Annotated in this window: 57 protein-coding genes, 5 tRNA genes and 1 rRNA gene (1 of these 63 running past the window's edge); 3 read left to right on the top strand and 60 right to left on the bottom strand. The window is 48.1% G+C overall.

From position 1 onward, the window contains the following. The 4 genes from O59_RS16100 to O59_RS16085 form a co-directional block, all read right to left on the bottom strand. Positions 1 to 662: the 5' end (the start) of an alpha-amylase family protein gene (locus tag O59_RS16100; protein ID WP_050977093.1), read on the bottom strand. Its footprint begins 1,249 nt before the window's first position; only the first 662 of its 1,911 coding nucleotides appear in the window; the start codon lies at positions 660 to 662; its stop codon lies off the left edge, out of view. 83 nt (positions 663 to 745) lie between these two features. Next, positions 746 to 2,587 carry a glycoside hydrolase family 13 protein gene (locus O59_RS16095; protein WP_040393185.1) on the bottom strand — a complete coding sequence of 614 codons (1,842 nt, stop codon included), beginning with the start codon at positions 2,585 to 2,587 and terminating at the stop codon, positions 746 to 748. A gap of 106 nt (positions 2,588 to 2,693) precedes the next feature. Further along, a complete protein-coding gene (locus tag O59_RS16090) occupies positions 2,694 to 5,498 on the bottom strand; it encodes a TonB-dependent receptor (protein WP_007644514.1) in 2,805 nt (934 codons plus the stop codon). 337 nt (positions 5,499 to 5,835) lie between these two features. Next, positions 5,836 to 7,461: an alpha-glucosidase family protein gene (locus O59_RS16085; protein ID WP_040393182.1), complete on the bottom strand. Its 1,626-nt coding sequence runs from the start codon at positions 7,459 to 7,461 to the stop codon at positions 5,836 to 5,838. A gap of 430 nt (positions 7,462 to 7,891) precedes the next feature. On the opposite strand from O59_RS16085, the gene O59_RS16080 reads away from it, so the two are divergent. Both O59_RS16080 and O59_RS16075 read left to right on the top strand, forming a co-directional pair. Continuing rightward, on the top strand, positions 7,892 to 10,297 hold the full coding sequence (locus O59_RS16080) for a glucan 1,4-alpha-glucosidase (protein ID WP_007644511.1): 2,406 nt from the start codon (positions 7,892 to 7,894) through the stop codon (positions 10,295 to 10,297). A 108-nt stretch (positions 10,298 to 10,405) separates the two neighbouring features. Further along, complete coding sequence (locus O59_RS16075) at positions 10,406 to 11,878, top strand: MFS transporter (RefSeq protein ID WP_007644510.1); 1,473 nt, start codon at positions 10,406 to 10,408, stop codon at positions 11,876 to 11,878. A 117-nt stretch (positions 11,879 to 11,995) separates the two neighbouring features. Here the strand turns inward: O59_RS16075 and O59_RS16070 are convergent, their stop codons facing one another. The 5 genes from O59_RS16070 to O59_RS16050 all read right to left on the bottom strand — a co-directional run bounded on the left by O59_RS16070 (position 11,996) and on the right by O59_RS16050 (position 17,550). After that, complete coding sequence (locus tag O59_RS16070; RefSeq protein ID WP_007644508.1) at positions 11,996 to 13,036, bottom strand: LacI family DNA-binding transcriptional regulator; 1,041 nt, start codon at positions 13,034 to 13,036, stop codon at positions 11,996 to 11,998. A 216-nt stretch (positions 13,037 to 13,252) separates the two neighbouring features. Then, a complete protein-coding gene (locus O59_RS16065) occupies positions 13,253 to 14,167 on the bottom strand; it encodes a S1 family peptidase (RefSeq protein WP_007644507.1) in 915 nt (304 codons plus the stop codon). A 183-nt stretch (positions 14,168 to 14,350) separates the two neighbouring features. After that, the gene (locus O59_RS16060) at positions 14,351 to 15,289 is read right to left on the bottom strand and encodes an ABC transporter substrate-binding protein (protein WP_081489723.1); all 939 of its coding nucleotides are present in this window, start codon (positions 15,287 to 15,289) and stop codon (positions 14,351 to 14,353) included. Between the two features lie 124 nt (positions 15,290 to 15,413). Next, positions 15,414 to 16,004: a single-stranded DNA-binding protein gene (gene ssb / locus O59_RS16055; RefSeq protein WP_007644503.1), complete on the bottom strand. Its 591-nt coding sequence runs from the start codon at positions 16,002 to 16,004 to the stop codon at positions 15,414 to 15,416. A 100-nt stretch (positions 16,005 to 16,104) separates the two neighbouring features. Further along, positions 16,105 to 17,550, bottom strand: coding sequence for an MFS transporter (locus O59_RS16050; protein ID WP_007644502.1), 1,446 nt, complete (start codon positions 17,548 to 17,550; stop codon positions 16,105 to 16,107). A gap of 188 nt (positions 17,551 to 17,738) precedes the next feature. Between O59_RS16050 and uvrA the strand changes: the two genes are divergently transcribed. Beyond that, positions 17,739 to 20,621 carry an excinuclease ABC subunit UvrA gene (gene uvrA / locus O59_RS16045; RefSeq protein ID WP_007644501.1) on the top strand — a complete coding sequence of 961 codons (2,883 nt, stop codon included), beginning with the start codon at positions 17,739 to 17,741 and terminating at the stop codon, positions 20,619 to 20,621. 150 nt (positions 20,622 to 20,771) lie between these two features. Here uvrA and rplQ read toward each other — a convergent pair whose 3' ends face one another. The 51 genes from rplQ to rrf all read right to left on the bottom strand — a co-directional run bounded on the left by rplQ (position 20,772) and on the right by rrf (position 57,447). Next, a complete protein-coding gene (gene rplQ / locus O59_RS16040; RefSeq protein ID WP_040393178.1) occupies positions 20,772 to 21,164 on the bottom strand; it encodes a 50S ribosomal protein L17 in 393 nt (130 codons plus the stop codon). A gap of 137 nt (positions 21,165 to 21,301) precedes the next feature. After that, the gene (gene rpoA, locus O59_RS16035; RefSeq protein WP_007644499.1) at positions 21,302 to 22,288 is read right to left on the bottom strand and encodes a DNA-directed RNA polymerase subunit alpha; all 987 of its coding nucleotides are present in this window, start codon (positions 22,286 to 22,288) and stop codon (positions 21,302 to 21,304) included. 26 nt (positions 22,289 to 22,314) lie between these two features. After that, a complete protein-coding gene (gene rpsD / locus O59_RS16030; protein ID WP_007644498.1) occupies positions 22,315 to 22,935 on the bottom strand; it encodes a 30S ribosomal protein S4 in 621 nt (206 codons plus the stop codon). A gap of 12 nt (positions 22,936 to 22,947) precedes the next feature. Continuing rightward, complete coding sequence (gene rpsK / locus O59_RS16025; RefSeq protein WP_007644497.1) at positions 22,948 to 23,343, bottom strand: 30S ribosomal protein S11; 396 nt, start codon at positions 23,341 to 23,343, stop codon at positions 22,948 to 22,950. A 56-nt stretch (positions 23,344 to 23,399) separates the two neighbouring features. Beyond that, positions 23,400 to 23,756, bottom strand: coding sequence for a 30S ribosomal protein S13 (gene rpsM / locus O59_RS16020; protein ID WP_040393175.1), 357 nt, complete (start codon positions 23,754 to 23,756; stop codon positions 23,400 to 23,402). A gap of 232 nt (positions 23,757 to 23,988) precedes the next feature. Continuing rightward, positions 23,989 to 24,105: a 50S ribosomal protein L36 gene (gene rpmJ / locus O59_RS21525; protein WP_039912586.1), complete on the bottom strand. Its 117-nt coding sequence runs from the start codon at positions 24,103 to 24,105 to the stop codon at positions 23,989 to 23,991. A gap of 22 nt (positions 24,106 to 24,127) precedes the next feature. Then, positions 24,128 to 25,465 (bottom strand): preprotein translocase subunit SecY, encoded by a 1,338-nt coding sequence (gene secY, locus O59_RS16015; protein ID WP_040393173.1) that lies wholly within the window; start codon positions 25,463 to 25,465, stop codon positions 24,128 to 24,130. A 10-nt stretch (positions 25,466 to 25,475) separates the two neighbouring features. Next, positions 25,476 to 25,910, bottom strand: coding sequence for a 50S ribosomal protein L15 (gene rplO, locus O59_RS16010; protein WP_007644492.1), 435 nt, complete (start codon positions 25,908 to 25,910; stop codon positions 25,476 to 25,478). A 1-nt stretch (position 25,911) separates the two neighbouring features. Continuing rightward, complete coding sequence (gene rpmD / locus O59_RS16005) at positions 25,912 to 26,097, bottom strand: 50S ribosomal protein L30 (RefSeq protein WP_040393171.1); 186 nt, start codon at positions 26,095 to 26,097, stop codon at positions 25,912 to 25,914. 35 nt (positions 26,098 to 26,132) lie between these two features. Then, positions 26,133 to 26,642 (bottom strand): 30S ribosomal protein S5, encoded by a 510-nt coding sequence (rpsE, locus tag O59_RS16000; protein ID WP_007644490.1) that lies wholly within the window; start codon positions 26,640 to 26,642, stop codon positions 26,133 to 26,135. A 9-nt stretch (positions 26,643 to 26,651) separates the two neighbouring features. After that, positions 26,652 to 27,002, bottom strand: coding sequence for a 50S ribosomal protein L18 (gene rplR, locus O59_RS15995; protein WP_007644488.1), 351 nt, complete (start codon positions 27,000 to 27,002; stop codon positions 26,652 to 26,654). A 9-nt stretch (positions 27,003 to 27,011) separates the two neighbouring features. Beyond that, a complete protein-coding gene (gene rplF, locus O59_RS15990) occupies positions 27,012 to 27,545 on the bottom strand; it encodes a 50S ribosomal protein L6 (RefSeq protein ID WP_007644487.1) in 534 nt (177 codons plus the stop codon). A gap of 13 nt (positions 27,546 to 27,558) precedes the next feature. Continuing rightward, complete coding sequence (gene rpsH / locus O59_RS15985; protein WP_007644485.1) at positions 27,559 to 27,951, bottom strand: 30S ribosomal protein S8; 393 nt, start codon at positions 27,949 to 27,951, stop codon at positions 27,559 to 27,561. 30 nt (positions 27,952 to 27,981) lie between these two features. After that, positions 27,982 to 28,287 carry a 30S ribosomal protein S14 gene (rpsN, locus tag O59_RS15980; protein ID WP_007644484.1) on the bottom strand — a complete coding sequence of 102 codons (306 nt, stop codon included), beginning with the start codon at positions 28,285 to 28,287 and terminating at the stop codon, positions 27,982 to 27,984. 9 nt (positions 28,288 to 28,296) lie between these two features. Further along, complete coding sequence (rplE, locus tag O59_RS15975; protein WP_007644483.1) at positions 28,297 to 28,836, bottom strand: 50S ribosomal protein L5; 540 nt, start codon at positions 28,834 to 28,836, stop codon at positions 28,297 to 28,299. Between the two features lie 6 nt (positions 28,837 to 28,842). Further along, the gene (gene rplX, locus O59_RS15970; RefSeq protein ID WP_007644482.1) at positions 28,843 to 29,160 is read right to left on the bottom strand and encodes a 50S ribosomal protein L24; all 318 of its coding nucleotides are present in this window, start codon (positions 29,158 to 29,160) and stop codon (positions 28,843 to 28,845) included. Between the two features lie 32 nt (positions 29,161 to 29,192). Next, positions 29,193 to 29,561 carry a 50S ribosomal protein L14 gene (gene rplN, locus O59_RS15965; RefSeq protein ID WP_007644480.1) on the bottom strand — a complete coding sequence of 123 codons (369 nt, stop codon included), beginning with the start codon at positions 29,559 to 29,561 and terminating at the stop codon, positions 29,193 to 29,195. 39 nt (positions 29,562 to 29,600) lie between these two features. After that, entirely contained in the window at positions 29,601 to 29,867 is a 267-nt protein-coding gene (rpsQ, locus tag O59_RS15960) for a 30S ribosomal protein S17 (RefSeq protein ID WP_007644469.1), read from the bottom strand. Positions 29,868 to 29,869: 2 nt separating this feature from the next. Continuing rightward, entirely contained in the window at positions 29,870 to 30,061 is a 192-nt protein-coding gene (gene rpmC / locus O59_RS15955) for a 50S ribosomal protein L29 (protein ID WP_007644466.1), read from the bottom strand. Then, a complete protein-coding gene (rplP, locus tag O59_RS15950) occupies positions 30,061 to 30,474 on the bottom strand; it encodes a 50S ribosomal protein L16 (protein WP_039912571.1) in 414 nt (137 codons plus the stop codon). The genes rpmC and rplP overlap by 1 nt, the downstream gene beginning before the upstream one ends. Before the next feature lie 12 nt (positions 30,475 to 30,486). After that, on the bottom strand, positions 30,487 to 31,167 hold the full coding sequence (rpsC, locus tag O59_RS15945) for a 30S ribosomal protein S3 (protein WP_007644464.1): 681 nt from the start codon (positions 31,165 to 31,167) through the stop codon (positions 30,487 to 30,489). A gap of 11 nt (positions 31,168 to 31,178) precedes the next feature. Beyond that, positions 31,179 to 31,511, bottom strand: a complete 333-nt coding sequence (rplV, locus tag O59_RS15940) for a 50S ribosomal protein L22 (protein WP_007644463.1) — start codon at positions 31,509 to 31,511, stop codon at positions 31,179 to 31,181. A 12-nt stretch (positions 31,512 to 31,523) separates the two neighbouring features. Further along, positions 31,524 to 31,802, bottom strand: a complete 279-nt coding sequence (rpsS, locus tag O59_RS15935) for a 30S ribosomal protein S19 (protein ID WP_039912567.1) — start codon at positions 31,800 to 31,802, stop codon at positions 31,524 to 31,526. Positions 31,803 to 31,836: 34 nt separating this feature from the next. After that, complete coding sequence (gene rplB, locus O59_RS15930) at positions 31,837 to 32,664, bottom strand: 50S ribosomal protein L2 (protein WP_007644461.1); 828 nt, start codon at positions 32,662 to 32,664, stop codon at positions 31,837 to 31,839. A gap of 13 nt (positions 32,665 to 32,677) precedes the next feature. Further along, complete coding sequence (gene rplW / locus O59_RS15925) at positions 32,678 to 32,974, bottom strand: 50S ribosomal protein L23 (protein ID WP_040393166.1); 297 nt, start codon at positions 32,972 to 32,974, stop codon at positions 32,678 to 32,680. Next, on the bottom strand, positions 32,971 to 33,585 hold the full coding sequence (rplD, locus tag O59_RS15920; RefSeq protein ID WP_007644458.1) for a 50S ribosomal protein L4: 615 nt from the start codon (positions 33,583 to 33,585) through the stop codon (positions 32,971 to 32,973). Before rplD ends, rplW begins: the two co-directional genes overlap by 4 nt. 20 nt (positions 33,586 to 33,605) lie before the next feature. Continuing rightward, a complete protein-coding gene (rplC, locus tag O59_RS15915; RefSeq protein ID WP_007644457.1) occupies positions 33,606 to 34,250 on the bottom strand; it encodes a 50S ribosomal protein L3 in 645 nt (214 codons plus the stop codon). Positions 34,251 to 34,353: 103 nt separating this feature from the next. Further along, on the bottom strand, positions 34,354 to 34,665 hold the full coding sequence (gene rpsJ, locus O59_RS15910) for a 30S ribosomal protein S10 (RefSeq protein WP_007644456.1): 312 nt from the start codon (positions 34,663 to 34,665) through the stop codon (positions 34,354 to 34,356). A gap of 208 nt (positions 34,666 to 34,873) precedes the next feature. After that, complete coding sequence (tuf, locus tag O59_RS15905; RefSeq protein ID WP_007644455.1) at positions 34,874 to 36,097, bottom strand: elongation factor Tu; 1,224 nt, start codon at positions 36,095 to 36,097, stop codon at positions 34,874 to 34,876. 34 nt (positions 36,098 to 36,131) lie between these two features. Continuing rightward, the gene (gene fusA, locus O59_RS15900) at positions 36,132 to 38,252 is read right to left on the bottom strand and encodes an elongation factor G (protein ID WP_007644454.1); all 2,121 of its coding nucleotides are present in this window, start codon (positions 38,250 to 38,252) and stop codon (positions 36,132 to 36,134) included. 89 nt (positions 38,253 to 38,341) lie between these two features. Continuing rightward, positions 38,342 to 38,812 carry a 30S ribosomal protein S7 gene (gene rpsG / locus O59_RS15895; RefSeq protein WP_007644453.1) on the bottom strand — a complete coding sequence of 157 codons (471 nt, stop codon included), beginning with the start codon at positions 38,810 to 38,812 and terminating at the stop codon, positions 38,342 to 38,344. 140 nt (positions 38,813 to 38,952) lie between these two features. Continuing rightward, positions 38,953 to 39,324 (bottom strand): 30S ribosomal protein S12, encoded by a 372-nt coding sequence (rpsL, locus tag O59_RS15890; protein WP_040393161.1) that lies wholly within the window; start codon positions 39,322 to 39,324, stop codon positions 38,953 to 38,955. Between the two features lie 266 nt (positions 39,325 to 39,590). Then, a complete protein-coding gene (rpoC, locus tag O59_RS15885; RefSeq protein ID WP_040393159.1) occupies positions 39,591 to 43,814 on the bottom strand; it encodes a DNA-directed RNA polymerase subunit beta' in 4,224 nt (1,407 codons plus the stop codon). Between the two features lie 127 nt (positions 43,815 to 43,941). Next, positions 43,942 to 48,027 (bottom strand): DNA-directed RNA polymerase subunit beta, encoded by a 4,086-nt coding sequence (gene rpoB, locus O59_RS15880; protein WP_007644450.1) that lies wholly within the window; start codon positions 48,025 to 48,027, stop codon positions 43,942 to 43,944. A gap of 261 nt (positions 48,028 to 48,288) precedes the next feature. Further along, the gene (rplL, locus tag O59_RS15875) at positions 48,289 to 48,657 is read right to left on the bottom strand and encodes a 50S ribosomal protein L7/L12 (protein WP_007644449.1); all 369 of its coding nucleotides are present in this window, start codon (positions 48,655 to 48,657) and stop codon (positions 48,289 to 48,291) included. A gap of 65 nt (positions 48,658 to 48,722) precedes the next feature. Then, positions 48,723 to 49,217, bottom strand: coding sequence for a 50S ribosomal protein L10 (gene rplJ, locus O59_RS15870; RefSeq protein WP_007644448.1), 495 nt, complete (start codon positions 49,215 to 49,217; stop codon positions 48,723 to 48,725). 242 nt (positions 49,218 to 49,459) lie between these two features. Continuing rightward, positions 49,460 to 50,155: a 50S ribosomal protein L1 gene (rplA, locus tag O59_RS15865; protein WP_007644447.1), complete on the bottom strand. Its 696-nt coding sequence runs from the start codon at positions 50,153 to 50,155 to the stop codon at positions 49,460 to 49,462. Position 50,156: 1 nt separating this feature from the next. Further along, positions 50,157 to 50,588 carry a 50S ribosomal protein L11 gene (gene rplK, locus O59_RS15860; protein ID WP_040393157.1) on the bottom strand — a complete coding sequence of 144 codons (432 nt, stop codon included), beginning with the start codon at positions 50,586 to 50,588 and terminating at the stop codon, positions 50,157 to 50,159. A 144-nt stretch (positions 50,589 to 50,732) separates the two neighbouring features. Further along, positions 50,733 to 51,266 carry a transcription termination/antitermination protein NusG gene (gene nusG / locus O59_RS15855; protein WP_040393155.1) on the bottom strand — a complete coding sequence of 178 codons (534 nt, stop codon included), beginning with the start codon at positions 51,264 to 51,266 and terminating at the stop codon, positions 50,733 to 50,735. A gap of 6 nt (positions 51,267 to 51,272) precedes the next feature. Further along, complete coding sequence (gene secE, locus O59_RS15850; RefSeq protein WP_007644444.1) at positions 51,273 to 51,641, bottom strand: preprotein translocase subunit SecE; 369 nt, start codon at positions 51,639 to 51,641, stop codon at positions 51,273 to 51,275. A 25-nt stretch (positions 51,642 to 51,666) separates the two neighbouring features. Continuing rightward, positions 51,667 to 51,742: transfer RNA gene (locus O59_RS15845), tRNA-Trp, on the bottom strand. Between the two features lie 48 nt (positions 51,743 to 51,790). Continuing rightward, positions 51,791 to 53,014, bottom strand: a complete 1,224-nt coding sequence (tuf, locus tag O59_RS15840) for an elongation factor Tu (protein ID WP_007644455.1) — start codon at positions 53,012 to 53,014, stop codon at positions 51,791 to 51,793. Positions 53,015 to 53,092: 78 nt separating this feature from the next. Next, positions 53,093 to 53,168: transfer RNA gene (locus O59_RS15835), tRNA-Thr, on the bottom strand. 16 nt (positions 53,169 to 53,184) lie between these two features. Next, positions 53,185 to 53,258 (bottom strand) — tRNA-Gly (locus tag O59_RS15830). A gap of 60 nt (positions 53,259 to 53,318) precedes the next feature. Beyond that, a tRNA-Tyr gene (locus O59_RS15825) sits at positions 53,319 to 53,402 on the bottom strand. A 94-nt stretch (positions 53,403 to 53,496) separates the two neighbouring features. Beyond that, positions 53,497 to 53,572: transfer RNA gene (locus O59_RS15820), tRNA-Thr, on the bottom strand. A 45-nt stretch (positions 53,573 to 53,617) separates the two neighbouring features. Then, on the bottom strand, positions 53,618 to 54,340 hold the full coding sequence (locus O59_RS15815; RefSeq protein WP_007644442.1) for a hypothetical protein: 723 nt from the start codon (positions 54,338 to 54,340) through the stop codon (positions 53,618 to 53,620). Next, entirely contained in the window at positions 54,341 to 55,102 is a 762-nt protein-coding gene (locus tag O59_RS21140; protein WP_050977092.1) for a type III pantothenate kinase, read from the bottom strand. Next, positions 55,092 to 56,084 carry a bifunctional biotin--[acetyl-CoA-carboxylase] ligase/biotin operon repressor BirA gene (gene birA, locus O59_RS15805; RefSeq protein ID WP_007644439.1) on the bottom strand — a complete coding sequence of 331 codons (993 nt, stop codon included), beginning with the start codon at positions 56,082 to 56,084 and terminating at the stop codon, positions 55,092 to 55,094. The genes O59_RS21140 and birA overlap by 11 nt, the downstream gene beginning before the upstream one ends. Beyond that, the gene (gene alr / locus O59_RS15800; protein ID WP_007644437.1) at positions 56,081 to 57,175 is read right to left on the bottom strand and encodes an alanine racemase; all 1,095 of its coding nucleotides are present in this window, start codon (positions 57,173 to 57,175) and stop codon (positions 56,081 to 56,083) included. The genes birA and alr overlap by 4 nt, the downstream gene beginning before the upstream one ends. A 156-nt stretch (positions 57,176 to 57,331) precedes the next feature. Continuing rightward, positions 57,332 to 57,447: ribosomal RNA gene (gene rrf, locus O59_RS15795) — 5S ribosomal RNA — on the bottom strand. Positions 57,448 to 57,671: the final 224 nt, after the last annotated feature.

The following is a 57,671-nucleotide window of genomic DNA, read 5'->3' as shown; positions in this document are numbered from 1 at the left end:
TCTGGCACACGGAAGTCTTCGCCTACCACGTAATAAAAATTATTGTCCCGTTGGTATTCCACACTCACATCATCGCGCGCACCAAAATTCTCTATGCCTTGCGGGTTGCTCAATGATTCATAGCGACGCGCGACATGGTTAGGCACTATGTCGATAATAACTCGCATGCCCTGCGCGTGAGTGCGGGCGATTAGCGCTTCAAATTCTTGCAAGCGTTTTGCTGGGTCAACAGCTAAATCCGGGTTAACGTTGTAATAATCCTTGACCGCATAAGGTGAACCGGCGCGACCCTTTACTACGTCAGGATCATCGTTGCTAATGCCGAAAGCGGTGTAGTCGCGAATGACGGCGTGATGCGGTACACCGGTGTACCACACGTGAGTAACACCCAACTCTTTAATCGATTTAAGCGCAGTCTCGTTGATATCATTAAATTTACCCACACCATTTTCTTCCAAAGTCCCCCAAGGTTTATTGGTGGTATTGGTATTGCCATAAAGGCGAGTAAATATTTGATACACCACCGGCTTGCCGTGCACTACTGGTGTGGGAGTTTGTTCCGCGCGATCAGTGGATTGATTGCAGGCTACCAAGCCAACAATACCGACACTCAAGGCGACCATTGCGGCGATGCCCATGGCGATTTTTTTAATATCGTTCATCACAAAAAAACCTCTCAAAAAAGGCTCGCCACTGAAGCGAACCCGAATCGACATTTTCAGCTAACTGAAAATTCGCGGACAAATCAAAACTCCAAAATCAATGAGCCTTTCGGAGCAACTTGTAAACTCTCACGCAAATTTACCTGCTTGCCAGTAAGGACATCGCGGGCGGTTTTTTTGCCGTCTACAAATTCTCTGTAAGCAAGAAAGTGGTGGGTTACGGAATGGGCATTCTTATTGAGGATCACCATTACCGCTTTTGCATCCAAATAACGAACATAAACATAAACACCCTGTTCAGGCGCATAATGACGCAATTTTCCGCGATGAATAACCTCAGAGTTTTTTCGCCAATTTAATAAGGTCTTGATAAATTTCTGCGCATCACGCTCTTCGGCGGATAATCCCTTACCGGTAAATGCATTTTTGCTATCACCTTTCCAACCACCAGGCATGTCAGCTCGCACAGCGCCATCATCACGCTCGCGTGGGCTGGTCATTAATACTTCCGAGCCGTAATAAAATTGTGGGATACCCCGCATAGTGGCCATGTAAACCATAGCTATTTTGAATAGATCTATATCTTCATCCAAGTAAGAATATAAGCGCGATGTGTCGTGGTTTTCAGGGAAGATCACCAGATTAAAGGGGTCTGGATAAATAAAATCATTCGCCAACATTTCATACAAGCGCACCCAACCCTTATCCCAAGATTCAGGTTCATGCAGCACTTCGCGTAGAGTTTCGTGAATGGGAAAATCCATCATGCTGGGAATATGGGGAACATGACCACTCGCATTCGCTTTACCGCGCTGCCAGTGCGCAACCACGGCGGGATTGGTGCTCCACTCCTCGCCCACAATATTAAAATTGGGATATTCATCCATAATGGTTTTTGCCCAGCGCGACAAAAACTCCTGATCAGCATAACCATAGGTGTCTTCACGAATCCCGCTCAACCCGGCGTATTCAATCCACCACAAACTATTTTGAATTAAATAATTGGCGAGTTGTGGATTGCGCTGATTTAAGTCAGGCATAGTTATAACAAACCAACCATCCACAAACCGACGTTTATCGCGTGGATCCGCATAGGGGTCTTGAATTGTGGTGCGGTTATGATTGGTGAATACTGGAATGTTTTGAAAATTTAACCAATCCTTTGCAGGCAGATCTTTCATCCACCAGTGGTTGGAGCCAATGTGGTTCAGCACTATATCCTGAATAACTCCAATACCTTTTTTCTGTGCCTTTTGTACAAAAGTTTTGAATTCTTCGTTAGTGCCGTAACGTGCATCGATTTGGTATAAATCCGTTGCGGCGTAACCATGGTAGGAATATTTTTCCATATTGTTTTCGGTGAGCGGGTTGGGCCAAATTTGGGTAAAACCCATCGCAGCGATGTAATCCAGATGTTTTTCCATCCCCGCAATATCACCTCCATGGCGCCCGCCTTTGTAGGCACGGTTAGGTTGCTCCAACATACCAGGCATAGCATCGTTGCCGGTATTGCCATTGGCAAAACGATCCGGCGTAATTAAATAGATGGCATCTTTGGGCGAAAACCCCTGACGTTGCGCAGAATTTTTTTCACGCGCCAATAATTGATAATCAACACGGCTGTGTATTTTCCCATCGCGCATAAATTCAATGGGGAATTTTCCCGGCTTTGTAGTTGCTGCTATATCGATAGTGACAAATAAATAATTCGGGCTATCGGATTTTTTTATATTGATAACATTTACGCCAGGGTAGTTCACGGCAGGGGTAGTTGCACCGAGATTATCGCCATGCACCAGTAATTCGACTTGATTGTATTTCATGCCAACCCACCAGTTGGCGGGTTCTATGCGTTTTAACCCGGCTCCCTGTGCCATTACTGGCAATACACAAAGGAGTGATATGAATAGGATGAGTTTTTTCATTTTATTTATCCTTTTTGTAACGATGCATGAAAAGGGTGAACCAAATAAAAAATCACCCACATGGAAGGCCATGTGGGTGATTCGTCAATACAAAGTCATTTGACCTTTACATCTTGTAGTTCACACCAAAGAAGTATTGACGACCGAAGTATTGAATAGAGCCAGTCTGAGCCTCTGATCCGAAATAGGTTTTGGAAGGTTCATCCGTCAAGTTATTGACCTGGAATACCAATTCAAGACCACTTTCAAATTCGTAAGAGGCTTGATAGTCAACAACTGATTCATCGGCATAGAAAACTTCCTGAGTTTCGACAGCGACCTGGTTCGCAACAAACGCTTCACGATAGCGATAGTTCAAACGAGTAGAGAATCCCTCATAATCATAGAACAATGTAGTACTTAGGTTGCTTGGAGAAAGACCGGGCATGCCAATGTCTTTTTCCTCACCACCAAGATTATTTATGCGTTCTACATCGCTTTCTGTATAAGAATAGCTGCTGCTTAGACCCAAGCCAGACCAAAGTCCAGGCAAGAAATCAAACGTCTGTGTATAACCCAACTCAATACCTTGGATGTAACCGCCTTTAGTATTGTTGTATGCAGTTTGATATTCACCACCTGGCTGCAATGGGTTGCCAGTATTAGGATTGATGTCCGGCACGTTAAAACCTAAGGCTTCGAAGTCAACGCCACGCAACGTAATTTGCTCAATAAAAGATTCGATGTCTTTACGGAACAACGCTACAACGATTGCGCCTTCGGTTTCAGAAAAATAATGTTCATAAGACAAGTCATATTGATTTGCATAAAACGGATCAAGCAAAGGACTGGTATTGCCCCACGCATTAAATCTGTCCTCACCATCAATCCACGAGCCTGCGCCTGATTTTAATTGGCTAACGGGTGGGCGAGACATTACTTTTGCCGCAGCAAAACGAATGTTATCTTGATCTGTAATTTGGAAATTCAAGTTCAAAGATGGTAAGTAATCAGTATATTTTTGACCCATTGTGTTGGTCACATAATCATTACTAACCACGCCGCGTTCGTCGGTAATAGGCTGACCAGCACCGGCACCAATTTGCAAATAACCATCGCTGGACTGATCCGACTCTACAACACGTACACCTAAATTACCGGTAACAGGTGTAGCGCCCAATTCAGTTGCAAAATTAGCCATTACGTAGGCGGCAAGTACGTCTTCAGTCACAGTGCCAGACTGAATCATAGTCCAGTTGTTTTCCCAGTTTGCAACCGGATTCCAATCGCGGCCACGTGCGGCCTCTACAGCTGCAACAGCGTCATCGAAGTCAATTGCGAAGAAGTTTGGCATACCTTTCAGGTCACCACCGAACTCAACAACTTTAACCATATCGTCAGTCAAAGCGATAGGGAATTGTGATGGATGATTGCCGAACTCAGAGCCGTAACCATCTTGCCCACGTGCACCAGTGTACTCACGCGAAGAGTTACGAATACCCGCTTCAACAGAAGTAATGAATGGTGTATCCATTTCGTACTTCACATCAATTTTCTGGGCATTGATTTCATTGTGAGTGATGAACGGCCACTGACCAACCTCAGTCAATGCAATTCGATTCAGATTAGTATAATCCTGACTAGCAAAGAAATCGGCGGGCTTTAAACCTTTGTTGATATAGGTGATCGATTCTGCCGAGCGCACTGGATTGGCAACGCTGGTATCGTTATATAACAACGCGCGAGTGCCGCCATTTTGGAAGTCGCCATCTGACTCAGAGAAAGAAACGTCAGCGTTGACAGTCCACTGATTGAGACGCCATTCAGCATTCAAACCATAAGACAACACTTCAGCTTCACGTGAGTCATTGTCGTTAACGGTAAACACTGCAAAATTGCTAGTGCCATCACCCGAGACAGTACCGCCAATCATATTGTTATCGACAATTACCGGGTTAGTGATAACTGTATTTTCAGAGTGCAACGTTTTTACACGGAAGCCACGAGCAAATGCTTCTGAGTCAGCTTTAGTATTAAATACATCGCCCTTCAATGTGAAGCTTTCATTAGGCTCCCAAACAACAGTCGCTAAATAACTATCACGCTGCTCTTCACCACCGCGCTGCTGCATTTCCATACCTTCACTAACAAATTCGTTGTCAGCATCGGCATCAATATTACGCTGGCCATTGTAATTCAAACCAATATATTGGTTTGCAACACTGGGAGCACTTAACTTGGCGTAACCAAGCGCAAAACCGATAGTTTCATCTGCAAACTTACCTTGATAAGAAGCGTTGAAACGATGGCCAAAATCAATCGCGTCTTCAACTTCAGAGGTGCGGCTATTTGAACTACCGCGTACACCCACATTAAATGAATGTTCTTTTGAGTTTTTGAGCGGGTTTACTGTAGTTAACTCAATCGAACCAGCCACACCACCTTCAATTAAGGACGCTTTTGGTGATTTGTATACTGCCGCTTGTGAAATCAATTCTGATGGATATACATCAAACTCAATTTTACGACCGGCAATTGGGCCGGTGCTGGTGCTGACTTGTTCGCGACCATTCATGGTTGCAAATACAAAATCACCACTCATCCCGCGAATATTTAACTCACTCGCTTGGCCACCAGTACGTACAGAAGTGACACCAGGCAAGCGGGAGAGAGAGTCGGCAATCGAAACATCGGGCAAGCCGCCAATATCGTCTGCTGAAATTGCTTCAATAACCGTATCGGAGCTGCGCTTTGCATCGAGGGCATTAAGCACGCTTTGACGGAAACCGGTTACTACTACCTCTTCAATGTCTTTTTCAGTAGCGTTGCTTTGTGAATTAGCACCTTGTTGTGCATAAACAACTTGTGAACCCGACACCAGCGCCATAGTGGCCGCCATCGCGAGTACGTGATTAAAGGTTTGTTTCTTCATGAATTCTCTCCGCGGAAAACTACTCTTATTTTTAAGATTGTGTGTAATAACAACAGCGTCCTTACGCTATACACGTAAAGCGATACAAACTTGTCGTTGCGGCGATAGTAGGCGCAGGGGGATGACACTCACAATAGAATGCATACGTATTCAAACCACCGCATACGTATGCATTCACATTCTTTATGAAACCTTTTTGCAGTTTTTGAATACAGCGTAAGGCGGTGATTAATTTTTAAGATAAAAAAAGAGGGCCGAAGCCCTCTGCATTGACCGAACACTGATGTTTGAAGAGCGTTTTAAAAGAAAACCGGAGCAGAATATTGGAATGAAAACCTTATTTCGCCAAGCGCGCGATCACCGTGCCATAGGCAGGCACTGGCAAACGTTCATATTGCCCGGCAAGCGTTGTACAACCGTGCCCTTCTATGGCGTTTAGTTGATACGCCGCATCTAAATGGATGAGATTTTCTTGTGCGGAAAAATTAAACGCACATAGCAAAGTGTCATCACCATAGCTGCGGGTAAATACCAAATAATTCACACCGTCAGCAATAAATTGGATATCACCCAAACGCAATGCAGGCTGGCCCTTGCGCCAATTCATAAATTGGCGGTACGCATTGAGAATAGAAGCCGGATCAGATTCTTGCAGGCTCACCGCTTGCTCTTTATGCGCCGAGGGAACCGGTAGCCAGGTTTTTACTTGCGAGAAACCAGCGTAGGTTTCTGTGTGATTCCAGGGCATAGGTGTGCGACAACCATCGCGACCTTTAAAGCGCGGCCAGAAGGTGATGCCGTAAGGATCTTGCAATTCGTGCTGTTGAATGGGCGCTTCAATTAAACCCAACTCTTCACCTTGATAACTGCACACGCTGCCGCGCAGTGAGAACAGCATGGCATTCAAGGTTTTTGCTAACTGCGGAGATTGTTCTTTTCCACCCCAGCGCGACATAAAACGTACCACGTCATGGTTGCCAATCGCCCAGCAGGGCCAACCTTCCGCTAAATTCTGCTCCAGGGTTTCTACGGTTTCGCGAATGTAAGAGCCGGATAAGGTATCCACCAACAATTCAAAACTGTAAGCCATGTGCAAGCGCGAATTACCGGCGGTGTATTCGGCCATGGTTTTGAGCGAATCTTCCGAGGCAATTTCACCCAGTGTAACAGTGCCTGGGTAGCGATCCATTAATGTGCGCAGCGATTCTAAAAACTGCAAATTTTCCGGGCGATCACAGTCGTATACGTGACGCTGAAAGGCATAGGGATTATCTTCGCGGAAACCACGACCACGGCGCTCTGCTTCCGGCTTGGCGGGGTTGCTGCGCAGCAGTTTATCGTGGAAACAAAAGATAATGGCATCCAGACGCAAGCCATCAACACCGCGCTTCAACCAAAATTCTACTTCCTGCAAAATTTGTTCGCGCACTGCATCGCAGTGGTAATTCAAATCGGGCTGGGTTTTTAAAAAGTTGTGCAAATAATATTGGCAGCGACGTGGCTCCCACTCCCAGGCAGAGCCGCCAAAAATAGCGAGCCAGTTATTGGGCGGTGTGCCATCGGGCAGTGGATCTGCCCACACATACCAATCGGCTTTGGGGTTATCGCGCGATTCGCGGCTTTCAGTAAACCAGGCGTGCTGATCCGAGGTGTGACTGAGTACCTGATCGATAATAATTTTGATGTTGCGCTCATGCGCCTTGGCAATTAATTCATCAAAGTCTGCAAGCGTACCGAAAATCGGATCTATATCGCGATAGTCAGAAATATCGTAACCAAAATCCTTCATGGGCGATTTGAAAAAGGGTGATACCCAAATCGCATCCACCCCCAAACTCGCAATGTAATCGAGCTTGCTGATAATGCCGGGAATATCACCAATGCCATCGTTATTGGCATCCATCAAACTGCGTGGGTATACCTGGTATACCACTGCACCGCGCCACCAGGGAGTTGTTGTCATTACAGAAGTCTCAGTTTTTATATTGATTTCACAAACACCCGTGAAGTGTTTGTATTGCGTGATATCAACATACGCCAGCACTGTTTTTTCGCCAAGTGACTACATACGTATGCAGATCGCTGTGATGATATTTATCGTTACAAAAACCATAGAATACGTATTCATAAACGCAACCAAACCCGTTGCGCTTCCGGATAAAACCGGCAGGCCACTTTTTTGCCCTGCGTTTTAACGCGCCTGAAAAATCTGGGCTAGTCTTTTCTGCATACGTATGCAAGGTGAATACGTATGCACCTGCTTGAGTTGAATCCTGCCAACACCTAATGTGACTTGGTTGTCATATCTGTTATGGCTGGTCGATCTTACAGCAAAGATCACCACACAAAATGACACCAATAAATAATAGTGATTTTGATACGAGGATTTTGTCATGAAAAAAAACCTACTCGCCCTGTTGGTGAGCGGCAGCCTATTACTGGGCGCCTGCTCCGATAACTCATCGACAACCTCCGCACCCGCTACCCAAACTGCGGTAGCGCCCGGTGCGCCCGGCAATGCCGCCGTGTGGGCTTATGCCGGCAAAACTGGTATTGGCACCTCCTATGAACAATACACCGACGGCGCCTACCAAGACACCGGCGCCAGCGGCACCATTTCCAAAGTGTGGTTTTCCATCGCCCAAGGCGTGTTGACCGAAACCATGTACGGCCTGATTCATCAAGCACAACTGCAAGAGCTGCAATTGCTGGTGAAAGGCGACGGCTTCCTCGACGAAGAAAAGAAAGACACCATTTCTACCATCGAATATTTAACAACGGATGCACAAGGGCGCCCGCAATCCCTTGCCTACAGAATTGTGAATCGCGATAAAGAAGGCAAATACGAAATTGAAAAACACATTTTCACCGACCCGGATTCACAAGCACTGATGATGCGTGTGGTTTTTCGCGCGCTAACTGCCGATGTGACACCTTATGTTTATGTAAATCCATCCATTGCTAATACCGGCAGCAATGACAGTGTGCGCTACGCCGATGGCGTGTGGGTCGCGACCGATGGCAATAGCAGCATGACGGTAAAAACCACTGCACCGGTTGCACAAAGCACCGTGGGTTTTGAAGGGGTATCTGACGGCATTGCCGACCTAAAACAAAACGGCAGCCTCACCCAGCTTTACACCAATACCGGTGACACACCCGGCAATGTGGCGCTGACATTGCAACTCGCCGAGGTTAAAAACGGCGCAAGTGCGCAGTGGGATTTGGTACTTGGGTTTGGCAAAAGCGGCAGTGAAAGTTCCGCTGCTGCCGAGCAAACATTGGGGAAGGGCTACGACAAAGTGCTCGCCCATTACAACGGCGATGGCGACGCCATCGGCTGGCAAGACTTTTTACAAACCCTGCCCGCACTGGAAAAACTTTCTGCCACGGCGACCGACGGCGGCAAGCTGGCCTACACCAGCGCCATGGTGTTAAAAGCGCAGGAAGACAAAACTCACGCCGGTGCGTTTATCGCCTCACTCTCCAACCCTTGGGGCGATACCAAATCGGCGGAGAAATCTGCCACCGGTTACAAGGCCGTATGGCCACGCGATTTTTATCAAGTGGCCATGGCGATGCTCGCCCTGGGTGACCGCGAGTCACCGCGTATCGCATTTGAATATCTGGAAAAAATCCAGGCGAGTGAAAAAATTGCCGGCTACAGCGGCATTCCTGGCTGGTTCCTGCAAAAAACCCATGTGGATGGCGAAGTGGAATGGGTGGGTGTCCAGCTGGATCAAACCGGCATGCCGCTCATGCTCGGCTGGCGTTTGTGGAAAGAAGGCATTTTTAGCGATGCGGAAATCGCCCAGTGGTACACCAAAATGCTCAAACCGGCGGCTGATTTCCTCGTGAGCGGCGGCCAGGTGAAAATCCTCTGGAACGATACCCTCATCAAACCACCTTATACCCAACAAGAGCGTTGGGAGGAGCAACAAGGTTATTCACCCTCAACCACCGCAGCGATTATCGCCGGGCTGGTGTCGGCGGCGGATATCGCCACCCAGGCAGGCGACAGCGCAGGTGCGGCCAAATACCTCGAAGCGGCCGACAAGTATTCCAGCGAGCTGGAGGCCAAAACCTTTACCACCAATGGCTCGCTCACCGGCGATTTGGGTAACGGCCAGTACTACCTGCGCATTAACGCCAACGAAGACCCCAATGATCGCTCGGCACTGGGCACCAGCAACGCACAGGTGATCAACGATGAATCGCAGGTGATCGATGGCGGCTTTCTGGAACTGGTGCGCTACGGTGTGCGCGCGGCAACGGACAAGCACGTACTGGAAACCATCCCCGAGTACGACAACCTGAACCTGCCAGACTTGCTGCGCACCAAATACGAATTCACCTTCCCCGGCGTGGAGGGCACATTCCCCGGCTGGCGCCGCTATGGCATTGACGGCTACGGCGAAGAGATCAGCGCAGGCAAAGGCTATGTGGAAGCCAATAACTCCAGTGATGGCCGTGGTCGCGTTTGGCCCTTCTTCACCGGTGAGCGTGGTCACTACGAGCTGGAACTGGCAAAAGCCAATGCTAGTGTCGATATAGACTCACTGCGCAACACCTATGTGAAAGCCATGGAGCTGTTTGCCAACGAAGGCATGATGTTGCCTGAGCAAGTGTGGGACGGTGTAGGCGGCAACGACACCTACAACTACCCGCTGGGCGAAGGTACCAATGGCGCAACCCCACTGGCCTGGACTCACGCTGAATACATCAAACTGCTGCGCAGCTACAGCGACGGCAAGGTGTGGGACAGAAACGATAGCACTGAAGCGCGCTACGTGAAGTAACGAGGCAAGTGCCACCAAGCCCGCGTACCGACCGGATCGGTACGCGGGCTTTGGTTAATAAGAATCGACAACTACACTCAACTAAACCAATAACAAAGGCAGTACACAATGAAACAGCCCACCCTTCCCTTTTGGCAGGTCTGGAACGTCAGTTTCGGCTTTCTGGGAGTTCAACTCGGTTTTGCGCTACAGAACGCCAACGTCAGCCGCGTGCTTTCGGATTTGGGGGCAGATTTACATTCACTCTCACTCTTCTGGCTTGCTGCGCCCATTATGGGTTTGTTGGTACAGCCGATTGTGGGTGCTGCGTCTGATCGCACCTGGAACCGTGTGGGCCGCCGTCGTCCTTATATTTTAGGCGGTGCGATTGCCGCCGCCGCTGGCATGTTATTGATGCCCAATGCCTCGCTCTTTGTCGCCTTTATCACCCCTATGCTATTTGGCGGTTTGATGTTGGCGCTGATGGACGGCGCCTTTAACGTCACCATGCAGCCCTTCCGCGCGCTGGTAGCAGATATGGTGCCCAATGAGCAGCGCACCCTCGGTTACTCCATTCAGGCACTGCTGATTAATATCGGCGCCGTGATCGGCTCCATCCTGCCGTTTGTGCTCACCAATGTGATCGGGCTGGAAAATACTGCCCCCAAGGGTGAAGTTGCCCCCACCGTCACCTGGGCCTTTTATATCGGTGCCAGCGCCTTGTTCCTCACGGTGCTTTGGACTGTTATCCGCACCAAGGAATACGCACCTGCAGAATACAATCGCTACAAAGGCCTGACCGCCGCCGTTGCGCCTGCGGTGAAACCTTCCCTGTTGAAACGCCTGGGGGATTTCTGGCAGCTGTTTATCCATATGCCCAAAACCATGCGCCAACTGGCGATAGTGCAGTTCTTTTCCTGGTTCTCCCTGTTCATTATGTGGGTCTATACCACCCCGGCAATCACCCAATATATTTGGGGCATAGACGCCAAATGGTTTGATTCGGATTACCTGCATTCACTGGAAACCATTCCCCCGGAAATCGCCGCCGCCAAAGGCGCTGCCGGTGACTGGGTAGGTATTATTTTCGCCGCTTACTCACTTTTTGCTGCATTGTTTTCTCTTGTGCTCACACGCATCGCCAATCGTTTTGGTCGCAAGCTGACCTACTCGCTCTCACTACTGGCGGGCGGCTTGGGTTATTTGAGTTTTGTGCTGTTTCAAAATGCAGAAATTGTGCATGTGGACTTATGGATCACCCAAGTGGATATTCCTCAAGGCGCGCTGGATTTATTAATTCCGATGATTGGCATCGGCATCGCATGGGCGGCAATTCTCGCCATGCCCTACGCGATTCTGGCCGGCTCACTGCCCGCCGATAAAACCGGTGTGTACATGGGCATTTTCAACTTCACCATCGCCGCGCCGCAAATTGTGTCCGGTTTGGTTGCGGGGCAAATTTTAAAATATGTATTCCACAACGAAGCGATTTATATCGTGATGCTGGCGGGTGTATTTATGATTCTCGGTGCGCTGTCGGTTTATTTTGTGCAGGACAACAATGCCGCAAACGACGCGGCCGCAGTTCCTCAGGGTCATTGATATTGAGCGACTAGGCAACAAAAAACTGAATAACAAGCAGAGCAATAAAAAACCCGCTGTAGTGAAAGCTGCAGCGGGTTTTTCTTGTTGGGACTAATCAGTTATCCATCAGAACCGTTATTTCTTAAATGGTTTTGCACCGCAGGAACTGCGCACCATTAATTTTGCCGGCAATAACATAGATTCCGGCCGCTCACCACTCACCAGCTTTAATAAATTCTCTACCAATAACTCACCCGCCAATTGCGTATCCTGCTGCACCGTGGTGAGTGCCGGATGGGTGTAGGCGGCCATGGGAATATCATCAAAACCCATAAGCGCAACATCCTGCGGCACATGCATGCCCGCTTCTTCCAATGCCGTCATGGCACCAATGGCAATCAAGTCGCTCGCACCAAATACCGCATCAAAGGGTACGCGACGCTGCAGTAAACTCATGGTCGCTTTGTAGCCTTCCGCTTCCGAGGTTTCAGCGGCGACTTGCAGTTTCGGATCTACCGCAATACCGGCTTCCTGCAACGCTTTACAAAAGCCGTGATAGCGGTCAGCAAATTCAGGGCTGTGCTCGGATACGTCGCCGAGAAAAGCGATATTTTTATGCCCGAGTGCAATTAAATGTTGGGCGGCATTATAGGCGCTGTTGAAATTATCGCAGCCAATGGAGACGCCGGGTTGCCCTTCAAGTACTGGCCCCCAAGTAATAAAATGCGCGCCGACTTCAGTGAGATAAGTCAGTTTTTTTACAAAGGTTTCGTAATCGCCATAACCCAAAAAGATAATGCCATCAGCGCGATTGGCATCCTCGTAATCTGCATGCCAGTCCTCACTAAATTGCTGGAAGGAAATCAATAAATCAAAGCCGCGGTTGGCCGATGCACGGGTAATACTGCCCACCATCGAGAGGAAAAAAGGGTTGATTAAGGAATTACCGGTGCCGTGGTGTTCGCACAATAACAAGGCGATAGTTTTGGTTTGTTGTGAGCGCAAACTGCTCGCGTTTTTATCCACTTTATAATTAAGTTCGCGTGCAATTTGCTGCACTTTCAACCGTGTCTCTTCATTGACCAACGGGCTATTGCGTAATGCGCGCGACACGGTCGACTGGGATACGCCCGCGCGGTAGGCAATATCAAAGGATGTGGGTTTATCGTCTTTCAACTGGGGTGCCCTCGCTGTGATTCCATTATTTGTTGTAATTGTTGTGGTGGACTTTCTTAGACGCTTAAGTTCGCATTGCGTTAGGGGGCTGATACTACAGCAACCCCCTTTTTACGTACAGCGGAGGGGAAAGGTGCACTAGGGGTGCAGGGCAATTTGGGCATATTTCAGCGTAGTCAGCTCGCGGTGCAGATTGCCGGGAAAATGGCGAAATACTTACACCATGCGACGACGCTGTATAAACAGCCCTAGCCCACCCAACATTAGCAATAGCACACTGCCGGGTTCGGGTACTTCATGGGTCGCAATGTGAAAATCGATCCAGTCGATAAAACTGCTGACTCGCGTTGAACCATAGGCATCGCCATAATCGACCAAACCGTTGTTGCTAAAATCGGTGATAAACGAATGCACACCCGCCAAATAAATTTGGCCATTTTCCTGAATAAAAACACCACCACCGGAATCACCTGGGGCAACCATGATCTCGAGCACTGTCGCCAGATCATCAAAATCCGCGCCGATAAAATCGAAAAAATTAAAAGATGGATCGGTTGGATGATCAAAGTCAGACCAAAGAATTTGGTCGCCATTGCCCTGCAATGACCAAATGTCGTCAACAATATTAGTACCTGCGCGGCGCTGATAATCGATACCTTCTATTCCCGTTTCACCGTTTCCGGTATAACCAAAACCGACACTGGCCGATGAATGCAAAAATTCATTGTTGCCGTTATAGAGTTGTGCAGGGGCCACATCAAAGTCCGTCTTGAAATGCATTAGGCCTATATCCCAACCATCGACAAGGCCATAATCACTAAAGTTTTCATGAGAGACCCAGGTATCTGCCTCGTAAAAACGCCAACCCGTTTCACCCGGCAAATAAAATTGCATCGCCTGCGCTTTATTGACGCAGTGCCCCGCAGTTAGCACCCAATTTTTATTGATTACCGTTCCGCTGCAAGAGTAGGGCGAGGCGCCGGTATCACCAAAAATTAAACCCACCCCATTAAAGGCAGGATCATTCGCAAAACCGGTATACCAGGAATCGGGGGTGTCGTGGCGGATAATGCCTGCAGAGACAGGCACGCTTAGTGCGGCAGCTAACAAACTTGTTATTAATTTCATCATTCCTTATTCCCTTGAAAATAGTTGTAGATATTGATGTTTCCTTTAAAGCGCCCGAAACCTATCGGGCGCGAAAATATATCCTGTTTAAAATTGATAATACAAGCATGGTAAAAAAATCATGCCGTAACAAAACACAGCAAAAAACATCAGCGCACATCATTTTCTATCATGCGCAGATAAAAATTACAGTGAGGGTTTAAAGTCAGCCATCTCAGTGGGCAGGATAGGGTTTTTCAAGGTGATCATTGTGCGCCGGTGCAAATTAACTGCAGTTAAATCGGCAGCAAAATAACGGTCAAAAATTTTATCCAATTCACCATTTTCACTGATGATTTTTAGCCCTTGGGTTACTCGCTCCGCAAGCGCTGTGTTGTCGGGATTGACATAAAACACCAGCGGAAATGGATAAAACACTAGCAGCGAAGATTCCACCATCAATTGGCCAGATTTAGCAGCGCGCTCCTTGAACACACTTGTAACTTCGTTTGCACCAAAGGTCACATAATCAAACTCTTTATTTTCCAAGCGAGTAAACAGCTCTTCAAAACTGCCCTTCTCTACTACCGGGTAGCCATTTTGGCGAAACAGTTCGGCGTCGGCCCAAGTGGCGGGAATACCCATCGTAAATTGCTGCAACTGCGCGGGAGTTTTAATCGCCGCAAACTTCTCTTTGTCTGCAGCACGAATAATTAAAATGCGATGCCCTAGTAATCCTTTCATCAGCGGCAGTGGAATTAAGATTTTCTCCTCATTGGCCAACTTGGTATTGCCTGCAACAGTGCCAAAAATATCGAAGCCTTTGCTGCGAAACACACTGGCTTCATCTTCCGCGCGCGGGTAATCCGTTAAATCTTCCACTAGCGCCCAATCACCCGTCTTTTTACTGCTCGCCTTCAACGCTAATTCCAATACTTCGCGCTCATATTGCTGGCGCGATGCTGTTTTATTGCCGTTCCACAGCTTGATGGTTGCGTCAGCGGCAACTCCGGCAGACGCCGCCTGTGGGCTTGCGGCAACCGCGAGTGAAATCCCCAAGCAGCTCACCAATAACCCGCGTGTGAAGTGGCGCCAAGTGAAAAAAGCTAACGCAAAAGTTGCCGATAAAAATGTGTTTGTTGTCATTAAGAAAGCCTCTGTTATTTTTAATTATTTACCTGTCGCAAACGAATCAACAGGCCAGATACAAAACAGGGCGCACTTGAAGCAAGTGCGCCCTGTTGAAGCCTAACAAAACATCGCTGTTTTATCAGAAGGGAATATCGTCATCAAATGAGTCAAAACCCGCCGGTTGCGGCGGTACGTTTTGTTGTGGTGCAGGGCGATTCGCGGGCTGGCCGAAACCACCTTGATTGCCACCGCCCTGATTATTGGCTGCCGGTTTAGCTGCAGCTTGGTTATAGGCATTTTGTGCAGGCGCATTGCTGTGCTGTTGGTTATTGTACTGAGGAGTCTGATCAAACCCGCCCGCGCCCATATTGTTGCCCATACCTGCGCCGTCACCGCGACCGTCCAGCATTTGCATTTCGCTCGCCACAATCTCGGTGGTGTAGCGATCAGTGCCGTCTTGCGCCTGCCATTTACGCGTGCGCAGTGCACCTTCGATATATACCTTTGAGCCTTTTTTCAGATACTCGCCCGCGATTTCACCCAGGCGATTAAAAAATACAACGCGATGCCACTCGGTGCGCTCTTGCGGTTGACCAGTGTTTTTGTCTTTCCAGGTTTCGGAGGTAGCTACGCTGACGTTAGTCACAGCACCGCCAGAAGGCATGTATTTTACTTCCGGGTCTTGCCCGATATTGCCGATCAAAATTACTTTGTTAATCCCGCGAGCCATGCTGCATTCCTCTTGATTGTCCGAGTATCCGCCTTCTGTTTTTATGCAAGGGCGGCATTCAGGTTGATGAGTTATTGCCCCCTGCGGGGCGTCGGCCACTCTACACGTCTGCGCTGCCATCCACAATTGCGGCAAGCTGTTTACGATTAACTCTACGCTGATCAACTTTGAGATAAATCGTATTTTCCGAGGCGACAATTACCACCTCGGCAACGCCATCGACCGCGCGCAGTTTGTTGGCCAGGCCATGCTGATCCTGCCCCTTGAGAGGAATCAGCACACTCGCCAAAAAACTTGGCGGTTGCATCGACCAGGCAACGATCAGCCAAATCGCAATTAACACCGCATTCACTAAAAACACCGCATTGGCGCCCTGCTCCTGCAACAGCCAACCGCCCAGGGCACCGCCGCCAAATACACCCAATACCTGACAGGTAGAGTAGATTCCGGTCGCCGTACCCTTGGCACCCGCCGGTGCAATTTTGCTCACCATGGAAGGCTGGGTCGCCTCCAACACATTAAAGGCGATAAAAAATACAAACAGCACAAACAAGGCAAAAATACGATTGGCGCCAACCACCATCAATGCCAGTTCAGCAATCAGCAACAGGACAACCGCAATCAGGAATACACCTTTAATCTTGCGGCGCTTTTCGGCAATGATCACAAACGGCAGCATCAATACAAAGGCAAAAGCGAGCAGCGGGAAATAAACCAGGCCGTGATAATCGCGCGGGATTTCCAGCTGGTTTTGCAGCATTAACGGCATTACCACAAAGCTCGACATCAACACAAAATGCAGGACAAATATCCCGATATTTAAACGCAATAACTGCGGGTGACGCAGGGTTTTACCCAGCAGTGCGGGCACTGCCACCGCCTCGCGTTTAGGCCGCTGCACCTGCGCAACATTGGGCACCAACTGCAGCAGAATATAAACCCCCACAATACCCAGCACAGCAGTCAACCAGAAAATCGCGGATACCCCACCCCAAGCCGCCAACAGCGGGCCGGCGGTCATCGCCAATGAAAAGGACACGCCTATTGATGCACCGATAGTCGCCATCGCCTTGGTGCGATTCTCTTCCGAGGTGAGATCGGTAAGCAGCGCCATGACCACCGCCGAGATAGCACCGCCACCCTGCAGGAAGCGCCCGAAGATTAACCCGTAAACCGAATCGGCCAGAGCCGCCACCACACTGCCGAGCACAAACACAATCAGCCCGGCCAAAATCAGCGGTTTGCGGCCAATACGATCAGACAGCACGCCAAACGGAATCTGCAATAAAGCCTGACTGAAACCATAGGCGCCCAACGCCAGGCCCAATAAAAATGGGCTGTGATGCGCGTACTCTGTGCCATATAACGCGAGCACCGGCAGCAGCATAAACAAACCGAACATACGGAAGGTATAAAGCGCCGCCAGCGACCAGACGACTTTTTTCTCAAAAGGCGCGGGTGTGGAAAATTGAATGGAGTCAGCAGGTTCTTGCATGGCAAAGGGTGTCGCGTAAAAGGTTTCAGCAAAGGGGCGATAGTGTACCAACTAGCGCCAAGCACACACCATCAATCGCCAAAAGAAACTCACACCGCTGCTACAGGGCTTTACCAAGACTTACGGAATAATCCATATCGGTGACATCTGTCAGCAAAGCATTGGCGTATAATCTGCCCCTTTGGGCGATTCACCACCGTCGCCTGTTCCTTGTCAGTAGCCTGGGCGGATTGCAGTAGATGGACAAAATTATCGTGAGGGGTGCACGCACCCATAACCTGAAAAATATTGACCTGGATATCCCACGCGACAAACTTGTCGTGATCACCGGCCCCTCCGGCTCGGGCAAATCCTCCCTCGCCTTTGACACCCTCTACGCCGAAGGCCAGCGCCGCTATGTGGAATCGCTCTCTACCTATGCGCGCCAATTTTTGTCGATGATGGAAAAACCCGATGTGGACCACGTGGAGGGCTTGAGCCCGGCGATCTCCATCGAGCAGAAATCCACCTCACACAACCCGCGCTCAACCGTGGGCACCATCACCGAAATTTACGACTACCTTCGCCTGCTCTATGCGCGGGTGGGCGAAGCGCGCTGCCCGGAGCACAAGGTGCCACTCGCCGCACAGACCATCAGTGAAATGGTGGATACCACCCTCGCCTTACCGCAAGGCACCAAGCTTATGCTGCTGGCACCGGTGATTCGCGAGCGCAAAGGGGAGCACCTGCACATCTTCGAGCAGCTCAAGCGCGATGGTTTTATCCGCGCCCGTATCGACGGGATTTTGTGTGATCTGGACGATACCCCTAAGCTCGACAAGAAAAAGAAACACACGGTAGAGGTGGTTATCGACCGTTTTAAAGTGCGCGAAGACCTGAAGCTGCGCTTATCGGAATCCTTCGAGACTGCTCTGAACTTGTCCGAAGGCATCGCTTGCGTTAGCTATATGGACGGCGAAGCGCCCGACCGTTTGTTTTCGTCCAAACACGCCTGCCCAATTTGCGATTACAGCCTGACCGAACTCGAACCGCGCCTGTTCTCGTTTAACAACCCCGCCGGCGCCTGCCCTACCTGTGACGGCTTGGGTGTGCATCAATTTTTTGATGAAGACAAAGTGATTCAGGACACCAGCCTAAGCCTGTCTGACGGCGCCATTCGCGGCTGGGACAAACGCAATGTCTATTACTTCCATATGCTGGCATCGCTGGCCAAACACTATGGTTTTAACGTCGACACGCCCTGGTCAAAACTCAAAGCCAAACAGCGCGAAGCGGTTCTGTACGGCTCGGGTGATGAAGTTATCGAATTCAACTACATCAATGATCGCGGCGATGTGTACAAGCGCAGTCACAGTTTTGAAGGCGTATTGCCGAATATGGAGCGCCGCTATCGCGATACCGAATCCAACTCGGTACGCGAGGATCTGACCAAATTTTTATCCAGCCAGCCCTGCCCGGACTGCGAAGGCACGCGCCTGCGTATAGAGGCGCGCAACGTATTTATCGACGAGCGCCCGCTGCCCAAAATCACCGAAATGCCGGTCGCCGATGCCTACGATTACTACATGAAATTGGCCTTTACCGGCCGCAAGGCGGGCATCGCCGATAAGATCCTCAAAGAGCTGCGCGACCGCTTCCGCTTTCTGGTGGATGTTGGCTTGAATTATCTGACCCTCAATCGCAGCGCGGAAACCCTCTCGGGCGGTGAAGCGCAGCGGATTCGCCTCGCCAGTCAAATCGGTGCAGGGTTGGTGGGTGTGATGTATATCCTCGACGAACCGTCAATCGGCCTGCACCAGCGCGACAATGAACGATTGCTAAAAACCCTCACCCACTTGCGCGATATCGGCAATACGGTGATTGTGGTGGAGCACGACGAAGACGCCATTCGCCTTGCTGACCATGTGATCGACATTGGCCCCGGCGCTGGCGTGCACGGCGGGCAAGTAATCGCGCAGGGCAATGTTAAAGCCATTATGGCAAATAAAGATTCAATCACCGGCCAGTACTTAAGTGGCACGCGCGAAATTGCAGTACCAGAAAAACGCCATCCGTTTGATGACAAGAACAAGTTGCGACTGATTGGAGCCAAGGGCAACAACTTACAAAACGTCACCTTGGAAATCCCCGTGGGCCTGATGACTTGCGTGACGGGTGTATCTGGCTCGGGCAAGTCCACACTCATTAATGCAACGCTTTATCCACTCGCCGCCACTGCCCTCAATGGCGCCACCACACTTGACCCAGCGCCACACGACAAAGTAGAAGGCATGGACTTATTTGATAAGTGTGTGGATATAGACCAAAGTCCTATCGGTCGCACACCGCGTTCCAACCCGGCAACCTACACCGGCATCTTTACCCCCATCCGCGAGTTATTTGCCGGTACTCAGGAGTCGCGTTCGCGCGGTTATCAACCCGGCCGCTTCAGTTTCAACGTCAAAGGCGGCCGCTGTGAAGCCTGTCAGGGCGATGGCGTCACCAAAGTAGAAATGCATTTCCTGCCCGATGTCTATGTACCTTGCGATGTGTGCAAAGGCAAACGCTACAATCGCGAAACCCTGGACGTGAAATACAAAGGAAAAAACATCAATGAAGTGCTGGGCATGACCATTGAAGACGCGCGTGCGTTTTTTGATGTGGTTCCGTCCATCGCCAATAAATTGCAAACGCTAATAGATGTAGGGCTTTCCTATATCTGTTTAGGGCAATCGGCCACCACCCTGTCGGGCGGGGAAGCGCAGCGGGTCAAGCTCGCCAAAGAACTCTCCAAGCGCGATACAGGTAAAACGCTTTATATATTGGATGAACCGACAACTGGTCTGCACTTCTACGACATCCAGCAATTACTCAATGTATTACATCGTCTGCGCGATCACGGCAACACGGTTGTCGTGATCGAACACAATTTGGATGTAATCAAAACAGCGGACTGGGTGATTGATTTGGGGCCAGAAGGTGGCAGCGGTGGCGGTCAGATTATCGCTACCGGCACACCAGAAGAAATCGCACTCATTGAGCACTCACACACAGGCCGCTTCCTCAAGCCCATGCTGAAAAACACCCTTGCCAAAACGAAAGTAAAACCAGCAAAAACAACTGCAGCAAAAGCTAAAAAATAATTTAGCCAGACAAAAGAAAACGGCGAATCAGATAATGATTCGCCGTTTATATTTCGCAGCCAGAAAGAGAATCACATTGCTATTTTCGACTGACAGAAAATAAAAAAGCCAAGCAGAGCTGCTTGGCTTTTTTGTACAACAGTAAAAAACTTATTCAGCGTCTACTGCAGACTCAAGCGCCTTAGCTGGACGGTCAACCAATTCAACATAAGCCATTGGTGCTTTATCGCCAGAACGGAAACCACATTTCAAAATGCGAACGTAGCCACCTGGGCGAGTATTGTAGCGTGGGCCTAATTGGCTGAACAATTTACCTACGGCTTCTTTGTTATTCAAACGAGCAAATGCCAAACGACGGTTAGCAACGCTGTCTACTTTAGCCAAAGTAATCAAAGGCTCCGCGAAACGGCGTAGCTCTTTTGCTTTTGGCAAAGTAGTTTTAATCAATTCATGCTCAACCAAAGAGGTAACCATGTTACGAAACATAGCTTTACGGTGAGAAGCATTACGGCCTAATTGACGACCACTTAATTTATGACGCATAACAAATACCCTTCAAAAATGGATTGCTAACAGCAATCTCGTTAATCACCCGCACCGAAGTGAGTTAACGGGCAAACTAATAATAAAAACCACCTACCAACATCACTTAAGTAATGTTGGTAGGTGGCTTCAGGTTTTTAGTCGTTTCTCAAACTGGCTGGTGGCCAGTTTTCCAAACGCATACCAAGAGACAAACCGCGTGAGGCCAGAACATCTTTAATTTCGGTAAGAGATTTTTTACCCAAGTTTGGCGTCTTCAGCAACTCAACTTCTGTACGCTGAATCAAATCACCAATGTAGTAAATGTTTTCCGCTTTCAAGCAGTTTGCTGAGCGAACAGTAAGTTCCAAGTCATCAACAGGGCGCAACAGAATTGGATCAATAGCCTCTTCTTTTTGCTCTGGAGCTGATTGTTTTTCACCTTCCAAATCAACAAACACAGCAAGCTGCTGCTGCAGGATAGTCGCTGCGCGACGGATAGCCTCCTCTGGATCAATGGTACCGTTGGTTTCCAGATCTAAAATCAGCTTATCCAAATCAGTACGCTGTTCAACACGAGCACTTTCAACACTGTAAGCCAGGCGCTTAACAGGGCTGAAGGAAGCATCAAGTTGCAAGCGACCAATTGCACGACTCTCATCATCGTCACGACGACGGCTATCAGCTGGCTGGTAGCCACGGCCACGCGCGATAGTTAAGCGCATTTTCAATTCAGTATTGCCAGTAATATTAGCAATCACATGATCAGGGTTTTTAATCTCTACATCATGATCTAACTGAATATCAGCAGCAGTCACAACGCCAGGGCCTTTTTTAGTCAAAGTAAGAACCGCGTGATCCTTACCATGCATAATTACAGCAACACCTTTCAGGTTCAGCAGGATCTCAATAACATCCTCGCGAACACCTTCAATTGCACTGTATTCATGCAACACGCCTTCGATTTCAACTTCAGTTATGGCACAACCAGCCATAGAAGAAAGCAAAATACGACGCAATGCATTGCCTAAAGTATGCCCGAAGCCACGCTCCAAGGGTTCCAAAACCACGCGTGCGCGGGTTGGCCCACTTTCTGAAACATCGATATGACGCGGAGTTAAAAATTCGTTTACTGCAGTCTGCATAGCAATACCTGTTAGCGGTTCGTCCCTTACTTAGAGTAAAGCTCGACGATGAGGTTCTCGTTGATGTCAGCAGGCAAATCAATGCGATCAGGAATGCGCTTGAATACGCCTTCTTTTTTCTCGCTGTTAACATCTACCCACTCAACATTACTACGTTGGCCAGCCAAGTTCAGTGCGTTTTGGACACGCAATTGCTTTTTAGCTTTTTCGCGAACAGCAACAACATCACCAGCAGCTACTTGGAAAGACGCAACATTTACAGTTTTGCCATTTACACTAATTGCTTTGTGAGAAACAAGTTGACGCGATTCTGCGCGAGTTGAACCAAAGCCCATGCGATAAACAACGTTATCCAAGCGGCACTCAAGCAACTTAAGCAAGTTTTCACCACTGGCGCCTTTACGACGAGCAGCTTCTTTATAGTAACCACGGAATTGCTTTTCAAGAATGCCGTATATACGACGAACTTTTTGCTTTTCACGCAGCTGTACACCGTAGTCAGACAAACGACCACGGCGTTGGCCGTGCTGTCCTGGTGCAGTTTCAATTTTACATTTTGAGTCTAACGCACGCGCACCGCTCTTTAGAAAAAGATCAGTGCCTTCACGGCGAGACAGCTTACAGGTAGGTCCAATATAACGTGCCATTCTCTAATCCCCTTACACGCGACGTTTCTTCGGCGGACGACAGCCGTTGTGAGGAATCGGCGTTACGTCAGTAATGTTAGTAATTTTGTAACCAACATTGTTAAGTGCGCGAACAGCTGATTCGCGACCTGGGCCAGGGCCCTTAACTTCGACGTCGAGATTTTTTAAACCATACTCTTTTGCCGCTTCACCAGCGCGCTCTGCAGCAACCTGTGCAGCAAAAGGTGTACTTTTACGTGAACCACGGAATCCAGATCCACCTGAGGTAGCCCATGCAAGAGCATTACCCTGACGATCAGTGATAGTCACGATGGTGTTGTTAAAAGAAGCGTGAATATGGGCAACGCCATCGATCACGGTCTTTTTAACTTTTTTCTTGGTTGTGGTTTTATTACTTGGCTTCGCCATAGCAACTTCTTCCTACTAATTTGTTACCGTAAGTGAATGAAAGACGCAAGCAAGAATTACTTCTTAATAGGCTTACGGGGGCCTTTACGGGTACGAGCGTTCGTTTTTGTGCGCTGACCACGGAGCGGTAGACCACGACGGTGACGCAAGCCACGGTAGCAACCTAGATCCATCAGACGCTTAATATTCATAGATATTACACGACGCAAGTCACCCTCTACGGTGCGCTTAGCAACCTCAGCACGGATAGCATCCATTTGCTCTTCAGACAAGGTGCCGATTTTTACATCTTCAGCAATGCCAGTGGCAGCACAGATTTGCTTTGCCGAGGTACGACCAATCCCATATACATAAGTTAACGAGATAACGGCGTGTTTGTTATCTGGTATGTTTACACCAGCAATACGAGCCATTCAAATTACTCCAGTAACGCTTAAATTGCAGCGCTGACAGCGTAAGCGCCATCTTCGCCCCTGAACAAAAGGCGCGAAGGATAGCGGCTAATACACCATAAATCAATAGCTAGGCAATTTCTCACCTAACGACAGTCAGCGCCCCCATAGCCTTTATTCAAAACCCACATAAAGAATCAGGCTGGTAATCCGATTGGATACCAGCCTGAAATATTTAAGGAGTACTTAAATATTAGCCTTGACGCTGCTTATGGCGTGGCTCAACGTTGCAGATTACCCGCAAGACACCGTTACGACGCACCATTTTGCAATTGCGACAAATCTTTTTAACAGAAGCACGAACTTTCATGATTCAACCTCAATATCGCGGATTAGCGAGCGTTACCGCTGCCATATCCTTTCAAATTTGACTTCTTCATCAACGATTCATATTGATGAGACATCAAGTGAGCCTGCACCTGAGACATAAAGTCCATTACCACAACCACTACGATAAGCAGTGAGGTACCGCCCAAGTAGAATGGCACACCAGTGGCAACTACAAGGAACTCAGGCAACAAACAAACTGCCGACATATAGATAGCACCAACCACCGTTAGGCGCGTGAGTACGCTATCGATATATTTAGCGGAATGCTCACCAGGACGAATACCCGGAATATAAGCACCCGATTTTTTCAAGTTATCTGCGACTTCTTTCGGGTTGAACATCAATGCCGTGTAGAAGAAACAGAAAAACGTAATTAGTCCAGCGAAAAACAAAATATACAATGGCTGTCCTGGGCCAATAGCAAGCGCCAACTCTTGCAGCATTTCATTAACCACACCTTCACCGCCTTGGCCAAACCATTGAGCGATTGATGCAGGAAACAACAAAATACTACTAGCAAAAATTGCAGGAATAACGCCCGCCATGTTGATCTTCAGAGGCAAATGGCTGCTTTGTGCAGCATACCCTTGTCGCCCCTGCTGACGCTTTGCATAATTTACAGTAATACGGCGCTGTCCACGTTCGATACGAACAACAAACCAGATAACTGCTATAGCAAGGATACTAATAATCAGTAGCGCTATAATATGTAAGTCACCCTGCCTTGCACTTTCAAATGCTTGGCCAATTGCGCTCGGCATGCCAGCAACAATACCGGCAAAGATCAGCATTGAAATGCCATTACCAATGCCTCGCTCAGTTACCTGCTCTCCCAACCACATCATAAACACAGCGCCTGTAACTAAAGACACTACTGCAATAAAATAGTAAGAAAAACTAGGTTCACCGCCAAATGCATAGGAAGAAAAACTTACCGCCATCGCCAAAGCTTGAACAGTAGCAAGCACTACTGTGAAATAACGGGTGTACTGATTAATCTTCCGACGACCAGCATCACCTTCTTTCTTCAACTGTTCCAACGAAGGAGTAACTGCCGTAAGCAACTGCATAATAATCGATGCAGAGATATAGGGCATGATACCTAAAGCTAGAATACTCATCCGCTCAAGCGCTCCACCAGAGAACATGTTGAACATGCCTAAGATAGTGCCTTGATTCTGGTTAAACAGATTTGCAATTCTTTCTGGATCTAAACCCGGTACAGGTATATGAGTACCTATACGATAAATCACTATTGCCAGAAACAAAAAGCGTAGGCGAGCCCATAGCTCGCCTAAACCTCTTTGATTTGCTAATGGCAGATTACCTGGAGTTGCCATTCGCGCCTCGTTACTCTTCTACTGTTCCGCCAGCGGCTTCAATCGCTGCTTTGGCACCCTTAGATACAGACAGGCCCTTAACAGTGACAGCTTTTTTAACTTCGCCTGAGGCAAAAATTTTAGCGCGTTTGATTACAGAGCTAATCAAACCAGCTTGTTTTAATGTCTCAATATCAACAACCGAACCTTCGACAGCATTCAGCTCTGACAGACGAATCTCAGCAGAAACCAAACCAACACGAGAAGTAAAACCGTATTTTGGCAGGCGAATCTGCAAAGGCATTTGACCGCCTTCAAATCCAGGTCTGACCGAACCGCCAGAGCGGGACTTCAAACCTTTATGGCCACGGCCAGCAGTTTTACCCAAACCGCTACCGATACCACGACCTACACGTTTTTTTGCATGAGTACTGCCCGGTGCCGGGCTAAGGGTATTCAGACGCATCTTATTCTCCCTCTACCTTAACCAGATAGTTAACTACGTTAATCATGCCACGAACTGATGGAGTATCTTCTACTTCAACAGTGTGACGGATGCGACGCAAGCCCAAGCCTCTTACACAGGCTTTATGGCTCTCCAGGCGATGAGCAGTGCTCTTAACCTGGGTCACTTTAATCATTTTCTTTGACATGGTGAATTCCGCCATCTTGTAATCGAAATAATCGATTAGTTCAGAATATCTTCAACACTTTTACCGCGTTTGGCAGCAACAGCTTCCGGAGAAGTCATTTCTTTCAGCGCATTAAAAGTGGCACGAACTACGTTTACCGGATTGGTAGAACCGTAGCACTTGGACAGAACGTTCTGAATACCGGCGATTTCGAGTACAGCACGCATTGCGCCGCCAGCGATCACACCAGTACCTTGTGACGCTGGTTGCATATACACTTTAGACGCACCATGAACACCTTTAGTTGGGTATTGAATGGTATCGCCATTCAATTCAACAGTGATCATATTGCGGCGAGCTGCTTCCATCGCCTTTTGAATAGCAATCGGAACTTCGCGCGCTTTACCGCGACCGAAGCCCACTTTACCATTACCGTCACCAACAACAGTCAGTGCGGTAAATTGAAAGATACGACCACCTTTAACAGTTTTAGCAACACGATTAACTTGAACTAATTTTTCTTGCAAGCCTTCGTTATTGTCTTCTTCTTTCTTAGCGTATGCCATATCTCACCCTTAGAATTCCAATCCGCCTTCACGCGCTGCGTCAGCCAGAGCTTTCACACGACCGTGGTATTTAAAACCACTGCGGTCAAAAGCTACCTGAGTGACACCAGCTGCCTTAGCGCGCTCTGCAATCAGAGCACCCACAGCTTTAGCTGCTTCAGCGTTACCAGTTTTACCACTGCGCAACTCTTTATCCAGAGTCGAGGCACTCGCGAGAACGCGAGCACCGTCACCAGAAATCAATTGTGCGTAAATATGGCGTGGAGAACGGTGGATCGTTAAACGAGTTGCACCTAATTCACGGATCTTGGCGCGGGCACGGCGTGCACGGCGAAGACGAGTTTGCTTCTTATCGCTCATATCCTAGCCCTACTTCTTCTTAGCTTCTTTACGCAGTACTGTTTCATCCGAGTAGCGAACACCTTTACCTTTATAAGGCTCTGGCTCGCGGAACGCGCGGATTTCTGCAGCAACCTGACCAAGCAATTGCTTGTCAGCCGCCTTCAGTACAATTTCGGTCTGGCTTGGGGTTTCTACCGATACGCCTTGAGGAAGAACGTAGTTAACCGGATGTGAATATCCCAAAGACAGGTTTACAGTATTGCCTTCAGCTTTAACACGGTAACCAACACCAACCAGAGACAGTTTTTTTACAAAACCCTGGCTAACACCAAAAACCATATTATTAACTAGCGCACGGGTAGTGCCTGCTAGTGCATCAGACTGCTTGGCGCCATCGCGCGGAGCAAAAGTAAGCACATTATTTTCGTGCTTAACTTCTACGCTCGCGTTAATTTGCAGCGCCAATGTACCATTGCTGCCTTTAACGGACAGTGACTGTCCGTTAAGAGTGACAGTCACTGCAGCAGGTACTTCAACCGGACTTTTTGCAACTCGTGACATGACGATTTCCCAATTAGAATACTGTGCAGAGGACTTCGCCACCCACGCCAGCGGCGCGTGCAGCACGATCAGTCATTACACCTTTACTGGTAGAGACAATTGCAATACCTAATCCACCGCGAACGGTAGGCAGGCCAGCTTTACCAGCATAATTACGCAAGCCAGGACGGCTCACACGGTCAAGCTCAACAATAACTGGCTTGCCCTCAAAGTATTTCAGGTCAACAGTCAGCTCTTGCTTGGCGCCTTCGCTCACTGAAAAACCATTAATGTAACCCTCGTCAGAGAGTACTTTTGCCACGCTTACTTTCAATTTTGAAGAAGGCATGGTTACAGCTGCTTTACCCACGTTTTGCGCGTTGCGAATGCGGGTCAGCATATCTGCCATTGGATCTTGCATGCTCATCAGATTCTGCTCCTAAAATTAAGCCGAGGCTTACCAGCTGGCCTTAACCAAGCCGGGGACATCACCACGCATGGCTGCTTCGCGCAACTTGTGACGGCACAGGCCGAATTTGCGGTAAACACCATGTGGACGACCAGTCACGCGGCAGCGGTTACGCTGACGTGAAGCACTAGCATCGCGAGGCATTTTTTGCAGTTTGATTTGCGCTTCCCATACTTGCTCTTCAGTAGATGAAGGGCTGACGATTGTCGCTTTCAATTCTGCGCGCTTGGCGGCAAATTTTTTCACGGTTTCTGCACGTTTAACTTCGCGTGCAATCATAGATTTTTTAGCCATGACGTCACCTTAGCCTTTGAAAGGGAAGTTAAATGCTTTCAACAGTGCGCGACCTTCATCATCGGTGCGAGCAGTGGTAGTGATACAAATATCAAGACCGCGCAAACGATCTACTTTGTCGTAGTCGATTTCAGGGAAAATAATTTGCTCAGTAACACCCATTGAAAAGTTACCGCGACCATCAAATTGCTTTGGACTAATACCGCGGAAATCGCGAATACGAGGAATAGCAATAGTGATAAGGCGATCCAGGAATTCGTACATACGATCCGAGCGCAGAGTTACTTTGCAACCAATCGGCCAACCATCACGGATTTTGAAGCCCGCAATTGATTTACGCGAATTGGTTACAACCACTTTCTGACCAGCAATTTTAACCAGATCGTTAACTGCATTATCCAGAATTTTCTTATCGCCAGTAGCTTCACCCACACCCATATTGAGGGTGATTTTAGTAATGCGCGGCACTTCCATCACGTTCGCCAAACCCAACTCTTCTTTGAGTTTGGGGGCGAGTTCTTTAATGTAAAGTTCTTTTAGCCTAGCCATGTTTCATTACGCCCCTAGGGTTTCGCCATTGGATTTGAAAACACGAACTTTGTCGCCATTTTCAAGCACTTTGAAACCTACGCGGTCAGCTTTCTTTGTTGCTGGATTATAGATAGCAACATTTGAAGCATGAATCGCAGCTTCTTTTTCAACGATTCCACCAGCCACACCCAATTGCGGGTTTGGTTTTTGGTGCTTCTTGATCATGTTAATGCCGCTTACAATCAAACGATCTTCAGCCAATACACGTACAACTTTACCGCGCTTGCCTTTGTCACGTCCGGCGATAACAATCACTTCGTCATCACGTTTAATTTTACGCATTTATCTGCCCTCGACTCTTTAGCTCGAAGTGCTTACAGCACTTCTGGAGCCAAAGAAATGATTTTCATAAATTTCTCGCCACGCAACTCACGAGTTACAGGTCCGAAAATACGGGTACCAATCGGAGCATCTTGGTTATTCAGCAGTACGGCAGCATTATCGTCAAACTTGATTAATGAACCGTCTTGACGACGCACGCCTTTTTTGGTGCGTACAACAACTGCCTTCATTACTTGGCCTTTCTTCACCTTGCCGCGAGGAATTGCTTCCTTAACGGTCACTTTGATGATGTCACCAACCGCCGCATAGCGACGGTGAGAGCCGCCAAGAACCTTGATGCACATGACACGGCGAGCACCGCTGTTGTCAGCAACATCTAAGTAGCTTTCTGTTTGAATCATCGTCCGTCTCCGAAACTGACTTACAAAAACGCGGAAGTCTTAGACTTCTGAGGCGCGCTCTTCAATTTTCACTAAAGACCAGGTCTTGGTTTTCGACAGGGGACGCGACTCAGATACAGTCACAATGTCACCCATCTTGCACTCATTCTTTTCATCGTGAGCGTGAAGCTTGGATGATTTAGTGGTGTATTTACCATAAAGCTCGTGCTTAACACGACGCTCAATCAACACGGTGATGGTTTTATCCATCTTGTCGCTGACAACTTTGCCAGTCAGTGTACGAGCCACTTTAGTTTCTTGAGTCATCGTTACTTACCTGCCTTTTGACTAAGCGCCGTCTTGATGCGAGCGATGTCTTTGCGTGCTTGCGTAAGCAAGTGCGATTGGTTCAACTGACCAGTAGAAGCTTGCATACGCAACTTGAACTGCTCTTTCAATTGTTCCAACAAGACGCCATTCAGCTCTTCGACGGATTTTTCGCGGAGTTCTGAAGCTTTCATCACATCACCGAACGTTTAACAAATGTTGTTGTAATTGGCAATTTAGCCGCAGCAAGTGCGAAGGCTTCACGAGCTAATTCCTCGCTTACACCATCCATCTCATAGAGAACTTTGCCAGGACGAATTTGCGCTACCCAGTACTCCACGCCACCTTTACCGCTACCCATACGAACTTCGAGTGGTTTAGCTGTAATCGGCTTATCGGGGAAGACACGGATCCAGATTTTACCGCCACGCTTAACGTGACGAGTCATCGCACGACGTGCTGCTTCGATTTGACGCGCAGTAATGCGACCGCGACCAGTTGCTTTCAAGCCAAAATCACCAAAGCTAACTTTGGAGCCACGCTGGGCCAGACCGCGGTTGCGGCCTTTCATCTGCTTGCGAAACTTTGTACGCTTAGGTTGTAACATGATGCGTACCCCTTACTTGGATTTAGCGGCTTTTTTCTTGGACGTTGCTTCGGTTTCAGTAACATCACCGATAACTTCGCCTTTGAAAATCCACACTTTCACACCAATGATACCGTAGGTGGTGCTCGCTTCTGCTGTTGCATAATCGATATCTGCACGCAAAGTGTGCAGAGGTACACGACCTTCGCGATACCACTCACTACGAGCGATTTCGGCACCACCCAAGCGGCCACCCACTTGGATCTTGATACCTTCAGCGCCTTGACGCATTGCATTTTGCACCGCGCGCTTCATTGCACGACGGAACATTACACGGCGCTCAAGTTGCTGAGCCACGCCTTGTGCCACTAAAGCTGCATCCAAATCGGGCTTGCGAATCTCTTCAATATTAATATGAACAGGCACGCCCATTTGCTTGCTTACTTCAGCGCGCAACTTATCAACATCTTCACCTTTCTTACCAATCACAATGCCTGGACGGGCAGTGTGGATAGTAATGCGCGCAGTATTAGCGGGGCGTTCGATATCAACGCGGCTAACTGACGCACTGGCGAGTTTGTCCTGAATGTACGCACGTACTTTCAAGTCAATGTTGAGTTTGTCTGCGTAATCGGTGCCATCGGCATACCAAATAGAAGTATGCTTTTTGATGATCCCCAGACGAATACCGTTTGGATGTACTTTCTGACCCATAACGCGCTCTCTTACTTATCGGCTACTTTAACGGTGATATGACAAGTACGCTTTGTAATTCGGTCAGCACGACCCTTCGCACGCGGCTTAATGCGCTTGAGGCTCACACCTTCGTCTACAAAAATCGTTTTTACTTTCAACTCGTCAACATCAGCGCCTTCGTTGTGCTCGGCATTTGCAATTGCAGATTCGAGTACTTTCTTGATGATCTCTGCGCCTTTCTTTGTGCTAAAGGCCAAGATATCAAGCGCGTCTTCAACGCCTTTACCGCGAATTTGATCGGCAACCAAACGCGCTTTTTGCGCCGACAGACGAGCACCGCTTAATTTTGCTGCTACTTCCATCGTATACCTCGATTAGCGTTTTTTCGCTTTCTTATCAGCGGCATGGCCACGATAAGTGCGGGTTGCTGCAAATTCGCCAAGCTTATGGCCAACCATTTCTTCGTTAACCAGGACCGGAACATGCTGACGCCCATTGTGCACAGCCAAAGTCAAACCCACCATTTCCGGCATAATCATGGAACGGCGCGACCAAGTCTTAATTGGACGACGATCATTACTCGCGATCGCAGCTTCGACCTTCTTAATCAGGTGAAGATCGATAAAAGGACCTTTTTTCAGTGAACGTGGCACTGTCTCTTCCTCTATTCAGCTGTTAAGTCGACGCTTATTTCTTATCGCGACGACGAACAATCATGTTATCGGTGCGCTTGTTGCTGCGCGTTTTGTAACCCTTGGTTGGAACGCCCCATGGCGAAACTGGATGACGACCACCAGAGGTACGACCCTCACCACCACCCATTGGGTGATCTACAGGGTTCATCGCAACACCGCGAACAGTAGGACGAATGCCAAGCCAGCGTTTGGCGCCTGCCTTACCCAATGAACGCAAGTTATGTTCACTGTTAGAGACTTCACCCAGAGTTGCGCGACAATCGCTCAACACTTTACGCATTTCACCGCTGCGCAAACGCAAAGTTGCGTAAGCACCGTCGCGCGCCACCAACTGAGCCGAAGCACCAGCAGATCGAGCAACTTGAGCACCTTTACCAGGCTTCAATTCGACGCAGTGAATTACACTACCCAACGGGATGTTACGGATTGGAAGAGCATTACCGACTTTAATAGCAGCGGCATTACCCGACTCAATTTTGTCACCAGCGCTCAGACCTTTGGGCGCAATAATGTAGCGACGCTCACCATCTGCATAACATACAAGCGCGATATAAGCAGTACGATTTGGATCGTACTCAATGCGCTCAACAGTTGCAGGGATGCCGTCTTTATTGCGACGGAAATCAACTACACGGTAATGTTGTTTATGGCCGCCACCAACATGGCGAGTAGTAATGCGACCGGTATTGTTGCGACCACCTGATTTGGATTTTTTATCCAACAGCGGCGCAAAAGGATCACCTTTGTACAAATCCGGATTGACAACTTTTACTACAAAGCGGCGACCTGGAGAGGTTGGTTTACATTTTACAATTGGCATTGCAACAATCCCCTTACTCAGCTACCGCAAAGTCGATTTCTTGACCTTGCTCAAGACGTACATACGCTTTTTTCCAATCGCTTCTCTTGCCGATTCCGTAGCGTGTACGCTTGGTTTTGCCTTTAACGTTCAATACGCGAACTGATTCAACTTTGGCGTTGAACAGCGCTTGAACTGCGGCTTTAATTTCCACCTTATTGGCATCAGCCAATACTTTGAAAACAACTTGATTACCAGTTTCACCGGCTGCAGCTGACTTCTCAGACACCACAGGACCTAGCAACACTTTATAAATGCGTTCTTGGTTCATCCCAGGATCTCCTCAAACTTTTTCAGAGCAGGCACGGTTACAATAACTTTATCGAAACCAATCAAACTGACCGGATCCACACCCTGAACATCAATCACACCAACCTTGTACAGGTTGCGTGAAGCCAGGAACAGATTCTCGCTCATTTCTTCGGTAACAATCAGTGCATCAGTCAGATCAAATTGAGCCAATTTTTGCACCAGAGCCTTGGTTTTGGGCGCATCAACATCAAAGCTTTCAACAACAATCAAACGATTCTGACGATTCAATTCGGACAGAATGCACTGCAGCGCAGCACGGTACATTTTCTTGTTAAGCTTTTGCTCAAAATTGCGTGGCTTAGCAGCAAAAGTTGCACCACCGCCACGCCAAATTGGGCTGCGAATGGTACCAGCACGGGCGCGACCAGTGCCTTTTTGACGCCATGGCTTTTTACCACCACCAGAAACTTCAGCGCGAGTTTTTTGCGCTTTGGTACCCTGACGCGCACCAGCCATGTAAGCAACAACGGCTTGATGAACCAGGTCTTGATTAAACTCTCTACCGAATGCAACTTCAGATACAGAAACTGTACCCTGGGCACCACCGGGACTAACAATTTTTAATTCCATGGTCGATTCCCCTCGGATACTTAACCGTTAGTGCGCGCTTTAACAGCAGGACGCACAATAACGTCGCCACCTGGAGCACCAGGAATAGCACCCTTAACAAGAAGCAGATTGCGCTCAGCATCGACACGAACGATCTCAAGGTTTTGAACGGTTACACGCTCAGCACCCATATGACCAGCCATTTTCTTGCCTTTGAATACGCGACCTGGAGATTGACACTGGCCGATAGAACCCAGCACACGGTGCGAACGGGAGTTACCGTGAGTCGCATCTTGCATACCGAAATTCCAGCGCTTGATGCCGCCAGCAAAACCTTTACCTTTAGATGTGCCGGTTACATCAATTATTTGACCTGCAGAGAAAGACTCGACAGTAATTGTTGCACCAACTTCGAAAGCTTCTTGAGCTTCGTTACGCAATTCCCAAACACCACGACCCGCTTCAACATTAGCTTTAGCGAAGTGACCGGCTTCGGACTTGGTAACACGGGAGGCACGACGAGTACCAATAGTTACCTGCACAGCAGAGTAGCCATCAGTATCAACGCTTTTAACCTGGGTAATGCGATTAGGCTCAACCTCGATCACAGACACAGGAATGGAAACACCATCATCGGTAAATACACGAGTCATACCGCTTTTGCGGCCGACAATACCAATCGTCATTTTACTAACCTCTTAGTGTACGGGGCTTTTACCCGCTATGGCCGCCCATTTCAGAGCGTTACACAGTTCGGACACCCAGTGCGCCCGAACCTTAAACATTTACTTAGCCGAGACTAATTTGAACCTCAACACCAGCAGCCAAATCCAGCTTCATAAGTGCATCAACAGTTTTTTCAGTAGGCTCAACAATATCCAGCAAACGCTTATGTGTACGGATCTCGTATTGATCGCGCGCGTCTTTATTAACGTGCGGAGAAATCAATACAGTGAAGCGCTCTTTACGAGTCGGCAGCGGAATCGGACCGCGCACTTGAGCACCTGTACGCTTTGCTGTTTCAACGATCTCTTGAGTAGAGGCGTCAATAAGCTTGTGATCAAAAGCCTTCAGGCGAATTCTAATGCGTTGATTCTGCATGTGAACCAAACTCCAATTGTTTGTTTTAAAGAACTTCCAATGCGCTAGGATAAAGTACCCCGGCAAAAGGAGGCGCAATTCTAAGGGCGGATTTATGACCTGTCAACAAATAAACAACAAAAGAACTGTTTATTGATCAACCAATCAGAACCACTACCCACCAAAATAAAAAGCGGGCCACAAGGGCCCGCTTTTTACCAAATACTTATTACTGAATGATTTTGGCTACAACGCCAGCACCAACAGTACGACCACCTTCACGGATGGCAAAACGCAAACCATCTTCCATCGCGATTGGGTGAATCAAGGTAACAACCATTTTAATGTTGTCGCCTGGCATTACCATTTCTACGCCTTCCGGCAATTCCACCGCACCAGTTACGTCAGTGGTACGGAAGTAGAACTGTGGACGATAACCTTTAAAGAATGGAGTGTGACGACCACCCTCTTCTTTAGACAATACGTACACTTCTGATTCAAACTTGGTGTGTGGAGTCACTGAACCTGGCTTACACAGAACTTGACCACGCTCAACGTCATCACGCTTGGTACCACGCAACAGAACACCAACGTTCTCACCGGCACGACCTTCGTCGAGCAGCTTGCGGAACATTTCAACACCAGTACAGGTGGTTTTTACAGTGTCTTTCAGACCAACGATGGCGATCTCTTCACCCACTTTAACAACACCACGCTCTACACGACCAGTTACCACTGTACCGCGACCAGAGATAGAGAACACATCTTCTACTGGCATCAGGAATGGCTGATCGATAGCACGCACTGGCTCAGGAATGTAGCTGTCCAAAGACTCAACCAGTTTACGTACCGCAGAGGTACCCAAACCGTTTTCATCTTCACCGTTCAACGCCATCAGCGCAGAACCAGCAATAATCGGGGTGTCATCACCAGGGAAGTCATAGGTAGACAGCAGCTCACGCAGCTCCATTTCTACCAATTCCAACATTTCGTTGTACTCTTCAGTGCCTACACCACCACAGTCTTCCGCCAACAAGTCAGCCTTGTTCAGGAATACCACGATGTAAGGAACACCTACCTGACGAGACAGCAGGATGTGCTCACGAGTTTGCGGCATTGGACCATCAGTTGCACCACACACCAGGATTGCACCATCCATCTGGGCAGCACCGGTGATCATGTTCTTCACATAGTCGGCGTGACCTGGGCAGTCAACGTGCGCATAGTGGCGAGTTGGTGAGTCATATTCCACGTGAGAGGTATTAATGGTAATACCACGCGCCTTTTCTTCAGGTGCATTATCGATACCATCATAACCAACAAACGCGCCACCCCAGCTTTCTGCACAAACGCGAGTCAGCGCTGCAGTCAGAGTGGTTTTACCGTGGTCAACGTGACCAATGGTGCCCACGTTGACGTGGGGCTTGTTACGTTCAAACTTCTCTTTAGCCACTTTTCAATTCCTCTATGTAGATGAAATATCGAAACTATTCTTCGTCTCTTTGCACTCTGCCCTTCGCAATAAACTCTTCAGCCACATTACGAGGAGCCTCCTGATACTTCAAAAATTCCATGGTATAGGTTGCTCGCCCTTGGGTGGCAGAGCGCAGCGAGGTGGCGTAGCCAAACATTTCAGCCAACGGCACCTCCGCATCAATTACCTTACCCATCGGACTTTCATCCATACCCAGAATCATGCCGCGACGACGATTGAGATCGCCAACCACATCACCCATGTTGGCCTCTGGTGTAACCACCTCAACCTTCATAATTGGCTCTAGCAGTACCGCGCCACCTTTTTGAGCCAGCTTCTTGGTCGCCATAGATGCAGCAATCTTAAATGCCATCTCTGACGAATCAACATCATGGTAGGAGCCGTCAAACACAACCGCTTTTAAACCTAACAGAGGGTAACCAGCCAGCACACCGTTTTGCATCTGCTCAGCGATTCCCTTTTGAATTGCCGGTATAAACTCCTTTGGAACCACACCACCAATTACTTCATTAACAAATTCCAAACCTTCTGCACTTTCATCAGCACCGGGAGAGAAACGAATCCAACAGTGCCCATATTGGCCACGACCACCAGATTGACGAACAAACTTGCCCTCAATCTCACAGGTGTTACGGATTGCCTCACGATAAGCCACCTGGGGCTTTCCTATATTGGCCTCGACACCAAACTCGCGACGCATACGATCAACAATAATGTCGAGATGCAACTCCCCCATCCCACCAATGATTGTTTGGCCCGTCTCCTCATCAGTACGCACACGAAAGGAGGGATCCTCTTGCGCCAACTTACCCAGAGCGACACCCATCTTTTCCTGATCCGCTTTGGTTTTCGGCTCAACCGCGACATGAATCACAGGCTCCGGAAAGTCCATACGCTCAAGAATAATGACATCATCCAGCGCACATAAGGTGTCACCAGTAGTACAGTCTTTAAAACCTATGCCAGCAGCAATATCACCTGCTAACACCTCTTTAATCTCTTGGCGCTGGTTAGCATGCATTTGCACCATACGACCAACACGCTCTTTTTTACCTTTTACCGAATTTAAGACCATATCGCCTGACTGCAGCGTCCCGGAATAAACACGAAAGAAAGTCAACGTCCCTACAAAAGGATCCGTAGCAATCTTAAAAGCCAACGCAGAGAAGGGCTCCTCATCACTCGCCTTGCGAGTAGCAATGGTCCCACCATCCTCTAACACACCCTCAATAGCCTTAACTTCGGTTGGGGCCGGCAAATAATCAATAACCGCATCAAGCATTGCTTGGACGCCTTTATTTTTAAAGGCCGAACCACCAATAACAGGAATAATCTCATTCGCCAAGGTTCGCGCACGGATTCCCGCTTTAATTTCCTCTTCAGTCAGCTCTTCGCCGCCCAAATATTTTTCCATCAATTCTTCACTGGACTCAGCGGCGGACTCAATTAAAAACTCACGCATTTTTTCGCAAGTTGCCTGCAGCTCCGCAGGAATCTCCTCATAGCTGAAGGTCATACCCTGATCTTCTTCATTCCAGATAATGGCGCGCATCTTAACCAGATCGACCACACCACGAAACTCATCCTCCGCACCAATAGTCATCTGCAGCGGAACCGGGTTAGCCCCCAAACGGGACTTCAGCTGCTCGACCACACGCATGTAGCTAGCACCGGTACGATCCATTTTGTTCACAAATACAATACGCGGAACTTCATATTTGTTTGCTTGACGCCACACAGTTTCGGTTTGCGGCTGCACCCCCGAAGAACCACACAGCACCACTACAGCACCATCCAACACACGCAGAGAGCGCTCCACTTCAATAGTGAAGTCAACATGCCCAGGCGTATCAATTACATTAATGCGATGCTCATCAAATTGGCCCGCCATTCCTTTCCAGAATGTAGTCACAGCAGCGGAAGTAATAGTGATGCCGCGCTCTTGCTCTTGCACCATCCAGTCGGTAGTTGCTGCGCCGTCATGGACCTCACCAATTTTGTGAGACAAGCCGGTATAAAATAATACGCGCTCTGTAGTTGTCGTTTTACCCGCATCAACGTGAGCGCAGATGCCAATATTACGATAGCGTGCGATTGGAGTTTTACGTGCCACTACTCTATTCCCCGATTAGCTATTCACTATAAAAGCAAAGGCAGCCTTGCTGCCTTTGCTTTTCACAGGAAGTTTGAAGCCACACAGCCTTAGAAACGGAAGTGAGAGAACGCCTTGTTCGCTTCTGCCATGCGGTGAACGTCTTCACGCTTCTTAACCGCAGCACCTTTACCCTGTGCAGCATCCATCAATTCACCCGCCAAACGCGCAGGCATTGATTTCTCACCACGCTTACGCGAGTAATCCACCAACCAACGCATTGCCAGAGCGGTACGGCGAGAAGCACGAACCTCAACTGGAACTTGGTAAGTTGCACCACCCACACGGCGAGATTTAACCTCAACCAGCGGAGCGATATTTTCGAGGGCCTCGGAGAAAACCTCCAGAGGATCACGATTCAATTTGGTTTTAACGATATCCATCGCGCCATAAATAATGCGCTCTGCTACCGACTTCTTACCACTAATCATTACGTGGTTCATAAATTTCGCCAGAGTCACGTTACCGTATTTTGGATCCGGCAGCGTGTCGCGTTTGGCGACGACTCGTCTTCTTGGCATGTCAAAAGCCTCTCTTCAGGGATTTTCCAAGACAACACTAAAAACCCGATTGTTTTAAGTTTGCTTGGCCTTACTCGGTGGTAAACCGAAAACATTAACGCACTAAATGCAAATGGCGGATAAAACCCCGCCCGCAAGCATTACTTAGGACGTTTTGCACCGTACTTGGAGCGACCTTGTCTACGCTTGGCAACACCGGAAGTATCCAGTGAACCACGTACAGTGTGGTAACGCACACCTGGCAAGTCTTTTACACGACCACCACGGATCAGCACCACGCTGTGCTCTTGCAAGTTATGGCCTTCACCGCCGATATAGGAAGACACTTCGAAGCCATTGGTTAAACGAACACGGCATACTTTACGCAATGCTGAGTTTGGCTTTTTAGGTGTAGTCGTATAAACGCGAGTGCAAACACCGCGTCTTTGCGGATTGCCTTGCAGAGCAGGAACATCGCTCTTGTCTACGATACGTTTTCTTGGCTTACGAACCAACTGATTGATCGTCGGCATGAAAACTAACTCCATAGATAAAAAACGCCTTTATTAACAAAGGCAAGGTTAAGAAAGCGGACGAGCCCGATTGGCATAGCCCAGCTTCCCACTCAGGAAAAAGTGGGTGGCGCATTGTAAAGATGCACTTCCCCACCGTCAAGGCAAAGTCCGCTTATTTACTGGCCAACACATAAATCTAGCCGATAAAAAAGCAAGACTGACATCGCCAGTCTTGCTTGGGATAGAGCCCCGGAGCGCATAAGATGCACCCCATTAATCAAGCATTAGCCGATGCTTGATTTCAATGCTTCGGTTAATGCTGCTTCAACATCTTCAGCACTCACGCCCACATCGTGTACTTGAGCAGCTTCGCGGCGGCGCTTGCGGTCTGAGTGATAGGCCAAACCTGTACCAGCCGGAATCAATCGACCAACCACCACGTTCTCTTTCAAACCGCGCAACGCATCCTTCTTTCCGGTTACTGCCGCCTCGGTAAGAACACGTGTTGTCTCCTGGAAAGAAGCAGCCGAAATAAACGATTCTGTCGCCAGAGATGCCTTGGTAATCCCGAGCAATTGACGCTCGTAATTTGCAGGCTGGCGAGCTTCAGCACGCAGCTTTTCGTTTTCTTCCAGCAGTTGGTTATATTCAACTTGCTCGCCTTTAACGAAGGTTGAATCGCCCATGGTGGTAATTTCAACTTTACGCAACATTTGACGCACAATGGTCTCAATGTGCTTGTCGTTGATTTTCACACCCTGCAAGCGGTAAACATCCTGAATTTCGTTAGTAATATAACGAGCCAGAGCTTCAACACCTTGCAGGCGCAAAATATCGTGCGGATTGCTTGGACCATCAGATACAACTTCACCCTTGGCTACCATCTCCCCCTCAAACACAGTCAGCTGACGGTGTTTTGGGATCAACACTTCGTAGTGGGTTGAACCATCTGGCAACAGCTGTCCATCCACAGGCGTAATGATCAAGCGACGCTTGCCCTTGGTTTCTTTACCGAAACTCACGGTACCGGAAATTTCCGCCAGGATTGACGGCTCTTTCGGGCGACGAGCTTCGAACAGGTCAGCAACGCGCGGCAGACCACCGGTGATATCGCGAGTCTTGGAACCTTCTTGCGGGATACGAGCAATAATGTCACCAACATTAATGATGTCGTGATTGTTGATGCTCAAAATCGCCTTCGCTGGCAACATGTAATGCGCTGGCACATTGGTATTGGCCAAGAACAATTCTTTACCTTTACTATCAACCAAGGTTACTGCAGGGCGCAAATCCTTACCCGCAGATGGGCGCTCAGCAGGATCCAACACCTCAATCGAACTCAGGCCAGTCAACTCATCGGTCTGACGACGAATAGAAAGACCATCTTCCATGCCAGAGAAGGCAACAGTACCTGCCACTTCCGATACGATGGGGTGAGTATGCGGATCCCATTTAGCGATAACTTGGCCACCTTTAACTGCCTCGCCATCCTTAACGGTGATTAATGCACCATAAGGGATCTTGTAACGCTCGCGCTCGCGACCACTGGCATCAGCGATTGCCAACTCACCCGAACGAGATACAGCAACCAAGTTGCCTGCAGGGTTACTAACAACTTTAACGTTGAGTAAACGTACAGTACCTTCTTGTTTTACCTGCACGCTATCGGCAGCGGACGCTCGCGATGCCGCACCGCCAATGTGGAATGTACGCATTGTCAGCTGGGTGCCTGGCTCACCGATTGACTGAGCAGCAATAACACCAACTGCTTCACCCACATTGACGCGATGACCACGAGCCAAATCGCGACCATAACACATAGAGCAGATGCCACTGCGCGCCTCACAGGTAATCGGTGAGCGAACAAGAACCTCATCGATCCCCATTGCTTCAACGCGCTCGACCCAAGCTTCATCAATCATGGTGCCAGCAGGAACCAGAATCTCATCAGTACCAGGGCGAATCACATCGCGCGCGATAATACGACCGAGGATACGATCACCCAGCGATTCGATAACATCACCACCTTCGATTACTGGTGACATGGTCAAACCTTCATCGGTACCACAATCCTGCATGGTCACCACCAAATCCTGCGCCACATCAACCAAACGACGGGTCAAGTAACCGGAGTTGGCTGTCTTCAATGCGGTATCCGCCAAACCTTTACGCGCACCGTGCGTAGAAATAAAGTACTGAAGTACGTTCAAGCCTTCGCGGAAGTTTGCCTTAATGGGGGTCTCAATGATCGAGCCATCAGGACGCGCCATCAAACCACGCATCCCCGCCAACTGACGAATCTGTGCGGGCGAACCACGCGCACCTGAGTCGGCGTACATAAATACGGAGTTGAATGAAGGCTGTAATTCTTCAACGCCATCACGGTTGATAACAGCTTCTTTAGAAATACCTTCCATCATCGATTTGGCAACCAAATCGTTAGCACGAGACCAAATATCGATGACCTTGTTGTATTTCTCGCCCTGAGTCACCAGACCAGAGGCGTATTGAGTTTCGATTTCTTTCACTTCTGCATCAGCGCGACCAATGATCTCAGCCTTGGCAGCAGGAATAGTAAAGTCGTTAACACCAATAGAGGAGCCTGACTTGGTAGAGAAGTCATAGCCCATGTACATCAACCGGTCAGCAAAAATAACCGTAGCCTTCAGTCCCACTACGCGATAGCAGTAGTTGATAACCGCAGAGATGGCTTTCTTAACCATTGGGCGGTTGATCATTTCCAGCGGGATGCCAGGCGGAACAATTTCCCACAGCAATACGCGGCCAACAGTAGTCTCTACCAGCTTGGTCTCGCTGGTTCTTTCACCTTCAGCACCAATCAGGGTTTCAACCAAACGCACTTTGATGCGTGCTTGCAGGTCAACTTGTTTGGAGTAATAAGCACGTGATACTTCTGCAGTATCTGCAAAAATCATGTTTTCGCCTTTGGCATTAACACGATCACGAGTCATCCAGTACAAGCCCAATACCACGTCTTGCGAAGGAACGATGATGGGCTCACCTGATGCGGGTGACAGGATGTTGTTGGTAGACATCATCAATGCGCGCGCTTCCAACTGAGCTTCAATAGTCAGTGGAACGTGAACTGCCATTTGGTCACCGTCGAAATCCGCGTTATACGCAGAGCAGACGAGCGGGTGCAGCTGGATTGCCTTACCTTCAATCAGTACTGGCTCAAACGCCTGGATACCAAGACGGTGAAGTGTTGGTGCACGGTTCAGGAGCACAGGATGCTCGCGGATTACTTCGTCGAGGATATCCCAAACGACAGCTTCTTCGCGCTCAACCATTTTCTTGGCAGCTTTAATGGTGGTCGCCAAACCGCGCAATTCAAGCTTGCTGAAAATAAAGGGCTTGAACAATTCCAAGGCCATTTTCTTCGGCAGGCCGCACTGATGCAAACGCAGGGTTGGACCTACCACGATTACCGAACGACCGGAGTAGTCAACGCGCTTACCGAGCAGGTTTTGACGGAAACGACCTTGCTTACCTTTGATCATGTCTGCCAACGATTTCAGCGGACGCTTGTTCGAACCGGTGATCGCACGACCACGGCGACCGTTATCCAGCAACGCATCTACCGCTTCTTGCAGCATACGCTTTTCGTTGCGCACGATAATGTCTGGCGCATTCAAGTCCAGCAGGCGCTTCAAACGGTTGTTACGGTTGATTACGCGACGATACAAATCGTTCAGGTCAGACGTCGCAAAACGACCACCATCCAACGGAACCAAAGGACGCAAATCCGGCGGCAATACTGGCAACACTTCCATCACCATCCACTCCGGCTTGTTGCCAGAGAAGAAGAATGCTTCCAAAAGCTTCAAGCGCTTGGAGTATTTCTTGATTTTGGTTTCGCTGGTGGTATTCGGGATTTCTTCGCGCAGACGCTGGATTTCAGATTCCAAATCGATAGCACGCATCAGGGTCTGAATCGCTTCAGCGCCCATTTGCGCTTCAAATTCGTCGCCGAACTCTTCCATTGCTTCGAAGTATTGCTCGTCAGAGAGCAATTGACCGCGCTCCAGCGTAGTCATACCTGGTTCGGTCACTACGTAGGATTCAAAATAGAGTACACGCTCGATATCGCGCAGGGTCATGTCAAGCAACAGACCGATACGGGACGGCAGCGATTTCAGGAACCAAATGTGTGCAACCGGGCTCGCCAGTTCAATGTGGCCCATGCGCTCGCGACGTACTTTCGCAAGCGTAACTTCAACGCCACATTTCTCACAGATAATGCCGCGATGTTTCATACGCTTGTACTTGCCGCACAAGCATTCATAGTCTTTTACTGGACCAAAGATCTTGGCGCAGAACAGGCCTTCACGCTCAGGCTTGAAGGTACGGTAGTTGATAGTCTCTGGCTTTTTCACTTCGCCAAACGACCATGAACGAATCATTTCAGGTGATGCCAAGCTAATACGAATAGAGTCGAATTCTTCGACCTGTCCCTGGGACTTGAGTAAATTCAGTAAGTCTTTCAAGGCGCTTTCTCCTGTTGGCTCCAAGGGAGCTTTCATTAAACTTCTAGGCAAATTCTTGTCGGCACTGCTGCCGGGAACACAACACGGCAACAGGCGTCAGTGCCTATTGCCGGAGCAAACGATTAAATTAATCGTCTTGTTCAAGCTCGATGTTGATACCCAGAGAACGGATCTCTTTAACCAATACGTTGAAAGATTCCGGCATGCCAGGCTCCATACGATGATCGCCATCCACGATGTTTTTATACATCTTGGTACGACCCGCAACGTCATCTGACTTAACAGTCAACATTTCTTGCAAGGTGTAAGCTGCACCGTATGCTTCCAGTGCCCACACTTCCATCTCACCGAAACGCTGTCCACCGAATTGCGCTTTACCACCCAATGGTTGCTGGGTAACAAGGCTGTAAGAACCGGTTGAACGGGCATGCATTTTGTCGTCGACCAAGTGGTTCAACTTCAGCATGTACATATAGCCAACAGTGACCGGGCGGGTAAACTGGTCGCCAGTACGTCCGTCATAAAGTACGGATTGACCGGTATCTGACAGGCCAGCTAAACGCAGCAATGCCTTGATTTCATGCTCTTTGGCACCATCAAACACTGGTGTTGCCATAGGCACACCGTCCACCAGGTTTTTGGCCAGATCGAGAATCTCTTTATCGGTAAACGATGCCAGATCTTCTTTCGCAGCAACATCACCGGTTTTGTTGTAGATCTCTTCCAGGAATGCGCGAATGTCAGCAATCGCTTTTTGCTCTTGCAGCATTTTGTTGATCTTCACACCCAAGCCTTTAGCCGCCATACCCAAGTGCATTTCCAGCACCTGCCCCACGTTCATACGTGAAGGTACGCCGAGCGGGTTGAGGACGATATCAACAGTCTCACCATTTTCGTCGTAAGGCATATCTTCGATCGGCATGATTACCGAGATAACACCCTTGTTACCATGACGGCCGGCCATCTTATCGCCCGGCTGAATACGACGTTTGATAGCAAGATAAACCTTAACAATCTTGAGAACACCCGGAGCCAGATCATCGCCAGTAGAGAGCTTGCGCTTCTTATCTTCAAAACGCTCGTCAAGAATCTTGCGACGCTCAGCCAGTTGCTCTTCTGCACGGTCGATCTGCTCATTGAGAGCATCTTCAGACATACGCAGCTTGAACCACTGATCTTTCTCCAAACCATCAAGAACTTCATGCGTCAAGGCTTCGCCTTTTTTCACATTTTTTCCTGATGCTACAGTTTGGCCGACCAGTGCTGAACGCAAACGCTCGAAAGTGGCAGACTCAACGATACGGTATTCTTCGTTCAAATCTTTGCGCACTTCATCCAATTGCGCTTTTTCAATTTCTAAACTACGTTGATCTTTTTCAAGACCATCGCGAGTGAAAACCTGAACGTCAATTACAGTACCTTTGGTGCTTGAGGGTACACGCAAAGAAGTATCTTTAACGTCAGAAGCTTTTTCACCGAAGATTGCACGCAACAGTTTTTCTTCAGGCGTCAGTTGGGTTTCACCTTTAGGTGTAACCTTACCAACCAGAATATCGCCGCCGCCTACTTCAGCACCGATATACACAATGCCGGATTCATCGAGCTTGCTTAGCGCACTCTCACCAACATTAGGAATATCAGCGGTAATTTCTTCGCTGCCCAACTTGGTATCACGTGCGATACAGGTCAATTCCTGAATATGAATAGTCGTGAAACGATCTTCCTGAACTACACGCTCTGATACCAGGATCGAGTCTTCGAAGTTGTAGCCGTTCCACGGCATAAAGGCGATGCGCATGTTTTGACCAAGCGCCAACTCACCCATATCAACAGAAGGACCGTCCGCCAGAATATCGCCACGGGATACTGAATCACCCATGCTTACAATAGGGCGCTGATTGATGCAGGTATTTTGGTTGGAGCGGGTATATTTGATCAGGTTGTAGATATCCACACCCGCATCACCGGCTTCAACTTCTGCATCATGTACTTTAACTACGATACGGCCAGCATCAACGCTATCGATAACGCCGCCACGCTTGGCAACCACACACACACCAGAGTCAGAAGCAACATTCCGCTCCATGCCAGTACCAACCAACGGCTTTTGCGAGCGCAGAGTTGGTACAGCTTGACGCTGCATGTTTGAACCCATAAGCGCACGGTTGGCGTCATCGTGCTCGAGGAATGGAATCAATGATGCTGCAACAGAAACCACCTGACGCGCAGACACGTCCATATATTGAACATCGGCAGGCGCTTTCAAGGTGAATTCGTTCAGGTGACGAACCGACACCAACTCTTCAGTTAGATTGCCTTTGTCATCCAATGTTGCAGAAGCCTGTGCAATCACATAATCAGACTCATTGATCGCCGAAAGGAAATCAATTTCATTGGTTACCTTGCCATTAATCACTTTGCGATACGGACTCTCAAGGAAACCGTAATTGTTAGTGCGGGCATAGGTAGCCAAAGAGTTAATCAAACCAATGTTTGGACCTTCAGGTGTTTCGATAGGACATACACGACCATAGTGAGTCGGATGTACATCACGCACTTCAAAGCCTGCACGCTCACGGGTCAAACCACCTGGGCCAAGCGCAGAAACACGACGCTTGTGCGTGATCTCTGACAGCGGGTTGTTTTGATCCATAAATTGTGAAAGCTGAGATGAACCAAAGAACTCTTTGACCGCAGCCGCAACCGGCTTGGCATTGATTAAATCTTGCGGCATCAAACCTTCGCTTTCTGCCATAGATAAACGTTCTTTTACTGCGCGCTCTACACGTACCAAACCAACACGGAATTGGTTTTCGGCCATCTCACCTACGGAACGCACACGGCGGTTACCCAAGTGATCGATATCATCCACAACGCCTTTACCATTGCGGATGGAGATCAATGTCTTCATCACATCAACGATATCGTCATTCGATAGAGTACCTTCGCCCGTCTCGGCTTCACGACCAAGACGACGGTTGAACTTCATGCGACCGACTGCAGATAGATCGTAGCGCTCTTGTGAGAAGAATAAATTCTGGAACAGCGCTTCCGCAGACTCTTTGGTTGGCGGCTCACCGGGGCGCATCATGCGATAAATTTCTACCAGTGATTCCAGTGCTGTGCGAGTTGGATCAACGCGCAAAGTATCAGAGATAAATGCACCACAATCCAATTCATTCGTATAGAGAGTTTCAATTTGCTCTACGCCAGCGGCGCCAAGCTTTGACAATACATCGGCAGTAATTTCGGTATTGCATTCAAACAGCAATTCACCGCTGCGAGTATCAATAATATCTTTAGCAAGCGAGCGCCCCAGCAGATACTCTGCAGGTACATCCATTTGATTAACGCCAGCTTTTTCTAATTGACGAATATGACGCGCAGTAATGCGGCGCCCCTCTTCAACAATAATATTGCCCTTGTCATCTTTAATATCAAACGTAGCTACATCACCACGCAGACGAGATGGAACAACCTCATAGCTGAACTGACCATCTTTCCCAAGGATAAACGTACTGGTTTCAAAGAACATTGCCAGCATTTCTTGAGAACTGAAACCAAGTGCACGCAGCAAAATGGTTGCCGGCAGTTTACGACGACGATCAATACGGACATAAAGCAAGTCTTTGGGATCGAACTCGAAATCCAACCATGAACCGCGGTAAGGAATAATACGCGCAGAAAAGAGCAACTTTCCGGATGAATGAGTCTTACCTTTATCGTGGTCAAAGAATACACCAGGAGAACGGTGTAATTGCGATACGATAACGCGCTCGGTACCGTTAATAACAAAAGTACCATTGTCGGTCATGAGTGGAATTTCACCCATGTACACTTCTTGTTCTTTAATATCTTTAATGGCTTTATTGGAAGATTCGCGATCGTAAATAATCAACCGAACTTTTACGCGCAGGGGAACTGCGTAGGTAACACCACGCAGAATACATTCGTTCACATCAAAAGCGGCTTTACCAAGGTTGTAGCTCACGTATTCGAGGGCCGCATTACCTGAGTAGCTGACGATTGGAAAAACGGAACGGAAAGCGGCGTGTAAACCCATATCATCACGCTTGCTAGGCAAAGTATCTGCCTGGGTAAACTTTCTGTAGGAATCTAACTGAATCGCCAAGAGGTAAGGTACATCCATTACATGTGGCAGTTTGCCAAAATCCTTACGGATACGTTTTTTCTCAGTATATGAGTAAGCCATCTGTATTCCCCAGCTTGTTCGCGGATCGGGCTTGATCGCAGCCATGAAAACGCACGTGCGTTTCTTTGTAAAAACTTGCTTAAATTCGATAACTTTACGATTACTTCAGGAGTAACCCAATGGCACAGCTCAAGCTAGCCATTGACGCCTCAATTCACAGTAGAGCAATAGGATTTCTGAAAACAGAAAAAGGCTGGCGAGCATATTGCTCACCAGCCCTGTGTCCACACTGTAAATGGACGCTGTGACACAAGCGTAGAATTATTTAACTTCTACGAGTGCGCCAGCTTCTTCCAATTTAGCCTTGGCTGCATCGGCATCAGCTTTAGAAACAGCTTCTTTAACTGCTTTTGGTGCACTTTCCACCAAGTCTTTAGCTTCTTTCAAGCCAAGACCAGTCAGTTCGCGAACTGCTTTAATTACGTTAACTTTCTTATCACCAGCAGAAGAAAGGATAACGTCAAATTCAGTTTGCTCTTCAGCAGCAGCAGCTGGACCAGCAGCTACAGCAACAGTAGCAGCAGCAGCGCTAACACCGAATTTTTCTTCCATTGCAGTGATCAGCTCAACAACATCTTTTACAGACATTTCTGCGATGGCATTGATGATATCGTCTTTAGTCAGAGACATGTCTCAATTCCTAATTAATGGAGCAACTTTGCTCGTTAAATCTAAAGTAAGTGCCAATCCGAAGATTAAGCAGCTTGCTGTTCTTTTTGATCGCGAACGGCCGCAATAGTGCGAACCAGTTTGCCAGCGGAAGCCTCTTTCATCACACTCATCAGGCGAGCAATAGCTTCGTCGTAAGTTGGCAGTGTTGCCAACATTGCGATGTTCACTAACTCACCTTCAAAGGCAGCAGCTTTCAACTCAAATTTGTCATTTTCTTTGGCGAAATCCTGAAGGATACGCGCACCAGCACCTGGGTGCTCGGTGGAAAATGCAATCAAAGTTGGTCCTACGAATTTATCAGCAAGACATTCGTAAGCTGTACCTTGCACAGCGCGACGGGCCAATGTGTTACGGACGACTTTTACCCAGACGCCAGCTTCACGGGCCTGCTTGCGCAGAGCGGTCATCTTGCCAACGGTTACGCCACGAGAATCAGCGATAACAGCAGACAGAGCGCTCTTTGCAGCTTCTTGGACTTCAGCGACAATCGCTTTTTTGCCTTCAAGTCCTAATGCCACGGGATTTCTCCTGCATGGACAATCAATTACAACACGGATGTTGCATCATTGATTATCGTTAACTACCGGCCCTGATGAACACATCAGAACCACTATTCGGTGATGTCATTTAGTGCAATTAATGCAGCAAATAGGGTCTCACCATCTGCGTAGGGTATTAAGCATGAACTTGTTGTCCAGACACCTACGGTCTTTGACGGCCCACTAAAATAGTGGACCCCAAAGTTCTTTCCACTCGCAAATTAAACGGCAAGTGATGCTTGATCGATTACCAGGCCTGGGCCCATAGTCGTACTCAAGTAAATTTTCTTCAGGTAAATACCTTTCGATGTAGCTGGTTTGGATTTTTTCAAATCAGCAACCAATGCCTCAAGGTTTTCTTTGATCGCGATAGCATCAAAAGAAATTTTACCCAAGCCACCATGAACAATACCGCCTTTCTCGGCGCGATAACGAACCTGACCAGCCTTAGCATTTTTAACAGCAGTTAATACGTCCGGAGTTACTGTGCCGGTTTTTGGGTTAGGCATCAGACCACGTGGCCCCAAAACCTGACCAAGTTGACCAACAACGCGCATTGCATCTGGGCTAGCAATAACAACATCAAAATCCATTTTACCGGCTTTGATTTCTGCAGCCAGATCATCCATACCTACGTACTCTGCTCCAGCTGCTTTTGCAGCTTCAGCATTTGCACCTTGAGTAAATACAGCAACACGTACAGACTTGCCGTTACCGTGAGGCAGCGTAGTTGCACCACGCACAGACTGATCTGATTTACGAGGATCAATGCCCAAGCTTATGGATACATCTACTGTCTCTGCAAATTTCACAGTAGACAGCTCTTTTAACAGCGCAACAGCATCTTCAATTGAATACTGCTTGCTGGAATCAACTTTCTCGTTGATTGCACGTTGACGCTTAGTAATTTTTGCCATGTTATACGCCCTCCACTTCCAGACCCATTGAACGCGCAGAACCTGCGATAGTACGCACAGCAGCATCCATATCAGCGGCAGTCAAATCGGCCAGTTTTGTAGTTGCAATAGCTTCGAGCTGAGCACGATTTACTTTGCCAACTTTGTTTGTGTTAGGACGACCACTGCCACTGGTAATACCTGCAGCCTTTTTCAACAAGAAAGATGCTGGCGGTGTTTTCATTACGAACGTGAAGCTACGATCACTGTACACACTGATAATCACAGGGACAGGAGAACCAACTTCCATACCTTGAGTCTGAGCATTAAATGCTTTACAGAACTCCATGATATTTACGCCGTGTTGACCAAGAGCCGGACCTACTGGAGGACTTGGGTTTGCCTTACCAGCTGCAACTTGCAGCTTAACGTAAGCGGTTACTTTCTTTGCCATGATATAACTCCCCTATGGGTATTAGCGCCTCGACTAGCTTTTTGGCAAAAGCTAGCGTCTCAGGCTCCCCGCCTCAGCCTCTGACTGAGACACGAAAACCCCTCTTCATAACAGGATGAAGAGGGGCATTAAAACTTCAGAACATTAAGTTTTTTCTACCTGACCAAATTCCAATTCAACTGGAGTAGATCTACCAAATATCAACACCGCAACGCGAAGCTTGTTTTTATCGTAATTTACTTCTTCGACAACGCCATTGAAATCATTGAAAGGCCCATCGATCACACGAACCATTTCACCCGGTTCGAAAATTGTTTTTGGCTTCGGCTTCTCCATTGAATCGTCTACACGACGCAAGATGGCTTCCGCTTCTTTTTCAGTGATAGGTGCAGGTTGGTCAGCTTTACCACCAATAAAACCCATGACTCGTGGCGTATCTTTTACCAAATGCCAAGTATCATCGTTCAATTCCATTTGTACCAAAACATAGCCAGGGAAAAATTTTCTCTCACTTTTGCGCTTTTGACCGCCCCGCATTTCAACCACTTCTTCAGTGGGAACCAAAATCTCACCGAAACTTTCTTCCATGCCATACAACGCGACGCGCTCACGCAAGGAAAGCGCGACCTTTTTCTCATACCCAGAATAAGCATGAACAACATACCAGCGCTTAGCCATACCAATCTATCCTATGATACTTGAGGCAACAAAACCAAATAGAGTATCAAGCAACCAAAGAATGATTGCCATTACAAAAACAACAGCCAATACAATAAGGGTTGTTTGATTGGTTTCTTGGCGAGTAGGCCAAACAACTTTACGCAGCTCAACAAGCGCACCACGTACAACATCTGATATCGCAGCACCTTTTGCAGTCTGCAATGCAATTGCAACAGCGATAGCTGCAAGCACTATAAGACCTAATGCACGATAGAGAATCGATTCGGCAGAAAAATGAGAATTACCAACTACACCAACAGCAATTACTGCAAAAACCAAGAGCCATTTTAATGCGTCAAGTCGATAAACTTTTTCTTCGGTATTTGCATTCATTATCGCGGGAAACCTTCATGAAATTTGGCAGGCCAGGAGGGACTCGAACCCCCAACACCCGGTTTTGGAGACCGGTGCTCTACCAATTGAACTACTGGCCTAACATAACAGAAGCAAATAGAGGGCGGAGAAACCGCCCTCCATATTAATTACTGAATGATTTTGGCTACAACGCCAGCACCAACAGTACGACCACCTTCACGGATAGCAAAACGCAAACCATCTTCCATCGCGATTGGGTGAATCAAGGTAACAACCATTTTGATGTTGTCGCCTGGCATTACCATTTCTACGCCTTCCGGCAATTCCACCGCACCAGTTACATCAGTGGTACGAAAGTAGAACTGTGGACGGTAACCTTTAAAGAATGGAGTGTGACGACCACCTTCTTCTTTAGACAATACGTACACTTCTGATTCAAACTTGGTGTGTGGAGTCACTGAACCTGGCTTACACAGAACTTGACCACGCTCAACGTCATCACGCTTGGTACCACGCAACAGAACACCAACGTTCTCACCGGCACGACCTTCGTCGAGCAATTTGCGGAACATTTCAACACCAGTACAGGTGGTTTTAACGGTGTCTTTCAGACCAACAATCGCAATCTCTTCACCAACTTTAACAACACCACGCTCTACACGACCAGTTACTACTGTACCGCGACCAGAGATAGAGAACACATCTTCTACTGGCATCAGGAATGGTTGATCGATAGCACGCACTGGCTCAGGGATGTAGCTGTCCAAGGACTCAACCAGTTTACGTACCGCAGAGGTACCCAAACCGTTTTCATCTTCACCGTTCAACGCCATCAGCGCAGAACCAGCAATAATTGGAGTGTCATCGCCAGGGAAGTCATAGGTAGACAGCAGCTCACGCAACTCCATTTCTACCAACTCCAACATTTCGTTGTACTCTTCAGTGCCTACACCACCACAGTCTTCCGCCAACAAGTCAGCCTTGTTCAGGAATACCACGATGTAAGGAACACCTACCTGACGAGACAGCAGGATGTGCTCACGAGTTTGTGGCATTGGACCATCAGTTGCACCACACACCAGGATTGCACCATCCATCTGGGCAGCACCGGTGATCATGTTCTTCACATAGTCGGCGTGGCCTGGGCAGTCAACGTGCGCATAGTGGCGAGTTGGTGAGTCATACTCCACGTGAGAGGTATTAATGGTAATACCGCGCGCCTTTTCTTCAGGTGCGTTATCGATACCATCATAACCAACAAACGCGCCACCCCAGCTTTCTGCACAAACGCGAGTCAGCGCTGCAGTCAGAGTTGTTTTACCGTGGTCAACGTGACCAATGGTGCCCACGTTGACGTGGGGCTTGTTACGTTCAAACTTTTCCTTCGCCATTGCGAGCGCCTCCTCAGACGTTAATAACAATCACACAGATAAAAAAGCTGCGAGAGGCACTCTCTCGCAGCATTATTTTGGAGCTCATAAGCAGATTTGAACTGCTGACCTCACCCTTACCAAGGGTGTGCTCTACCAACTGAGCTATATGAGCCTTAACCTAAAATATTTGGAGCGGGTAGCGGGAATCGAACCCGCGCCATCAGCTTGGAAGGCTGAGGTTCTACCATTGAACCATACCCGCTTTAATCAGATACTGGGCTTGCCACTTTACTTAATACCTTAAGCGCACTTAAGGTGAATATGGTGCAGGGGGATGGATTCGAACCATCGAAGCTTGCGCGTCAGATTTACAGTCTGATCCCTTTGGCCACTCGGGAACCCCTGCCGAAAACCGCCGGCATTTTCCGGCCCAAACTTGCAACTGTCAATCTATTTTTTCAATAAATTCACACAGTTATGTCAAAAAGCATACTCCAATTTGGAGCTGGCGAGAGGAATCGAACCCCCGACCGGCTGATTACAAGTCAGCTGCTCTACCTACTGAGCTACGCCAGCTTTTTGACCACCGCCGTTTGTGGAGGCAGAATTCTATTGAAAGTTCTAATGAGAAGCAACACCCAAACAATAATTTTGTCTCTTTTCGAGCCCTTTTTGTTTTCTTATAAGCTCTTCCCACACCGAATCGTCTATTTTCTCAGCAAAACCCTCTCCAACAACAACCCACGTCTCTTGAATTGTTTTAGGCATAATTTTTATCTGCGCGTCATAGCCGTTATTTTTAATCTTTAGCGACAACGCCTCTGCATCCTCATATTGAGAGAAGCGACCAAACGAGATACCGTTGGTGAGATCCCCTTTTGATATTATGTGGCTCTCAATATTTTTCCTCTGCAGCTCATGGAGTCTATTCAGCGCCTCTCGCTCAGAAACCTCTGGCACAAGGTAAACCCAAAATGACTCACCCTCTTTAATTTCCACGGGCACCACATGAACATCAGCCCCCAACGCTGCAAGGCGCTCAACGGCGTACTCTGCATGGAGCAACTGCTCATAAGGACCAATCATGGTACAAAGAGGCGCACCTTCTTTTTGCACACCTCCTGCTTGATTGCTCAGCGAAGATACTTGAGCAAAATCTTTTTCAGTACCCACCTTCTCTCCGGAGCGCTCAGATAGCAATAATAGCCCCCCCGAAGAACCAGCATTCTCACTTGATTGAGCAACATACTGCTCGTCGCTTTTGGTCACGCCATTCACAAAAAAGTATTGCCGGACAAAGAAAAATATATTTGCAGCAAGAACCAGAAAAAAAATCGATCTCATTTACTCCTCCAGTGGCTCTAAGCCCTGCATTGCATACACAAGACCATCCAAAACCAGATCATTCATCAATCGCGCAGAGGGGAAATAGGGGATCAACTGAATCGCATCACCACCAGCAAACACCAGCCCAAAATCATCATTTCCGATACACTTACGCAACTGTGTAATTGCATTATTAACCAAACCAATCAACATAGATGTGCAACCACCGCAAATAGCTGAAAAAGTGGACACGCCCAAGCCGTCATCCAACTGAACCATTTCTGCAGGCACAACAGATAGGCGTCGAGTACCAGCAGTGAGCGAGCCAATCATTAAAGAAAGACCTGGGGCGATAAATCCACCTAGATGAGCCCCACTTTTATCAACCACATCAACCGTCGCTGCGGTTCCCAGCGATAAAACAATGCACGCTCTTTTTTCTAAATGGTATGCAGCCAAAATCCCCAACCAGCGATCAACGCCCAGTGACTCGGGGGAAATATAAGCATTTCTCACCACACCGATCGATGCGCAACTTTTTACAAATAACGGCTCTATCGAGAAAACCCGCTTAGCCCATATGGCAAAGCCTCTCTCCAACTCTTCATCCACGACACTGGCAACCCATATCGCCTTAACCTTACCCAAATAACGATCAAGCGCCGGCTCCATCAAGGCTAACGAGGAGCCAGTGGCAAGAAAACCTCGCTCAAACATATCGTCCCCATCCTTGAGCCTCCATTTAATTCGCGTATTCCCAATATCGACCTCAAGACGCATAAGCCCCCCTCAAGGACAATTCTCCTCCATGAAAGATTTGCTCTTTGCCATCAACATCAAGCCGGAGAGCTCCTGTACTATCAACTCCACGCATAACACCGGTTCGCACGGTATTTCCGCTATGAATGCTAACAGCCTGATTCATGTGCGCCGCGAACAGCGCCCACTCTTCTTTATAAGCCGCAAAACCAATGCGATGGTAATCAGACAGAATGAGCACCAATTCATCCAGCAAGGATGATGCGAGTTGATTCCTAGTAATTAGAGGAACGCCTTGCTCCGCCAAAATATCATTCAGATTAATCCAAGGCTGATCAATTGAAGATGCATGACCGTCATGCATTGATACATTAAGACCAACCCCAACCACCACCAAACAATAACCAGAAGGGTCGCCATTCATTTCAATTAGAACACCACCCAGTTTTTTGTCTTTATATAATATGTCGTTTGGCCACTTCAATTTCAGCCCGGAAATACCGTAATGACGCAGAGACCTGACCACAGCCAAACCAATTGCCAAACTAAGCCCCTCTAAGACAGCGATCCCGCCATCAAATCCCCACCCAATTGAAAGGTAAAGATTCTGTGCAAAAGGGCTAACCCAGATTCGACCTCGCCTTCCTCGGCCAGCCGTCTGATTTTCCGCCAAACAAACATGACGCTCCGGTTTATTCTGGCGCAAAAGATAAGAATTGGTTGAATCCACCTGCGCAAACACATTGATATTTAAGGACTCACACCGCCCCGAGAATATTTTGGATTGATCGAGCAAATCCAGTCCGCCGCCAATGCAGTAACCTTTTCCTTTAACCGAGATAAGATCAATGCCAAGCAACTCAAACTTTTTTAATGTTTTCCACACTGCCGCACGACTAACACCAAGTAAAGCGCCCAACTCTTCTCCAGAATGAAACTCTCCATCAGACAATAATTTCAGCGCCTGGCCTAATGAATTTGAATCAAATAGATTAAGGCTCATATCACTCCAGACAAATATGTGCGCTTGTATCGTGAGCCAATACTAGTAAGCACCTCATAACCCAGCGATTGATTATCTTTGATAAGCTTATCTAGCGGAAACTGCTCGCCAACAACGTCTATCGAAGAACACATCAAATCCTCATCTGATGCAGCGATATGGGACACATCAAATATCATTGAATCCATTGATATTCTGCCTATTGATTTTACCCGCTGCCCCAATAACAGACCTTCCGGCTGAGCCCCTAAAGTTCTGTTAACCCCGTCAGCATAACCTCCAGCTACTACGGCTACTTTTGCACCAGCAGATAAACTTACTGTGCCGCCATAACCAATTAATTCAGTCGCATCCAATCTGCGAATCTGCAATATTGGCAATGAGAGACGAACGACAGGAAGCATTGGATTTTTTTCTAAAGGTGTAGGATTAATCCCATATAGCGCAGCGCCAGGACGCACCAAATCAAAATGCCATTGCTTGCCTAAAAAAAACCCTGAAGAGTTAGCTAAACTAGCCTTAATCTGAGGCAATAATTTTTTGATGCAATGAAAGGATTTTAAAAAACGATCAAGCTGCAAATGATTTTGTAGATGCGCAGAGTCATCCGCGCAAGCAAGATGACTCATAAGTATCAGAGGATTAATAGCTTTTAAACGAGACTCATCGCCACAGAGTAAATAAAAATCATGCTCATCAAGACCAAAACGCGTCATCCCAGTATTGATTTTCAGTGCGGCAGCCGCATTTATTCCACAAGCAGTCTTAAATTTCAGCCATCGCTCAACATCATAGGCTGAACAAATTACAGGGATAATATTTCTCGCATAAAGCTCCGAAACATCTACGTTTCGAAGTCCCCCCAAAACATAAACTACCGCATCGCCAGGCAAATATGATCGGGCTGCAATCGCCTCATCTACGGACGCTAAAAAAAACTCTCTGCAGCCAATAGCATGCAAGGCGAGACCAACTTCTGCTGCCCCCAAGCCGTAAGCATTCGCCTTAATGACTCCGGCCACATTTGACTGCGTTAAAGACGATAACTTTAACCAGTTATGCTGAATAGCGTTCAGATCAATAGTTAACACGCATAATCTCTCAAGGATCAAAAAACTTATCGCGCATATAAGCAGAGCCGCACGATAAAAGCCATTAGCAAAAGCTTTATTGGAGGCAAAAGACCATGAAAAAAATCAGCAAAAAAAACGCCCTGCAGATATCTGCAGGGCGTTTTGTATTTAAGAGCTTGACGATGACCTACTCTCACATGGGGAGACCCCACACTACCATCGGCGCTAAGTCGTTTCACTTCTGAGTTCGGAATGGGATCAGGTGGTTCCAACTTGCTATGGTCGTCAAGCAATTCGGTATGAGTTCGGAGGTCTTAGGATGTGTAGTACATCAGCCTCGATTGACTCAAATAGGGCGGTGGAATGCAAAGTTTTGCTGTATGTATTTTTTGGATGCTTGCGTATCGTACAAGTCCGGTTGCAGATAAGTTTTACTTTCTGCCTGAATCGTAAACCGTCTAACAGTCGATTCTGTTATATGGTCAAGCCGCACGAGCAATTAGTATCAGTTAGC

The sequence above is a fragment of the Cellvibrio sp. BR genome (assembly GCF_000263355.1).
GTDB lineage: Bacteria > Pseudomonadota > Gammaproteobacteria > Pseudomonadales > Cellvibrionaceae > Cellvibrio.
This window is presented reverse-complemented; position numbering and strand designations above follow the sequence as displayed.

Bases quoted from the DNA above. Each gene is read 5' to 3' on its own strand.
- secE (WP_007644444.1), bottom strand. From the start codon at position 51,641: ATGAATGCAAATACCGAAGAAAAAGTTTATCGACTTGACGCATTAAAA.
- ssb (WP_007644503.1), bottom strand. From the start codon at position 16,004: ATGGCTCGCGGGATTAACAAAGTAATTTTGATCGGCAATATCGGGCAA.
- rplQ (WP_040393178.1), bottom strand. From the start codon at position 21,164: ATGCGTCATAAATTAAGTGGTCGTCAATTAGGCCGTAATGCTTCTCAC.
- rpsL (WP_040393161.1), bottom strand. From the start codon at position 39,324: ATGCCGACGATCAATCAGTTGGTTCGTAAGCCAAGAAAACGTATCGTA.
- rpoA (WP_007644499.1), bottom strand. From the start codon at position 22,288: ATGCAGACTGCAGTAAACGAATTTTTAACTCCGCGTCATATCGATGTT.
- rplC (WP_007644457.1), bottom strand. From the start codon at position 34,250: ATGACGATTGGTATTGTCGGCCGCAAAAGCGGTATGACTCGTGTATTT.
- rplL (WP_007644449.1), bottom strand. From the start codon at position 48,657: ATGTCTCTGACTAAAGACGATATCATCAATGCCATCGCAGAAATGTCT.
- O59_RS15815 (WP_007644442.1), bottom strand. From the start codon at position 54,340: ATGAGATCGATTTTTTTTCTGGTTCTTGCTGCAAATATATTTTTCTTT.
- O59_RS16095 (WP_040393185.1), bottom strand. From the start codon at position 2,587: ATGAAAAAACTCATCCTATTCATATCACTCCTTTGTGTATTGCCAGTA.
- rplD (WP_007644458.1), bottom strand. From the start codon at position 33,585: ATGGAATTAAAAATTGTTAGTCCCGGTGGTGCCCAGGGTACAGTTTCT.
- O59_RS16080 (WP_007644511.1), top strand. From the start codon at position 7,892: ATGAAAAAAAACCTACTCGCCCTGTTGGTGAGCGGCAGCCTATTACTG.
- rplK (WP_040393157.1), bottom strand. From the start codon at position 50,588: ATGGCAAAGAAAGTAACCGCTTACGTTAAGCTGCAAGTTGCAGCTGGT.
- rpsM (WP_040393175.1), bottom strand. From the start codon at position 23,756: ATGGCTCGTATTGCTGGTGTAAACATACCAGATAACAAACACGCCGTT.
- rpsN (WP_007644484.1), bottom strand. From the start codon at position 28,287: ATGGCTAAAAAATCTATGATTGCACGCGAAGTTAAACGTGCAGAAACC.
- rplF (WP_007644487.1), bottom strand. From the start codon at position 27,545: ATGTCACGAGTTGCAAAAAGTCCGGTTGAAGTACCTGCTGCAGTGACT.
- tuf (WP_007644455.1), bottom strand. From the start codon at position 53,014: ATGGCGAAGGAAAAGTTTGAACGTAACAAGCCCCACGTCAACGTGGGC.
- O59_RS21140 (WP_050977092.1), bottom strand. From the start codon at position 55,102: ATGCGTCTTGAGGTCGATATTGGGAATACGCGAATTAAATGGAGGCTC.
- rplV (WP_007644463.1), bottom strand. From the start codon at position 31,511: ATGGAAGTAGCAGCAAAATTAAGCGGTGCTCGTCTGTCGGCGCAAAAA.
- O59_RS16065 (WP_007644507.1), bottom strand. From the start codon at position 14,167: ATGATGAAATTAATAACAAGTTTGTTAGCTGCCGCACTAAGCGTGCCT.
- rpmC (WP_007644466.1), bottom strand. From the start codon at position 30,061: ATGAAAGCTTCAGAACTCCGCGAAAAATCCGTCGAAGAGCTGAATGGC.
- rplX (WP_007644482.1), bottom strand. From the start codon at position 29,160: ATGCGTAAAATTAAACGTGATGACGAAGTGATTGTTATCGCCGGACGT.
- rplW (WP_040393166.1), bottom strand. From the start codon at position 32,974: ATGAACCAAGAACGCATTTATAAAGTGTTGCTAGGTCCTGTGGTGTCT.
- rplE (WP_007644483.1), bottom strand. From the start codon at position 28,836: ATGGCTAGGCTAAAAGAACTTTACATTAAAGAACTCGCCCCCAAACTC.
- rplR (WP_007644488.1), bottom strand. From the start codon at position 27,002: ATGAGCGATAAGAAGCAAACTCGTCTTCGCCGTGCACGCCGTGCCCGC.
- O59_RS16075 (WP_007644510.1), top strand. From the start codon at position 10,406: ATGAAACAGCCCACCCTTCCCTTTTGGCAGGTCTGGAACGTCAGTTTC.
- rpsJ (WP_007644456.1), bottom strand. From the start codon at position 34,665: ATGCAGAATCAACGCATTAGAATTCGCCTGAAGGCTTTTGATCACAAG.
- birA (WP_007644439.1), bottom strand. From the start codon at position 56,084: ATGAGCCTTAATCTATTTGATTCAAATTCATTAGGCCAGGCGCTGAAA.
- O59_RS16090 (WP_007644514.1), bottom strand. From the start codon at position 5,498: ATGAAGAAACAAACCTTTAATCACGTACTCGCGATGGCGGCCACTATG.
- O59_RS16060 (WP_081489723.1), bottom strand. From the start codon at position 15,289: ATGACAACAAACACATTTTTATCGGCAACTTTTGCGTTAGCTTTTTTC.
- O59_RS16085 (WP_040393182.1), bottom strand. From the start codon at position 7,461: ATGACAACAACTCCCTGGTGGCGCGGTGCAGTGGTATACCAGGTATAC.
- rplB (WP_007644461.1), bottom strand. From the start codon at position 32,664: ATGCCAATTGTAAAATGTAAACCAACCTCTCCAGGTCGCCGCTTTGTA.
- rpsK (WP_007644497.1), bottom strand. From the start codon at position 23,343: ATGGCGAAGCCAAGTAATAAAACCACAACCAAGAAAAAAGTTAAAAAG.
- rpsQ (WP_007644469.1), bottom strand. From the start codon at position 29,867: ATGACTCAAGAAACTAAAGTGGCTCGTACACTGACTGGCAAAGTTGTC.
- rplA (WP_007644447.1), bottom strand. From the start codon at position 50,155: ATGGCAAAAATTACTAAGCGTCAACGTGCAATCAACGAGAAAGTTGAT.
- rplP (WP_039912571.1), bottom strand. From the start codon at position 30,474: ATGTTACAACCTAAGCGTACAAAGTTTCGCAAGCAGATGAAAGGCCGC.
- rplN (WP_007644480.1), bottom strand. From the start codon at position 29,561: ATGATTCAAACAGAAAGCTACTTAGATGTTGCTGACAACAGCGGTGCT.
- rpsC (WP_007644464.1), bottom strand. From the start codon at position 31,167: ATGGGTCAGAAAGTACATCCAAACGGTATTCGTCTGGGGATCATCAAA.
- nusG (WP_040393155.1), bottom strand. From the start codon at position 51,266: ATGGCTAAGCGCTGGTATGTTGTTCATGCTTATTCTGGGTATGAGAAA.
- rpsG (WP_007644453.1), bottom strand. From the start codon at position 38,812: ATGCCAAGAAGACGAGTCGTCGCCAAACGCGACACGCTGCCGGATCCA.
- uvrA (WP_007644501.1), top strand. From the start codon at position 17,739: ATGGACAAAATTATCGTGAGGGGTGCACGCACCCATAACCTGAAAAAT.
- rplO (WP_007644492.1), bottom strand. From the start codon at position 25,910: ATGCGTCTGAATACCCTTAGCCCGGCACCGGGCAGTACTCATGCAAAA.
- rpoB (WP_007644450.1), bottom strand. From the start codon at position 48,027: ATGGCTTACTCATATACTGAGAAAAAACGTATCCGTAAGGATTTTGGC.
- secY (WP_040393173.1), bottom strand. From the start codon at position 25,465: ATGGCAACTCCAGGTAATCTGCCATTAGCAAATCAAAGAGGTTTAGGC.
- rpmD (WP_040393171.1), bottom strand. From the start codon at position 26,097: ATGTCAAAGAAAATGATTAAAGTGACCCAGGTTAAGAGCACTGCTCAT.
- rpsH (WP_007644485.1), bottom strand. From the start codon at position 27,951: ATGAGCATGCAAGATCCAATGGCAGATATGCTGACCCGCATTCGCAAC.
- rpsD (WP_007644498.1), bottom strand. From the start codon at position 22,935: ATGGCACGTTATATTGGACCTACCTGTAAGCTGTCTCGCCGTGAAGGC.
- rpsE (WP_007644490.1), bottom strand. From the start codon at position 26,642: ATGGCATACGCTAAGAAAGAAGAAGACAATAACGAAGGCTTGCAAGAA.
- rpmJ (WP_039912586.1), bottom strand. From the start codon at position 24,105: ATGAAAGTTCGTGCTTCTGTTAAAAAGATTTGTCGCAATTGCAAAATG.